At 36.4% G+C, this 57671-nt stretch carries 56 protein-coding genes and 1 pseudogene (2 of these 57 running past the window's edge); 22 read left to right on the top strand and 35 right to left on the bottom strand.

The annotated features are described in order from the left end of the window. Together yfkAB (MOK21_RS10370) and MOK21_RS10365 are read right to left on the bottom strand one after the other, a co-directional pair. Positions 1 to 1064, bottom strand: the 5' portion of a protein-coding gene (gene yfkAB, locus MOK21_RS10370; RefSeq protein ID WP_249073859.1) for a radical SAM/CxCxxxxC motif protein YfkAB. Its footprint begins 40 nt before the window's first position; only the first 1064 of its 1104 coding nucleotides appear in the window; it begins with the start codon at positions 1062 to 1064; its stop codon lies beyond the left edge, outside the window. 80 nt (positions 1065 to 1144) lie between these two features. Next, on the bottom strand, positions 1145 to 2665 hold the full coding sequence (locus MOK21_RS10365) for a recombinase family protein (protein ID WP_249073857.1): 1521 nt from the start codon (positions 2663 to 2665) through the stop codon (positions 1145 to 1147). Between the two features lie 73 nt (positions 2666 to 2738). Between MOK21_RS10365 and yfkAB (MOK21_RS10360) the strand changes: the two are divergent. Next, positions 2739 to 3206, top strand: a pseudogene (gene yfkAB / locus MOK21_RS10360) (radical SAM/CxCxxxxC motif protein YfkAB); the annotation flags it as partial. Positions 3207 to 3377: 171 nt separating this feature from the next. Here yfkAB (MOK21_RS10360) and MOK21_RS10355 read toward each other — a convergent pair. Further along, a complete protein-coding gene (locus tag MOK21_RS10355) occupies positions 3378 to 3716 on the bottom strand; it encodes a hypothetical protein (RefSeq protein ID WP_249073856.1) in 339 nt (112 codons plus the stop codon). Positions 3717 to 3966: 250 nt separating this feature from the next. Then, positions 3967 to 4518 (bottom strand): Rpn family recombination-promoting nuclease/putative transposase, encoded by a 552-nt coding sequence (locus MOK21_RS10350; RefSeq protein ID WP_249073854.1) that lies wholly within the window; start codon positions 4516 to 4518, stop codon positions 3967 to 3969. Positions 4519 to 4744: 226 nt separating this feature from the next. On the opposite strand from MOK21_RS10350, the gene MOK21_RS10345 reads away from it, so the two are divergent. Beyond that, positions 4745 to 5050: a hypothetical protein gene (locus tag MOK21_RS10345; RefSeq protein WP_249073853.1), complete on the top strand. Its 306-nt coding sequence runs from the start codon at positions 4745 to 4747 to the stop codon at positions 5048 to 5050. Between the two features lie 268 nt (positions 5051 to 5318). On the opposite strand, the gene MOK21_RS10340 is transcribed toward MOK21_RS10345, so the two are convergent. Together MOK21_RS10340 and MOK21_RS10335 are read right to left on the bottom strand one after the other, a co-directional pair. Then, the gene (locus tag MOK21_RS10340) at positions 5319 to 6311 is read right to left on the bottom strand and encodes an LLM class flavin-dependent oxidoreductase (protein ID WP_249073852.1); all 993 of its coding nucleotides are present in this window, start codon (positions 6309 to 6311) and stop codon (positions 5319 to 5321) included. Positions 6312 to 6384: 73 nt separating this feature from the next. Further along, the gene (locus MOK21_RS10335; protein WP_249073851.1) at positions 6385 to 6810 is read right to left on the bottom strand and encodes a hypothetical protein; all 426 of its coding nucleotides are present in this window, start codon (positions 6808 to 6810) and stop codon (positions 6385 to 6387) included. A 214-nt stretch (positions 6811 to 7024) separates the two neighbouring features. Here MOK21_RS10335 and MOK21_RS10330 point away from each other — a divergent pair, with 214 nt between their 5' ends. The 9 genes from MOK21_RS10330 to MOK21_RS10290 all read left to right on the top strand — a co-directional run bounded on the left by MOK21_RS10330 (position 7025) and on the right by MOK21_RS10290 (position 16374). Next, a complete protein-coding gene (locus tag MOK21_RS10330) occupies positions 7025 to 7792 on the top strand; it encodes a TSUP family transporter (protein WP_249073850.1) in 768 nt (255 codons plus the stop codon). 543 nt (positions 7793 to 8335) lie between these two features. Beyond that, the gene (locus tag MOK21_RS10325) at positions 8336 to 8854 is read left to right on the top strand and encodes an RNA polymerase sigma factor SigV (RefSeq protein WP_249073849.1); all 519 of its coding nucleotides are present in this window, start codon (positions 8336 to 8338) and stop codon (positions 8852 to 8854) included. Beyond that, entirely contained in the window at positions 8847 to 9737 is an 891-nt protein-coding gene (gene rsiV, locus MOK21_RS10320; protein WP_249073848.1) for an anti-sigma-V factor RsiV, read from the top strand. Before MOK21_RS10325 ends, rsiV begins: the two co-directional genes overlap by 8 nt. Positions 9738 to 10043: 306 nt before the next feature. Then, positions 10044 to 11168, top strand: coding sequence for an endospore germination permease (locus MOK21_RS10315; protein ID WP_249073847.1), 1125 nt, complete (start codon positions 10044 to 10046; stop codon positions 11166 to 11168). Next, a complete protein-coding gene (locus MOK21_RS10310) occupies positions 11168 to 12625 on the top strand; it encodes a spore germination protein (protein WP_249073846.1) in 1458 nt (485 codons plus the stop codon). Before MOK21_RS10315 ends, MOK21_RS10310 begins: the two co-directional genes overlap by 1 nt. Further along, the gene (locus MOK21_RS10305) at positions 12622 to 13779 is read left to right on the top strand and encodes a Ger(x)C family spore germination protein (RefSeq protein WP_249073845.1); all 1158 of its coding nucleotides are present in this window, start codon (positions 12622 to 12624) and stop codon (positions 13777 to 13779) included. Before MOK21_RS10310 ends, MOK21_RS10305 begins: the two co-directional genes overlap by 4 nt. 394 nt (positions 13780 to 14173) lie before the next feature. Continuing rightward, entirely contained in the window at positions 14174 to 14926 is a 753-nt protein-coding gene (locus tag MOK21_RS10300; RefSeq protein WP_249073844.1) for a TerC family protein, read from the top strand. A 198-nt stretch (positions 14927 to 15124) separates the two neighbouring features. After that, complete coding sequence (locus MOK21_RS10295) at positions 15125 to 15757, top strand: Bax inhibitor-1/YccA family protein (protein WP_249073843.1); 633 nt, start codon at positions 15125 to 15127, stop codon at positions 15755 to 15757. A gap of 107 nt (positions 15758 to 15864) precedes the next feature. Next, positions 15865 to 16374 carry a ferritin gene (locus tag MOK21_RS10290; RefSeq protein WP_249073842.1) on the top strand — a complete coding sequence of 170 codons (510 nt, stop codon included), beginning with the start codon at positions 15865 to 15867 and terminating at the stop codon, positions 16372 to 16374. 51 nt (positions 16375 to 16425) lie between these two features. On the opposite strand, the gene MOK21_RS10285 is transcribed toward MOK21_RS10290, so the two are convergent. Together MOK21_RS10285 and MOK21_RS10280 are read right to left on the bottom strand one after the other, a co-directional pair. Continuing rightward, on the bottom strand, positions 16426 to 17733 hold the full coding sequence (locus MOK21_RS10285; RefSeq protein WP_249073841.1) for a DUF4179 domain-containing protein: 1308 nt from the start codon (positions 17731 to 17733) through the stop codon (positions 16426 to 16428). Then, positions 17734 to 18243, bottom strand: coding sequence for a sigma-70 family RNA polymerase sigma factor (locus tag MOK21_RS10280; RefSeq protein ID WP_249074094.1), 510 nt, complete (start codon positions 18241 to 18243; stop codon positions 17734 to 17736). A gap of 834 nt (positions 18244 to 19077) precedes the next feature. Here MOK21_RS10280 and MOK21_RS10275 point away from each other — a divergent pair. Then, positions 19078 to 19308 carry a hypothetical protein gene (locus tag MOK21_RS10275; RefSeq protein WP_249073840.1) on the top strand — a complete coding sequence of 77 codons (231 nt, stop codon included), beginning with the start codon at positions 19078 to 19080 and terminating at the stop codon, positions 19306 to 19308. Here MOK21_RS10275 and fabF read toward each other — a convergent pair. Then, positions 19291 to 20526 (bottom strand): beta-ketoacyl-ACP synthase II, encoded by a 1236-nt coding sequence (fabF, locus tag MOK21_RS10270; RefSeq protein WP_249073839.1) that lies wholly within the window; start codon positions 20524 to 20526, stop codon positions 19291 to 19293. The two genes, MOK21_RS10275 and fabF, sit on opposite strands and share 18 nt — an antisense overlap. A gap of 122 nt (positions 20527 to 20648) precedes the next feature. Here fabF and MOK21_RS10265 point away from each other — a divergent pair, with 122 nt between their 5' ends. Beyond that, positions 20649 to 21503 carry a helix-turn-helix transcriptional regulator gene (locus tag MOK21_RS10265; protein ID WP_249073837.1) on the top strand — a complete coding sequence of 285 codons (855 nt, stop codon included), beginning with the start codon at positions 20649 to 20651 and terminating at the stop codon, positions 21501 to 21503. A gap of 189 nt (positions 21504 to 21692) precedes the next feature. Here MOK21_RS10265 and MOK21_RS10260 read toward each other — a convergent pair whose 3' ends face one another. From MOK21_RS10260 to MOK21_RS10245, 4 genes are all read right to left on the bottom strand, one after another. Next, positions 21693 to 22874: an iron-containing alcohol dehydrogenase gene (locus MOK21_RS10260; RefSeq protein WP_249073835.1), complete on the bottom strand. Its 1182-nt coding sequence runs from the start codon at positions 22872 to 22874 to the stop codon at positions 21693 to 21695. 61 nt (positions 22875 to 22935) lie between these two features. Further along, positions 22936 to 24357, bottom strand: a complete 1422-nt coding sequence (locus MOK21_RS10255) for an aldehyde dehydrogenase family protein (RefSeq protein ID WP_249073834.1) — start codon at positions 24355 to 24357, stop codon at positions 22936 to 22938. Positions 24358 to 24460: 103 nt separating this feature from the next. Further along, positions 24461 to 25450: a LacI family DNA-binding transcriptional regulator gene (locus tag MOK21_RS10250; RefSeq protein ID WP_249073833.1), complete on the bottom strand. Its 990-nt coding sequence runs from the start codon at positions 25448 to 25450 to the stop codon at positions 24461 to 24463. Between the two features lie 110 nt (positions 25451 to 25560). Further along, on the bottom strand, positions 25561 to 26781 hold the full coding sequence (locus MOK21_RS10245; protein WP_249073832.1) for an RtcB family protein: 1221 nt from the start codon (positions 26779 to 26781) through the stop codon (positions 25561 to 25563). Between the two features lie 321 nt (positions 26782 to 27102). Between MOK21_RS10245 and MOK21_RS10240 the strand changes: the two genes are divergently transcribed. After that, complete coding sequence (locus MOK21_RS10240) at positions 27103 to 27516, top strand: methyltransferase family protein (protein WP_249074093.1); 414 nt, start codon at positions 27103 to 27105, stop codon at positions 27514 to 27516. A gap of 240 nt (positions 27517 to 27756) precedes the next feature. On the opposite strand, the gene MOK21_RS10235 is transcribed toward MOK21_RS10240, so the two are convergent. From MOK21_RS10235 to MOK21_RS10175, 13 genes are all read right to left on the bottom strand, one after another. Then, complete coding sequence (locus MOK21_RS10235; protein WP_249073831.1) at positions 27757 to 29607, bottom strand: dynamin family protein; 1851 nt, start codon at positions 29605 to 29607, stop codon at positions 27757 to 27759. Positions 29608 to 29828: 221 nt separating this feature from the next. Beyond that, entirely contained in the window at positions 29829 to 30710 is an 882-nt protein-coding gene (rbsK, locus tag MOK21_RS10230) for a ribokinase (RefSeq protein WP_249073829.1), read from the bottom strand. A 278-nt stretch (positions 30711 to 30988) separates the two neighbouring features. Continuing rightward, positions 30989 to 32200 (bottom strand): MFS transporter, encoded by a 1212-nt coding sequence (locus MOK21_RS10225; RefSeq protein ID WP_249073827.1) that lies wholly within the window; start codon positions 32198 to 32200, stop codon positions 30989 to 30991. A gap of 371 nt (positions 32201 to 32571) precedes the next feature. Then, entirely contained in the window at positions 32572 to 33162 is a 591-nt protein-coding gene (gene leuD / locus MOK21_RS10220) for a 3-isopropylmalate dehydratase small subunit (protein ID WP_249073825.1), read from the bottom strand. A gap of 30 nt (positions 33163 to 33192) precedes the next feature. Then, a complete protein-coding gene (gene leuC / locus MOK21_RS10215) occupies positions 33193 to 34602 on the bottom strand; it encodes a 3-isopropylmalate dehydratase large subunit (RefSeq protein ID WP_249073822.1) in 1410 nt (469 codons plus the stop codon). Positions 34603 to 34618: 16 nt separating this feature from the next. Next, positions 34619 to 35719, bottom strand: coding sequence for a 3-isopropylmalate dehydrogenase (leuB, locus tag MOK21_RS10210; protein ID WP_249073821.1), 1101 nt, complete (start codon positions 35717 to 35719; stop codon positions 34619 to 34621). 155 nt (positions 35720 to 35874) lie between these two features. Further along, on the bottom strand, positions 35875 to 37413 hold the full coding sequence (locus MOK21_RS10205) for a 2-isopropylmalate synthase (RefSeq protein ID WP_249073820.1): 1539 nt from the start codon (positions 37411 to 37413) through the stop codon (positions 35875 to 35877). Beyond that, on the bottom strand, positions 37400 to 38434 hold the full coding sequence (gene ilvC / locus MOK21_RS10200; protein WP_100543809.1) for a ketol-acid reductoisomerase: 1035 nt from the start codon (positions 38432 to 38434) through the stop codon (positions 37400 to 37402). Before ilvC ends, MOK21_RS10205 begins: the two co-directional genes overlap by 14 nt. 96 nt (positions 38435 to 38530) lie before the next feature. Next, the gene (gene ilvN / locus MOK21_RS10195; RefSeq protein ID WP_049664470.1) at positions 38531 to 39046 is read right to left on the bottom strand and encodes an acetolactate synthase small subunit; all 516 of its coding nucleotides are present in this window, start codon (positions 39044 to 39046) and stop codon (positions 38531 to 38533) included. Then, positions 39043 to 40809: a biosynthetic-type acetolactate synthase large subunit gene (ilvB, locus tag MOK21_RS10190; RefSeq protein WP_249073819.1), complete on the bottom strand. Its 1767-nt coding sequence runs from the start codon at positions 40807 to 40809 to the stop codon at positions 39043 to 39045. The genes ilvN and ilvB overlap by 4 nt, the downstream gene beginning before the upstream one ends. Positions 40810 to 41338: 529 nt before the next feature. Further along, entirely contained in the window at positions 41339 to 43009 is a 1671-nt protein-coding gene (ilvD, locus tag MOK21_RS10185; RefSeq protein WP_249073818.1) for a dihydroxy-acid dehydratase, read from the bottom strand. A gap of 342 nt (positions 43010 to 43351) precedes the next feature. After that, positions 43352 to 44674: a D-arabinono-1,4-lactone oxidase gene (locus MOK21_RS10180; protein WP_249073817.1), complete on the bottom strand. Its 1323-nt coding sequence runs from the start codon at positions 44672 to 44674 to the stop codon at positions 43352 to 43354. Next, positions 44662 to 45837: an amino acid deaminase/aldolase gene (locus tag MOK21_RS10175; RefSeq protein WP_249073816.1), complete on the bottom strand. Its 1176-nt coding sequence runs from the start codon at positions 45835 to 45837 to the stop codon at positions 44662 to 44664. The genes MOK21_RS10180 and MOK21_RS10175 overlap by 13 nt, the downstream gene beginning before the upstream one ends. A 387-nt stretch (positions 45838 to 46224) precedes the next feature. Here MOK21_RS10175 and MOK21_RS10170 point away from each other — a divergent pair, with 387 nt between their 5' ends. Then, positions 46225 to 46770, top strand: coding sequence for a cysteine hydrolase family protein (locus MOK21_RS10170; RefSeq protein ID WP_249073815.1), 546 nt, complete (start codon positions 46225 to 46227; stop codon positions 46768 to 46770). A 214-nt stretch (positions 46771 to 46984) separates the two neighbouring features. Beyond that, positions 46985 to 47242, top strand: a complete 258-nt coding sequence (locus MOK21_RS10165) for a GlsB/YeaQ/YmgE family stress response membrane protein (RefSeq protein ID WP_079562065.1) — start codon at positions 46985 to 46987, stop codon at positions 47240 to 47242. A 136-nt stretch (positions 47243 to 47378) separates the two neighbouring features. Here the strand turns inward: MOK21_RS10165 and MOK21_RS10160 are convergent, their stop codons facing one another. Then, the gene (locus MOK21_RS10160) at positions 47379 to 48074 is read right to left on the bottom strand and encodes a lytic transglycosylase domain-containing protein (protein ID WP_249073814.1); all 696 of its coding nucleotides are present in this window, start codon (positions 48072 to 48074) and stop codon (positions 47379 to 47381) included. A 168-nt stretch (positions 48075 to 48242) separates the two neighbouring features. On the opposite strand from MOK21_RS10160, the gene mscL reads away from it, so the two are divergent. Further along, positions 48243 to 48632, top strand: a complete 390-nt coding sequence (mscL, locus tag MOK21_RS10155; RefSeq protein WP_249073813.1) for a large conductance mechanosensitive channel protein MscL — start codon at positions 48243 to 48245, stop codon at positions 48630 to 48632. 82 nt (positions 48633 to 48714) lie between these two features. On the opposite strand, the gene MOK21_RS10150 is transcribed toward mscL, so the two are convergent. Then, complete coding sequence (locus MOK21_RS10150; RefSeq protein WP_249074092.1) at positions 48715 to 49119, bottom strand: DUF4304 domain-containing protein; 405 nt, start codon at positions 49117 to 49119, stop codon at positions 48715 to 48717. A gap of 315 nt (positions 49120 to 49434) precedes the next feature. On the opposite strand from MOK21_RS10150, the gene MOK21_RS10145 reads away from it, so the two are divergent. Continuing rightward, complete coding sequence (locus MOK21_RS10145; RefSeq protein WP_249073812.1) at positions 49435 to 50568, top strand: methionine biosynthesis PLP-dependent protein; 1134 nt, start codon at positions 49435 to 49437, stop codon at positions 50566 to 50568. Next, positions 50552 to 51718 (top strand): cystathionine beta-lyase, encoded by a 1167-nt coding sequence (metC, locus tag MOK21_RS10140; RefSeq protein ID WP_249073811.1) that lies wholly within the window; start codon positions 50552 to 50554, stop codon positions 51716 to 51718. The genes MOK21_RS10145 and metC overlap by 17 nt, the downstream gene beginning before the upstream one ends. Positions 51719 to 51783: 65 nt before the next feature. Here the strand turns inward: metC and MOK21_RS10135 are convergent, their stop codons facing one another. Continuing rightward, on the bottom strand, positions 51784 to 52212 hold the full coding sequence (locus MOK21_RS10135; RefSeq protein WP_249073810.1) for an NUDIX hydrolase: 429 nt from the start codon (positions 52210 to 52212) through the stop codon (positions 51784 to 51786). Positions 52213 to 52440: 228 nt separating this feature from the next. Between MOK21_RS10135 and MOK21_RS10130 the strand changes: the two genes are divergently transcribed. Further along, positions 52441 to 52614, top strand: a complete 174-nt coding sequence (locus tag MOK21_RS10130) for a GNAT family N-acetyltransferase (protein WP_249073809.1) — start codon at positions 52441 to 52443, stop codon at positions 52612 to 52614. A gap of 138 nt (positions 52615 to 52752) precedes the next feature. On the opposite strand, the gene MOK21_RS10125 is transcribed toward MOK21_RS10130, so the two are convergent. Genes MOK21_RS10125 through MOK21_RS23885 form a run of 3 tightly spaced genes read right to left on the bottom strand, consistent with a single transcriptional unit; the run spans position 52753 to position 53626 of the window. Continuing rightward, positions 52753 to 53091, bottom strand: a complete 339-nt coding sequence (locus MOK21_RS10125; protein WP_249073808.1) for a cupin domain-containing protein — start codon at positions 53089 to 53091, stop codon at positions 52753 to 52755. Between the two features lie 16 nt (positions 53092 to 53107). Next, complete coding sequence (locus tag MOK21_RS10120; RefSeq protein ID WP_308221914.1) at positions 53108 to 53479, bottom strand: GNAT family N-acetyltransferase; 372 nt, start codon at positions 53477 to 53479, stop codon at positions 53108 to 53110. A gap of 9 nt (positions 53480 to 53488) precedes the next feature. Next, positions 53489 to 53626, bottom strand: a complete 138-nt coding sequence (locus MOK21_RS23885) for a hypothetical protein (RefSeq protein ID WP_308221908.1) — start codon at positions 53624 to 53626, stop codon at positions 53489 to 53491. A gap of 480 nt (positions 53627 to 54106) precedes the next feature. On the opposite strand from MOK21_RS23885, the gene MOK21_RS10115 reads away from it, so the two are divergent. Continuing rightward, positions 54107 to 54634, top strand: coding sequence for a hypothetical protein (locus MOK21_RS10115; RefSeq protein WP_249073807.1), 528 nt, complete (start codon positions 54107 to 54109; stop codon positions 54632 to 54634). 27 nt (positions 54635 to 54661) lie between these two features. After that, positions 54662 to 54898 (top strand): hypothetical protein, encoded by a 237-nt coding sequence (locus MOK21_RS10110; RefSeq protein WP_249073806.1) that lies wholly within the window; start codon positions 54662 to 54664, stop codon positions 54896 to 54898. 322 nt (positions 54899 to 55220) lie between these two features. Here the strand turns inward: MOK21_RS10110 and MOK21_RS10105 are convergent, their stop codons facing one another. From MOK21_RS10105 to MOK21_RS10095, 3 genes are all read right to left on the bottom strand, one after another. Continuing rightward, on the bottom strand, positions 55221 to 55373 hold the full coding sequence (locus MOK21_RS10105; protein WP_082172689.1) for a YpzG family protein: 153 nt from the start codon (positions 55371 to 55373) through the stop codon (positions 55221 to 55223). Positions 55374 to 55465: 92 nt separating this feature from the next. Then, complete coding sequence (locus MOK21_RS10100; protein ID WP_249073805.1) at positions 55466 to 56251, bottom strand: nucleotidyltransferase domain-containing protein; 786 nt, start codon at positions 56249 to 56251, stop codon at positions 55466 to 55468. Between the two features lie 27 nt (positions 56252 to 56278). Further along, on the bottom strand, positions 56279 to 57671 hold the 3' portion of the coding sequence (locus tag MOK21_RS10095) for a sensor domain-containing diguanylate cyclase (protein WP_249073804.1). The gene runs 257 nt beyond the window's last position; only the last 1393 of its 1650 coding nucleotides appear in the window; its start codon lies off the right edge, out of view; it ends in the stop codon at positions 56279 to 56281.

Below are 57671 nucleotides of genomic sequence, written 5' to 3'. Positions count from 1 at the left end.
TACATATTTTTAACAATGATGTTAGAACCTAAACATTTAACTACAGGACAGTGACAATTGATACTATTTGAAATGTTAGTATTTAACCATTTATCATAAATATTAATCAATGACTCTTCTTTAATATTACCTAAAGCTGCTCCATCATCAGTGAAGTCAGATACCGAAATATCGCCTGTAAAAATGTTTAAATTCATTCTTGATCGACCATCAACGTCATTTCTGATAGTTGTATTAGATGCTTTATTGATTCTTTCTAGTAATGCTAAATCACGCTTATCTGAACTACAAGCGTAGAATGGCAATGTACCGAATAGTACCCAAATATCTTCATTTCTAAAGTCTAGTATCTTATTGACTGTATCTCTATATTCATCTAATCCTATAGTTTCTAAATTTTCAGCGTAGTCACTAGCGTACATAGGATGAATTTCGTGCCTTTTGCATAGCATTTCATTGGCTACTTCGTTATGGATTTTCTCAAGATAAGGAACTGTATTGCGATTCAACATAGTCTCTGCTGATACAAACATTCCACCTTTTGAAAGTTCTCTAGCGTTATCTAGAATATTTCTGTAAAGTTCTCCTCTTTTTTGAACAGACGGCTTTCGCTCCATCATAGCAAAGCCTGTTTCGACGAATTCCTCTTCATTACACCAGTTATGTGATATATGCATAACATCCAAATATGGAGCTACCAATTCATAATGATCCATAGGTAATGTTAAATTTGAATTGATTTGAGTTTTAATATTTCTGCTTTTAGCATATTTTAGAAGTGGTAATAAATTATCCCTAATCCCCTTCTTAGTAAGTAATGGCTCCCCACCAGTAAAACTCATTGTGCGTAAAGTTTCAACTTCATCTAAATGTCTTAAAATATCATCTATCGGAAGTGAATTTGCTTCTTTTGTCGTTAGTGCATAACCAACAGCACAATGAGCGCACCTCATGTTACATAAATTAGTAGTGGTGAATTCAATGTTTGATAGTGTAAGTTTGCCGTATTTTTCAATATCATGGTAACTCTCCCATGTGTCATACGGTTTAAATATAGTATTCATTATAAAAACTCCTTTTCTGCTATACAATTTTCGCACAGTTAAAGGAGTTTTTAAAGTGTATAATATTTAAAATTAGATAACTAAACTTTGAAATTTACAATAAGATGTGGATGCTTACGCTCTAAATGATTCCCCCTACCTTGTTTGTAATAGGCAACATGACTTATTATTTCACGTAAATCAGCGTTTAACTTTTTAACATCGGTTTCATCAGAAGACAGCACTTCTATTACTTTCTCTCTAAAGTTGTTTAATTTGTTTATTTCTGAAGATGAATCTTTGCTTTCTAATTCCTTTTTTTCGTATTCTAGTTTTAATTTATTTTCTTTTATTTCTTTTATTAATTGTTGTGCTTCATCACTCTCATAAATACCATTTTTATAACCGTCCTGTACTCTCTTCCTTTCAACCTCTAATTTATTTAACCTTTTATTTATTAATTCTATTTGTTCGTTTATCCCCTCAAACATGTCACTATTCGCATTTTTTAGATTTTCAATTCGTTCTGAAAGATCGTCTACATATTCACCTAACATATTCATAACATACTCCTCAACGTATTCCACAGGTGAACCGTAATTATCGCAACGTAAAGAATGGTTATTTTTTATTTCAGCCTTTCTTTTTGCACTTAAAGATGCGTAACAATTTAAAAAATATAAGGATTTGCCGCCTATTCGTGTCGATGACTTAAAGGAATGAGAAAATGATAAAGTTGTACCACATTTTGCACACTTTACAAGTTTTGAAAGAAGATAAGTACCTCTTCTTGAATCCTGTGGAACAACTCTTTTCTCAGCTAATATAATTTGAGCTTTTTCAAATGTTTCTTTGTCTATAATGGCAGGGTGAGCATTTTCAACAACAATTGGTTCATAATTATTTAACTCATAACGCAATGTACCAATGTATGCTTCATTTGAAAGGATTAGAGAGGTTGCTCTAACTGTGAAGGGTTTATTATATAGAGTTTTAAATCCTAACAAATTTAATCGGTCAGCTATCTCTGTTTGAGTCATTCTTTTATTTACATACATGTCAAATATTAATTCAATGGCTTTAGATTTTTCTGAGTCAATAATTAATCTTTTAGGCTTTGAATTTGGTTTAATATACCCTAATGGAGCAATTCCGAAATATACTCCATCATTTAATGCTTTAATCCTACCCCTCATTAACTTACGCTTGGTTATTCGCATGAAGTGAGCATCCATTTCTCCTTGAATACCTGACATGAAATTATCTTCATCGTTAAAGAAATTGTATGTTTTGGATAGAGTGAATAGGAATAAAGAGTGATTAATACAGAAGCGCTTAAATAAACCCATGTCAGTTGAGTCTCGACTTATCCTGTCTTGCTCAGTTACTAATACGCCATCGTAAATTCCACTTTCTAATGCTTTCAACATTCTTTGGAATTCATATCTATTCCAATCTTCTGAACTACCCTCTTCTTTAAAAATATCTGTATTAACATCGTATTCCATGTTATTGTTATTAGCATAATCAACCAATAGTTCTAATTGTCTTTCTATTTCCATCGCATCGTCTTCTTTTAGTCTGGATTTTCGTACATACATTACTACTCGCTTTTTATCCACAGTTATAACACTCCTATATAAGTTAGATAAACATTATTATATCAACATCTAGCGTCACTAGCAAGATTCTTCACATCCGATGTACCCTTCAGATTTTGCAAGTTCCCTTACTTCGTTATCACTTGACGAAACTCGTGATGCGATTCATCAACTACTTGATGTTAGGGATAAAAATACATGGATGTTATTTGGTACGTTACCCTTCTATCCATGTAGTATGAATGAAGAAGATCAACATCTACTAAAACGATTAAGAGAAGAAAAAAACGTGACAATGCGTAATGATCCAGATGGTCGCTCTCGCTTAAACGTCAATATCTTTACAGGTGATGTCATTGTGACCGACTTTGGCGACACACCTGCACTTGGCAATATTATAAACGATGAATTACCAGCAATCTTTGATAAATGGATGGCTACAGATTTAGCAAAATCACTAAACTGTCATTGTCCAGCGGTAAAATGCTTAGGTCCTAACGTTCTTGTTAAAAATATGTATTATAAAGATACACAGTTTGTTAGTGGCTCTGCTAGAGTGTAACGTGAAAATGTCCAATGCAAATGTATGCATTGGACATTTTTATAGGAGTTATAATTTTTTGTGCCTTAACAAAAAGTGTTTTATTAAATCTTGCTGATGGTGCTTTCCTTGCCACCATCAATATAAGACAAAGTGATACTTTATACGGATTTACCCCTATGACTTAAAGCCTTATTTCTGAGGTGGTAAAGTTAAACTTTTTATTCTTTCAATTTCTTCTCTCGATAATCCTAATAAATCCATAATTTCTTCAATCGGTTCATGACGTTTTAATAATTTTTTTACTAATTCTATTTGCTCTTGTTTACGCCCTTGTTCTAATCCCTGTTCCAGTCCTTCTTTCACTCCTTCTGCTTTCCCTTGTTCTCTTCCCTTATTGATCCCATCAATGTAGCGAGCTTCTTCATCTAGGATATACTTTAAGCGAGACTGATAAGCAAGAATTGTTTCAGGGGATTGACTAATTTCTTCCCATGTATTAAATGCTGCTCGTAAATTTTCATCTTTCATCGCTAACTCCTCCAATTCTCGATAGATCTCTGCATAAACTTTCTTTTTGCGACCGTCGACCATACCAAGCAATAACAGCCATCGATATCAATTATGCCTCGGCATAATTGCGTCTGGAATCGGCTTTGTGCTTAGGCCTGCGTGATGCAGGTCAGTTAGCCGTTATCGCATGGATGCGATGATCTTAGGCTAACATCCTCTAAGAACTCCTTTCCGATCCCGTGACATCCGCCGGAGGCTTTAACTTCTTTCAGCTTTTGCTGAAAGAAGTTAATATATCATCAAGAACATCCAGCTTTTCTTCACGCCAAAGAGTAATAAACTTATTCATCTCAATAAAATGAATTTCCAACACATCTTCTTTTGGCATTAACCTCGTTAATATTTTGTCTTCATAAAGATGATACGTACTATGATAAGCTTTATTATCTTTAAACATTGTAAAATTACATATATTGATTGTAATGGTTGGGCGTAACTCACTGTACCCCATCCCTCTAGTTAGTTGTGACTCATACATTTTTGCCCAATAATATAGCGTTCGCTTTGTCATATCATGCTGATTGGATAGTTGAATTTCTACATTAATTAAATCACCATTTTGTGTTTTAACAAGAATATCAAGACGAGATTGTTTATCGTCTTGATATTCACCGCCCAATTCATGTTGAATAAATGTTACTTCTTTAATAGTATCTCTTCCAGTTAGCTTTAAAACTGCATTCAAAAATACAATAGTTATTTTTTTATTTTTCTCACTACCGTTTTCTAATGGAATTCTTCGTATTGCTTTTCGATTCATCAGAGATCACCTCATTTTTATTACTATCATTTATAGTATGTGTAATCTACTAGACCTCTTTACAGCATCAAAAATGTTTTTTGAACATACATTTTTTTAAAGATCCACACTCTTAATATAGACGAGCTTGTTTCCAAAAAGATTTATGTTTTCGAAATAGGTTTATATAACAAGAAATATTTATGAATAGATGGTAAAATAATGACAAAGAATAAGGTGGGATTTGATGGCTGAAAATATTTTATTAATTATTTTAATCATTCCCTTATATGGTTCGATAATTTGGTCTTATTTTTATCCTGAAGAAAGTTTATTGTTCGGAAAAAGGTGGATGTACAAAGAAGAACCAGAGTTATCTAATGCAGTTATCCGTTATACTAAATTTACATCAATGATAGGCATGATTGGATTACCCATCGTTATAATTGGTTTCATCTTTGATATTTTCATTCTTAAATTCTCATTGGCGGGTTTTATTTTAGTAGTGGTAATTGGGGCATTTAAAATATTTACAGATGAAAAAGATTACTAAACCGAAGGAAAATTTCCCAAATGTGATTTGTCATTGAAAAATATGATCTAGGGGGCAGGACGCATTGTAAAAACTCCTTTAAGATCATATTCAAAAAGACAATAGTAACAAAGCGTTTAGAAGCAAATAGATTTAATCAAAAAAGCTATGTTCACGGAACATAGCTTTTTTTGTTATTTTAGATGATTCATAGAGTTTTTCGCTAGCAAATTAGAAACTTCTATTGTTGTTTAGTAGGTTTTGCTTAATGCCACTAACACTGTATAGTTCATATTAATTCCTTTGCCATTAACTTAAAAGTATTCAAGCGACTTTCTAGTGCATATTGATTGCAGTTTAGCATCACTTCATCAAATCCATAATGTTCTTGCTCTGTTATTAAAAATTCAGCGATTTCCTTAGGAGTTCCGACAAGATTGGCTTTTCGATTATTAGCAATTGTCATTTTGTCCATCTCTGACAGTGGATAATCTTTTGCTTCCTCAGGTGACATTGCTTGAATGATTTGTCCTTTCATGAGATGAAGACGTGTAATATCAATTGGCTTGGCCAAATATTCCGCTTCTTCTAAAGTTTCTGCAACTGTCGCCGCATAGGTAACGATAATTTGTGACTTCTCCATATAATAGGACGGTATAAAGTAATCTCTATACGTATCAAATATATCCTTTGACATATTGCCAGTGAAAAACTGTGCATATGAATAACCTACACCAAATCGTCCTGCTTGCATGGCACTTTGACCACTAGAACCAAGCAACCAAGCCTCAGGTAATTGGATATTAACTGGTGCTGCTATCACTTGATCATAGACATCTTCACCTGTTTTTTGATTATTCATCAGTTTTAAAGTTATTTCGAGCTTATCGTATTGCTCGGTAAAACGTTGTCTTCTTCCCTCTGCTAATGCATAAATAGAGGCATGGTCGCCACCAGGTGCTCTACCGACACCAAAATCAATACGATTCGGTGCCAAGCCACTTAACGTTTTAAAAACCTCTGCGAGCTTATATGGAGAATAGTGCATCATCATTACGCCTCCAGTACCGATACGAAGACGTTTTGTTTTCGCTGCTAAGAAAGCGGCTGTAACCTCGGGAGCTGAACTTGCCAACGAATGACTATTATGATGCTCTGCCAACCACATACGATGATAGCCTAGCTCTTCACCTAAAAGTGCAATTTGTTCTGTACGCTGAAAGGCTTCCTCAACCGTATGACCTTTCGGAACAGGCATTTGATCTAAAATACTTAATCTCATTGAAAACACCCTCTCTGTCTAAGCACTCCTCTCTACTGTAATATAGTAAAGTCTTTATACAAAGCAAAAGACCTTACTCATAGGCGAGCCGCTTTGAATGCCATGTTTCATAAATCATGCCAATAAGCAACCGGTTTTGTACGGGACTCAAAACGACATCATTAAATTTCATCGCATAAGCAGTAAATTCTTTTGTTTGTTCATCCACTACGAACTGTAAAATGGCATGTCCTTTCTCACCTTCAAATGTAATATCACCTGATAATTCGACAACATGCTCGCCTGTTTTGGCCTGATAATATCGCCAATATGGTTCAAAAAATGCGTAATTAAATGCATTTCGAACAGAAACATCTGAAAAATTCTCCAAATACCCTTCTTTTACTATATCAATATACTCATTATCTGTTATATCTTTTTTGGCATTATACACACATCCGACAAGTAGCCCCATAACTACTACACAAACAAATACTCTTACATGATTCCCTAAACTCAAATGTCATCATGCCCCCCTTAACGAAAAACATCATTAACTACATAATACATTAAAATATACACATAAAGTAGAATATTTTTGAATTTTACAGAATTTAAAAATATCTAAAAAGATCTAATTCTCGCAATTAACAAAAAGAACATTGTAAAGCTATTTACAGTCACTTTTCATTTCGCTACTATAAATTATTATTATAGAAAAGAGATGACCTACTGTGCCTTTTGATTTAGATGTAAACATCTTACTCATTCTTATTTTTTTTGGCTTTCTAGCCGCATTTATCGATTCTGTTGTAGGAGGCGGTGGACTTATTTCATTGCCTGCTCTTATGTTTGTTGGTCTTCCACCATCTGCTGCCGTGGCTACTAACAAGTTAGCGGGCACTATGGGTTCATTAACGAGCACCATAACATTTTACCGCTCTGGAAAATTGGATCTTAGATCGGTTTATATATTGTTCCCTTTTGTTTTTATAGGTTCAATGATTGGTGCATGGATTGTCCATCTTATGGATCCGAGCGTTTTAAAGCCGCTCATGCTTGTCATGCTAGCTGCTGTGGCTATTTATACTATTTTCAAAAAAGATTGGGGTAGCATTTCTACCTATAAAAAGTTAACACCTAAGCGTTTTGCATTTTTTGTTGTGATCATAACCTTCATCGGCTTCTATGATGGCTTTTTAGGACCAGGGACAGGCTCGTTTCTACTATTCGCCTTTTTAATAGTTGGCTTTGACTTTTTAAAATCTGCAGGAAATGCCAAATTTTTAAATTTCGGAAGTAATATCGCCGCCCTTCTTATGTTTATATACTTAGGGCAAATAAATTATGCCTATGGTTTACCAATGGGACTAGCTCAAATTGCTGGTGCAATTGTTGGTTCTAAATTTGCCATAAAACGTGGTAGCGGGTATGTACGTAATTTATTTATCGTTGTGACAATTCTATTACTTTTAAAAAATACATATGACTATTTTTCATAATTGATTCGTTATATCTATTAAAACTAATTTAAGCGATGCAATTATATTCATTGCACCGCTTAAATAGTCAGTAGACACGCTTATTTCGATAACCTTCTTAGGATATGTTTTGGTGTAGTGAATTAAGTTAAGGGCATTTTCTTCGATAAAACATTCTATCAATATAGAAGTTCCCCCTGTGCTTCACATAACATCCAGGTGTCGTAATTTCTAATTTTAACCAATTTACTCTTTCCTCTTTCTAAGCAATTGTAAAAGGTTTATAATTTGCTATGATTTTTCTCCAATTTAAAATTAGTAATGAACAACAATATAAGCAAGGAAAGTTGAAATAAAGTACAACTTTAACCAGCGATGGTATTTTTCTTTCCCCTACGAATTATTTTAATTTTACAGTCAGTGAATGCTGAAAAAGTACTCATTACTTATCTTTGAAGAAAAGCAAAATAAGATAAGTTTTTTTTACCTTCAACTTTTTTTCCCCTTTCATACGTCTAGTAGATGTATACAATTTGAAAATGTTAAAAAGGAGCTTCTTTGGACATGAAAACAAGAAATGCATTTCAACATGAAGAGGTGTTTGTCCAGTTAATTCGTGAACAGAAAGAACGTTTTTACTTGCTAGCGTATAACTATACAAAAAATGAACAGGACGCACTTGATGTTGTACAAGACAGTATTCAAAAAGCAATGCTTTCTCTTGATCGACTAGAAAATGTCGAGTATATGAGAAGCTGGTTTTATAAAATCGTCGTACGTACAGCCATAGATTTTTTACGTAAGCATAAACGCTTACAGGTGACAGACGATGATACATTGCAATATTTAACTCCTGCACAAGAGGATGTTTACGAAAATGTTGATTTAGAGCATGCGTTAGATGAATTACCTATAATGTATCGTGAAGTTGTCATTTTACACTATTTTGAAGACTTAAAGCTCGCTGATGTTGCAAATATCCTTAACATTAAGCTGAGTACCGCTAAATCACGTCTTTATAAAGCGTTAAAACTATTGAAAATCCAATTACAAGATGTGAAGGGAGAAACAGCACATGGATGAAAAATTAAAAGAATTAGAAAAGCAATATAATGAGGTATCTATCCCAAAGGAGCTTGATTTTGTAGTTGAAAACGCTCTAAAACAAGGTAAAAAGAAAAGAAAAAAACGAGCACCACAATGGTTACTTGGATCCGCGGCGGCCGCAATGCTTTTTACAGCTGGTTTAAATGTCAGCCCTGCGATGGCTAAAACACTTTCAGACATTCCGGTTGTTGGTAGCGTTGTTAAAGTCTTAACATGGACTGAATATAAGGTAGCAGAGGACTCCTATGATGCTGACATAAAAGTTCCTTCTATTGAAAACCTAGACAATAAAGATCTTGCTAATGCTTTAAATGAAAAATACCGTTCTGAAGGAAAAGCACTATATGATGACTTTATTGCCGAAGTAGGCGATTTAAAAGCGAACGGTGGCGGTCATTTGGGAGTAGACAGTGGTTATGATGTGAAAACAGATAATGATCAGATCTTGTCTATTGGTCGTTATATCGTTAATACAGTTGGATCTTCTTCTACAGTCATGCACTACGACACAATTGATAAACAAAATGAAATTTTAATTACACTACCGATGCTATTCAAAGATGATCATTATATTAAAACGATCAGTGAAAACATTAAGGAACAAATGCGTGAACAAGCTGCTGCATCTAACCAAGAAAAGGTATACTGGTTAAAAGGAGCAGGTATTCCTGATGAAGAAGTTTCAGATGAATTTACAGCTGTTAAAGCCGATCAACAATTCTATATTTCCGATAAAGGTAAGCTTGTTATCTCCTTCGATAAATACGAAGTAGCGCCTGGCTATATGGGTGTTGTGGAATTCGAAATTCCAACTGATGTCTTAAAAAATGATCTTGTAAGCTCTACGTATATTCATTAATCATTTGACTATAGAGTGAAACTTTTATCTGCGGGGATTCTTGTATCCCGTAGATGATGTCTTCGCCAATCGGACTTTTACAGGCAGTTTTTCTCCTAAAAGGAAAATTACTCATAAAAAAACAAAAAGCGAGGTATTTGACAATTCAATCGTCAAATACCTCGCTTTTTTCTTTCATAAACGTGTTAGGAGCGACAACCTCAAGAAGGTTTTAAATTCTTCATTTACGGGTAATTTGCCACGCTTATAATCCTCTCACTTTTTGTCTAAGCTAAAGTGTATCAATTAACGTTAGAGGGTTTTCATATGAAAGGTGTAGGATCAATTAGTATTTTACATGTTGTCTTCTTATCTATGACTGTCATCGGCTTAAAAAATCACGTGACAATTATTCCACCGATACTCCATGTAGTAGGGAGAGATGGTTGGGCATCTGTAATAATGGCCACTGTTATTATCTTCTTCTGGCTATTTCTTTTAGTTTATATTCAAAAAAAGATGAATCATGAGCCTATTAGAGACTGGTTAGATGGGAAAATTGGGAAAACCGGCTCTACAATTGTCACTTATATTATCGTAATTTTTTTACTCATTTTAGCTGCCTTTACTATGGTTGAAACTTTGCAATGGGTAAATACAACATTTTTACCTGAAACACCGGTCGTTATATTACTACTCATTTATACAATTCTCTGTATTTTACTCGTTACAACAAGCTTACAAACCATGGTTATTCTTAATGTCTTTGTACTATTTGGTGTAGTAGTCTTTGGTTTTTTTGTAGCATTCACAAATATACAGGTAAAAGAATACGAGTTATTACGTCCATTTTTTGAACATGGATTTCAACCCGTCGTGAAAGGGATGGTTTACCCGGCATCCGGATTTATTGAATTAATATTGCTTTTATTTTTACAGCACCAATTTAAGGACCGTCTTCGTTGGTACCATTTTGGCATCATACTTGTCATTTTAATGGGACTTACGTTAGGGCCACTTATGGGCGCAATTGCAGAATTTGGTCCAACCGAGGCTTCAAAGCAAAGGTATCCTGCTTATGAAGAATGGGGACTAGTATCGATTGGTCGCTATATTGAACATCTTGACTTTTTCTCTATTTACCAATGGCTTACTGGTACATTTATACGAGTTAGCTTTATCTTATATATCATTGCGGATTTATTGAAAATGACTGGGGATCCAAAACAAATTTGGAGAATGATCGCTCCCCCCTTCTTTCTACTTTGTTTACCGCTAATTATTTTAAATGAAAACATATTTTTGAAGGTAAAAGGGAACTATATATTGACCATTACTTTTATTTTCTTTTTCCTTTTGTCAATTTTTTTCGTAATAGTAGCTTTCTTTTCAGGAAAGCCTTCCAATAAAGGGCAACCTGAAAAACAAGAGATGGAAAGTGGTGAATCATAATGCCTCAGCAAGAGAAGGCGATAGACCTAAACACTTTAAAAAAACTATTTCAAAAATCAGCGGATATTCAATTTCAGGAATATACATTCAATCAAAAAAGGGTTCATTTCATTACCTGTGATGCAATGATCGATCAGCAGCTGCTTAATGAAGTCATAATTCGCCGTGTTCAATTTCTTTATGATCATTTAGCTGACGTACCGTTAGAAGAAAATATTACAAATCAACTTCATATCCCTACCCTTCAAAAAGTCAAAGATAAAGAAGAAGCTATTACCTTTGTCTATACTGGGTTCCTACTGCTTTATTTTGAAGAGGAAGAGCTTTTATATGCTAGTAGTATTGCGAAAAAGCCTAATCGAAATCCTGAAGAAACGAGGATGGAAGTTCTCGTTAAGGGGCCAAGGGATAACTTTATTGAAGACATTCGTGTCAACATTGCCCTATTACGAAAACGTTTACCTACGAATTCATTTTGTGTAGAAAAAGTGGAGTTAGGAAAACGTTCAAAAACAACCGTGGCAATACTTTATTTTGACGATATTGTCGACATGGATATTTTACATGGCATAAAAAAACAACTGGCATCTGTAGATACAGATATTGTCTTTAGTGGAGATATCTTAATGGAGCGAATTAATAAAAACTCCAAGCTTTTCCCTAAATTCGATTACACTGGACGACCCGACTATGCTATTCAAGCACTAGTTAGAGGACGTTTTCTCATTTTCGTCGATGGCGTAGCATATGCCATTGTTACACCTGTAAACTTATTTTTATTATTAAAATCCGCTGAAGATAATGAATATCCCATCGTTTTCAGTTCTATAGAACGAGTTTTGAGGATTCTTGGCATATTAATTGGTTTGCTATTACCTGCTTTTTGGCTCTCTCTGACAACTTATCACCAAAATCAGTTACCGTTTCAGCTTTTAGCTACAGTTGTCCAAGCAAAAACGGGATTACCTCTCCCCTCCTCTCTCGAAATGCTAATAATGCTACTTATGTTTGAATTGTTTCGAGAAGCTGGGTTACGTCTGCCTTCTGTAATCGGAGGTACAATAAGCGTTGTTGGAGGTTTAATTATTGGTGATGCGGCTATTCGCGCAGGTGTAACGAGTCCAGAAATGATTGTGGTTATTGCCATCTCCACAATTGCATCATTTACGCTTGTCAACCAATCTCTTGTCACAACCATCAGTATATTGCGTGTAACGTTTATACTAGCCAGTGCTTTTTTAGGTTTATTCGGATTTTTCATCTCCCTATACTTTACACTTCTTTACTTATGTAACATCCGGATCTATGGTTACTCTTACATGAATCTTGCAACAGATTTAAATTGGATGACGATTAAAAAATCGATCTTCCGCTTATCGCCAAAAGGTTACGCTGAGCGTAATAAAGCACTTGCACCTCAAGATAACACTCGTACCTCAAGCAGGAAGAAACAATGAACAAGCAATTAATTTTATTTACAAGTTTAGCTACTTCACTACTTCTTTCAGGTTGTTGGGATGTTACCGAGCCTCAAAGAATGTATTATGTTGATGGCCTTGGTATTGATTATAAAGATGGTCAGTATGAAGTATACTTACAATTAATTAACTTTACCAAGGTTGCTAATTCTGAAAATCCTAATTCTCAAGCAACACAAGCAGAGGTTGGACAATCTAAGGGAAAGACGTTAGAAGATGCTCTTTTTAAATTATTTCGATCTATCGACCAAAAAGTGTTTTGGGGTCATATGACTTACATTATTTTCTCCGAAGATGCAATGAAAGATAAACATGCCATCTCTATTATAGATAGTTTATTACGGTATAGGGAAACAAGATATCAAATATGGGTTTACTGTACACAAGATCCTATAAAAGATATCCTTCTAATAACGCCGATTTCGAATAAATCCCTAACATTAGGAAAGCTTAGTAATCCTTTAAATACTAAAGATCAAGAAACATTTGTCGAGCCCATAAATTTCCGAAATTTAGTTATTGGCTTAAATGAACCAAATCATGAAATTGGGATCCCTTATATAACAATCAATAAAAACTGGGCAACTGCAGATCAGCAAAGACAGGATACTGCTTTTACAGGGATCGGCGTACTTTCCTTAAAAGGTTTGAAAGGCTTTATTACGAATGATGCTGCAAGAGGGATGCAATGGATGCAAAATCGAACACATAGAGGAGCAATAACGTTTAAGTTAGAAGATAACGAAACAAATTATTTAACGGCAACATTGGAAAAAATAAAAGTAGACATCAAACCACTTGTTAAAAATAATCAAGTAACATTTGAGGTAGTAGTAAAATTAAATGCAACGTTAAACGGTTTCGAAACAACTTTATCTGAAGACGAAATCAAAAAAAAGATTAAAAATGAAGTAAAGAAAGAAATTAAAACCACCTATGAAGAAGCATTAGCAAAAGATATTGATATTTATCGCCTTTCTGAACAATTATATCGGAAAAATATGAAGGCATGGAAGAAACTAGAGAAGGATGGGAAAATCCCATTAACATCTAGTTCTATTAGTAAATTGAACATATACGTAAACCAAGTAAATTCAGGACGTAAAACATTTACAAGTACACTGAATAAATAATCAAAAAAATACCTAGGCACATATCGAATTGCTTTTCTCTAAGAACTGTTATGAAAAGTCTAAATATAGCTCTACATTTTGATTTGCAATTGACGATTAGCATGCTATAATTCATGTATAAAGAATTGAATAGCTTTTGACAATTATGTCAAAGGGGAGTAGCTAGCAGATGTGACAAAGCATCTGATTTCACATTCGTCATTACATGGTTATTTACCATCGGGTGTGAAGGCATATTTTGGCGTACAGATATTCTGTGTAACCATTTAATTAGCTTAGCAAGACCTTTGCCTATTTTTTAGGCAGGGGTCTTTTTATTTTGCCTAAAAAAGCAAAGAATACGTTAGAAGCAGTTTATTCATTTTCTGTTCAAAGCAAAAAGGAGGAAATAAATTTGGAAGCAATTTTTCTAGAATACGCATGGGTCCTCGTCGTATTAATTGTACTGGAGGGTTTATTAGCTGCTGATAATGCCGTTGTTATGGCCGTCATGGTTAAGCATTTACCAAAAAATCAACAGCAAAAAGCATTGCTCTATGGCTTAGTAGGAGCTTTTATCTTCCGCTTCGCTGCACTATTTCTTATTACGACGCTCGTTAATTTCTGGCAAATTCAAGCCCTTGGTGCCGCATACTTATTAATCATGTCTAGTAAGCATATTTACGATTCACGGAAAGCTGCACAAAATCCTGAGGAAATTCTTGAGACTAAAAAACAATCTGGTTTCTGGATGACCGTACTAAAAGTCGAGTTTGCTGACATTGCCTTTGCCATAGATTCAATTTTAGCTGCTGTTGCCATTGCAGTTACACTACCCCATATTGGAAATTTCGATGTTGGTGGGATTAATGCCGGTCAATTCGCAGTGATGTTTTTAGGTGGTATTATCGGTGTTATTATGATGCGTTTTGCTGCTCGTTGGTTCGTGAAAATTCTTGATAAATTTCCATCGCTTGAAACAGCTGCCTTCTTGATCGTTGGTTGGGTTGGTGTAAAGCTGGCTGTTCTAACATTATCACACGAAAAACTAGGTATCATTCCACATGAATTTCCACACTCAACACTATGGAAGGCCATTTTCTGGATTGTCTTAGTTGGAATTGCCCTTGGTGGTTATTTAGTTGGTGTGAAAAACCAAAGAAAATAATTAAAATTCATACGGAAAAATAAACCTGGTCTTAGCGAAGACGAGGTTTATTTTTATCTCCAGTACTTGGCATCCAGTCGGCGGGACTCAAACCAACATTATGATAATGATACAAATTTTTTATGATTGAATCTTTTTCTAATTTGACTCGTATGTTACTATATAAAAGTTATTTTAAAAAAGAGAGGATTCTTCTATATGGCGTATGCTAAAAATCAAAACTTAAATAAAATTTTAAAACACTTTGCTTTCATGTGGGTATTGACAGTTATTGGAATGTACATCGCAACATTATTACCTCCTGCAATTGTCATGCCAATTGCTGTTATTGCTCTTGTACTTCTTCTCATTGCCATGTTTGTACGAAAACTGAAACTTGCTAATTCCATTATGTATGCAATCCCCTTTTTAATGGGTATTTTGCTATTTTGGACAACACAATTTTACATTGCTGAGCTAGGGCAACAACTTGTTCTACTTGTTTTCGTAGCGACCGTAGCTATTTTCATTGTACTAGCACTTATTGGTATGATGATGAATAAAGACGTTTCCAATTGGGGAAGCTATTTATTCACTGTCTTAATCGTCATCATTGTATTTTCAGTAGTCTTTATGTTTTTCCCTGTTAGCAACATGATTGGTTTGATTATTGCGGGAGTTACTGTTCTACTTTTTAGTCTCTATACTGTCTATGACTTTAACCAAATCCGACATAATCACGTTTCAGATTCTGAAGTCGTTGGTATGGCTTTAAATCTTTATTTAGATTTCATTAATTTATTTATTAATCTTTTAGAAGTAATTTGGCGTATTAAAAAATTATTTGATTAATTTTTTCATTGAGAATAAACATCAATTATGCTTTGCAATGCCGCCTTTTTCCGCTGTATACTATAAGAGATGCAGGAGGTATTTACTGCAAAGGGAGGAAAACTTTTATGTTATCTGAAAAACTACACACAGCACTAAACGAACAAATGAATTTTGAATTTTACTCTGCGCATGCTTATATGGCGATGGCTGCATATTGCACAGATCAAGATTACGATGGTTTTGCCAACTTTTTTTTAGTACAGGCTGAAGAAGAGCGCTTCCATGCGATGAAATTTTACAATTTCCTAAGCGATATGGGCTACCGCGCAACAATCCATGGTTTCGATAGTCCAGATAATCATTTCGAGTCTATTTTACATGCTTTCAAAACTGCCCTTTCTCACGAGAAAGAAGTGACTCGCCGTATTTATCATTTATCGGATATTGCTTTAGATGAACGCGAGCACGCGACAATGGCTTTCTTAAAATGGTTCATTGACGAGCAAGTAGAAGAAGAATCAACGTTCGATACGTTAATTCGTAAAATAGAACGCATCGAAAATGACTCTAACGCAATCTTTATGCTTGACGCTGAATTAGCGACACGTACATTTACACCAGGTGCTGACGCTTAAAATTTAATTGTAATAAAAAGAATCTGCTGTATAAGCAGATTCTTTTTTTGACTATTTCAATGGAATATCAACCGTTTGGGTTTCATCTAAAAAGTTTTCATAATGTGTGAAATAAATGCGGACTGGATTGACGACTCCCTTTATGTCATATGTTTCTGTCTGTTCGATTACGTATTCATCAGGTCTATGGTGACTTCCTGAATTACTGTAAATAGTTTTTCCATTTGCATCTATTGCGGTACCAAGTAAACTGATATTTTTATTTTTATAAGAAGTAGGGACATTCATTGTTACCATTTGCTTATTAACTTGAACTTTTAAACCTGGCAGAGATGGTTTGGATAGCACTTTCTTTTGATTAAAATCTACCTCTATAAAATCCTGACCTTTTGGCAGTGCCTTTACTTTTCCAATGAATAATGTTAAATTTTTAGGCTCTCTAAAATAATTACTTTGCATATAGATTGTTTCTTCTCCATCTATTAGATTACCTGTAGCTGTTAAGCCATTATTGATTGTCGTCCACTCCTCCCCTTTTTCATCCAATAAACGTATATCATCAAATCCTAAAATTCGCATTTCATTATTTGGGTCGAGAGCGATTGTAATACTTGTACGGAGTGGTGAAATAGAGACAGACTTGACAGTGATTTGCTGACCTTGAAAACTCATTTTTTCATTTAATATATAGGTTTTCGTTTTCGCTATCGGCTTTTTAAGTGAAAATGGGATTGTAAACTCTGTTTGTTTTTCATCTGCAAATTGTATATATAATTCAAAATTAGCATTGTCATAATTTATAGGATCCTGAAATATAAACTCAAATTTATCTTCAATCAAAGGTGTGTCCTTTTCGCTATACCAACTGTAATTTACTCCAGCGGGTAATACATCACCATTTAGACGGAGCTCCATTTTCTTAGTTTTTAAATCATGAACATCAAACGGCGCTGAAAATGTATATGGCAAAATCATTCCTGTTTCATCAGCAATTACTCCTTGAAGTGTAAATGATAAATCATTTTTTGTTTGTGACAATCCCAGTCCCTCATAATAGCTATTTTGGAGTATATCTTTGACCCCTTTATCATACGTAATCATCTCAACTAGTGGAGCAAAGCCTGGGATTTTTGCGATGGCACTAGCAAAAGCTGGAGATACACGGATGGACGATACAAACAGTAACAGTAATGCACAAGTAACTGCAATGCTTTTCCATGTACGTTGTCGATTACGCTTTTCTTTTCGGAAGCGTATGACACTTTTCCTACGCGACTTTTCTAATTGCTCATATGGAATGTCAATTTGCGCTAGTTCTTTGACAAAAGTATCATAGTCATGCTTTTTTACCTGTTTCATCTACAACTCCCCCTTCTCCGTAAAATATAGTTTTAGCTTTTTCAATGCCGCATGTAACCTCGACTTCACAGTTCCTTCCGGAATATTTTGAAGGATAGCAATATCTCGATTTTTATAGTCTTGAAAATATTTTAGAAAAATAAGCTCTTGCTGCTCGTTTGGTAGCTTCGTAATGATATCCGTTATTTCAAAACGCTCGTGATTGGGAGCGTGATCACCGATTTCTATGTCTTCCTGCAAATCAAGACGACTGCTTCTTTTACGCATATCATGACAAATATTAAGTAATATTCGGACAAGCCAAGTACCAAAATAACCTGGTTCTTTTACGGTATGTATTTTTTTTAGGCTTCGATAAGTAGCTTCTTGTACCGCTTCAATGGCATCATGTTCATTTTTTAAATAGGCAAATGCCATACGGTACATCGTCTGTTCATACTGTTTTATTAAATGTAAAAAAGCTTCTTCGTCCCCTGTTATTGCACGCCTCACCAACGCTTCTTCATCCATCACATTCACTTCCTTCTACTTATTAGACAGTCGAGCTAACATTTTCGTTCGATTTATTTTCAACTATTTGATCAATTGTAACAAATTTCATTTTCATAAAATTGTATAGAGGTGGGAAACTTCTGTACCTGTCGCTACGCTTTCGGTACAAAAACACTTGCTGAAAGAATTTAAATGTACATTAAAGCCTATTTCTCAAGCCTCTAAGTAATAAAAGATAGAGGTTGTTTTTTAAAATATTGTTGCTTTTTAACGATAAAAAGGACTGAAAGATATGTCAAAATATATATAACAAATTGTTTTAGGAATATCGCCTGGCAGTCCGTTTATATAGAAAAAGTTAAAGTTGAAAATAATAATCTTCACTTAACTTTTGAGGATCTCTTATTTGCAAAAGAACACCCTCTTAACCCTTTTGACACTAAATGGGAAACGAATGAAGCAGTATTAGTTTTTATGGCTTCAAGGTATTTGATTCTGGATATTATGATTGTTCACAAGTCAAAAAAAGTTTAGAGCCTACGATAAAGATTGTCAGCATTTCCCAATTCCGCTTTTATAGTTAATTACCGATTTTACTATTGTTACTGAAGATACAAAAGAAAAAATAAATCATTTGAGGGCTTTTCTTGAAATTTCGAAGAAGATACTTGGGGCAATTTTAAACTTCGATCTAAACGAATGGAAATGATGTGGGATTCTTTTCATAACGAATGATAAGTACAATCAACGCTTATTCTACTATTAAGGGCTTTAATTAAAGTAACATGGGATTGCCATGGGTAATTCTAATTTCTTTTTCAAACAACTCAACAGTTTTAAAGGAGGAAGTGAATGACAATATCTATTCACGATGGTGCGTTAGTAGGATACTCAGTAAATTTTTTAGAAAATGAATTGCTATTAGATATCGAAACGGAGGCAGATGAAATTGTAACTGTTACATTCGAGAATTACTTAGCACATTATTTCGATCATGTAACTATTTATTGGAATAAATCTAACCGTTTCCTTAAGAAACGGTTAGATTTAAGAGAGAAAGTTCATTCATTCGTATTTCTTTAAAACAATCGTCGCGTTATGACCTCCAAATCCGAATGAGTTAGATAAACCTGTATTTATTTTCACTTTACGAGCAACAGATGGTACATAATCAAGATCGCATAATGGATCAGGATTTTCTAAGTTAATTGTTGGAGGAACTATTCCTTCTTTTATGCTCATGGCCAAAGCAATGGCTTCCACACCGCCAGCTGCCCCTAACATGTGACCAAACATAGATTTATTTGCTGTTACTGGAATTTCATAAGCTTGTTTTCCAAACAGCTGCTTAATAGCTAATGTTTCAGATATGTCACCCACTTGTGTACTTGTAGCATGGGCACTAATAACATCTACTTCTTCAGGAGCTATGTTTGCATTTTTTAAAGCTAATCTCATTGCAAGTTGCGCCCCTTTACCTTCTGGATGTGTTGCTACCATATGATGTGCATCTGAACTCGCACCATATCCAATAACTTCTGCATAAATTTTTGCCTCTCTACATAAAGCATGCGATAAGGATTCTAAGATTAGAATTCCAGCTCCTTCTGACATGACAAATCCATCTCGGTTTTTATCAAACGGACGACTAGCTTTCGTTGGGTCATTGTTTCTTGTTGATAATGCTGTAGCATTCCCAAAGCTTGCTATTGATAAGTCTGTTACAGCTGCCTCTGTTCCACCAGCAAACACAACGTCAACTTCTCCAGAACGAATTAGTCTAAAGGCTTCTCCAATAGCTGTATTTCCAATTGCGCAAGCAGAAACTGGCGACATAGAAGGTCCCATTGCATTCCATTTAATGCTAATTTGCGCTGCAGCAGCATTGGAAATCATAGCTGGTACTAGAGCAGGGCTGACTCGTCTTGGTCCTTTCTGTCTAAGCGTATCTATATTTTCAATTAAGGTTTCAATTCCCCCAATGCCTGAACCTACGTACACACCTAATCTTTCGGAATCTATACTATCGAGATCTAACTTAGAATCTTTCCAAGCTTGGTCAGCTGCGGCCAAAGCAAATTGGGAAAAGCGATCTAAACGTCTTGCTTCTATCTTTCCTAAAATTTCATCTGCATCAAAATCCCGTATGATACCTGCAATTTTTGACTTATGATTAGTAATATCAAATGTATCAATAAGAGATATACCAGACTTGCCGTTAATTAGATTGTTCCAAAATGTTTTGATGTTATTGCCTATAGGAGAGACTACTCCCATACCGGTAATCACTACTCTTTCCACTCTTCATCAATCCAAATCAATAATATAATTGTATTTTATAATCTTTTTATCCTATTACAAGTGATTATTTATCATGGTATAATTTCCACTAGGAAAAATTGGTTTCATGAGGAGTTTTAAAAATGAATGATAAAACTAGGCTTGAGGCTTTGTCGACATTTCTAAAAGCTAAGCGTGCCCAAATCAAGCCAGAGTCAATTGGTTTACCTGCCGGAACTCGGAGAAGGACACCTGGGCTACGAAGAGAAGAGGTTGCACATTTAGCAGGTGTAAGTACTACTTGGTACACATGGCTAGAACAAGGAAGAGATATAAAAGTTTCTTCTATCGTACTTGATTGTATTTCTACAGCGTTGCAATTAAATAATGATGAAAGAGACTATTTATATGACCTGGCATTAGAAACAAAAACGGAAATTGATAATCCAAAAAAGGATCAAACAGAGCTTAGCCCTTCTTTAAAACGAATACTAGCTGAATTAACATATTGTCCTACCATCATTACAGACCGACATTGCCATATTGTGGGCTGGAATCCTGCAGCTGCTCATATTTTTTTAGATTTTGACCAAATACCAAATGATCAAAGAAATTTGATTCGTATAGTTTTCACCAGAAAAGAATTAAAAGCTTTAGCCGCTAATTGGGAACACTTTGCGAAAGGTTTTCTTGCCATATTCCGTACCTATTATGGCCACTATTTAGGCGATGAGTGGTACAACCAATTTATAAAAGAAATGAGTCATTCACATCCAGAATTTCAAGATTTATGGCAAGAGAGTCAAGTAAGTAAGGCTCCCGAAATGTTAATTGAATTTAGACATGCTAAAGTAGGTAAAATGCTGTTTAATTTAACTTCTCTTCAGGTTCAAGGTGAAATGGATTTACGGTGCAGTATCTATACACCAGTAGAGGAGACAGATACAGAAAATAAATTAAAACGATTAATGAAAAAGATTTCGGTTGAAAATAAATAAAGTAATTTCGTTATTCCATTTTCTGAAGCCACTCTTTAGTAGGTAGGTTTCTTTTTGATGTTCCCATTCACATTAAGAGGATTAGATTTTTTAAGATAAAAAGAGACAGCAATCGCTGTCTCTTATTACTGTTTTATAATACATTCACTTGTCTTTAATTTTACAGAGTAAACGTTACTCTTTACTTCTTTATAGTAACTGAGGTTCTCGAATTTCTCCATCAAATGCAGCACGATAAATGGTATAAATATCTTCTCGCTTAAGCGGCATCGGACTACGTGCTAAGATTCTTGTTTGCTTTGTTGCATCATCAGTTAATTGTTCCAGCGCTAATTCTGGTATATTAAATCCTTTTAAGGTTGACGGAATATTAACATCCTTCACAAGCTGCTTTAATGCATCTACACATTTATAAGAAGCCTCTTCTTGCGATATATACGCAGATGAAATACCCATCGCATCTAAAATATCTTTCATTCGTTTTTCGCAACTTTTGCGAATATAGCCCATGACATATGGTAATAGCACTGCGTTAGAATCTCCATGCGCAATATGGAATTGGCCACCAAGAGGATACGCTAAAGCATGTACTCCAGCAACACCCGCATTGAAAAAGGCTAACCCTGCCAAATAACTGCCATAACTCATATCCGAACGTGCTTGCTTATTCTGACCGTCATGCACAGCAGTTCGGATAGAGCCACTAATTAATTTAATGGCTTGTAGTGCAAGTGCATCCGTTACTTCATTGGCATTGACAGAAACATAAGCCTCTATTGCATGCGTTAAAGCATCTACACCTGTAGCAGCTGTCACTTTTGGTGGTAAGGAAATCGTTAACGCAGGATCAACAATGGCGACATCTGCTAATAAGTAATCATGCGTAACAACATCCTTTGTTGTGTCTAGTGACAGTACTGAAATATTCGTTACTTCTGAGCCTGTTCCAGAAGTAGTTGGAATTAAAATCTTGGGTAACCCTTTATTTTCAAGATTTTTTGTTCCCGTTAAATTTAAGTAATCTGCCACTTTTCCATCATGTGTTGCTAAAACTGCCGCAAGTTTAGCTAGATCTAATGCACTTCCTCCCCCCAAACCAATCACTACATCAAAATGATGCTTTCTTGTAAATTCAACTAGTTTTTCACCAATTGCGAGCGGTGGCTCAGGAGTAATATCGGTATAAATAGTTGTAGCGTACCCATTTTCAATTAAAGGCTTTTCAATACGCTCTGTTAAACCTAACTCTTTTAAAAATGGGTCCGTAATAATTAAAATATTATTTGCTTTGAGCTTTTCTACTTCTACTAGTAGCTGATTCAAACAACCCCAGCCTGTATAACTTACAGGAGTAAAGGTTAATTTTTGCATAATGATTCTACTCCTATCTATTCATATATATCAGCGGATGTTTGAACACCGCTGAAAGACGTTAATTGTTATTCCAAATCACTAGCTTCATTTCTGTCATTTCCTCCACTGCGTATTTGATTCCCTCTCGGCCAGTTCCGCTTTCTTTCACGCCTCCATAAGGCATATGGTCTACACGGTATGTCGGGACATCATTTATAATAACACCCCCGACCTGTAATTTTTTAGAAGCTTTAAAGGCAGTCTCGATTGAAGGTGTAAATATCCCTGCCTGTAAGCCATAATTTGAATCATTGACAGCATCAATAGCTTCTTCAACTGATGAAACAGTATTGACAATCACAACAGGTGCAAATATTTCTTCACAAGATACACGGCTATGAGAGGATACGTTTAATAGCACTGTTGGGAGTAAAATATTATTTTCAATACGACCACCAGTAATGATCTCTGCACCTTCTGCTACCGCTTCCTCTATCCATGTGACAGCACGCTGTTGCTCAGTTTCTGATATCATCGTTGCTAAATCTGTGGTTGCGTCAAGTGGGTCCCCTATCGTTAGCTGATCTATTTTTGCATTGAGTTGTTCTAAAAATTCCTCAATCATATTTTCCTTTACATATATACGCTGTAGGGAGATGCAAACTTGGCCTTGATTGGAAAAAGCCCCCATAACAATTCGGTCCATGATTTTATCGAGTTGAACCCCTTCATCAACAATAACACCAGCATTCGAACCAAGTTCTAATGTGACTTTCTTTAAGCCAGCTCGATTGCGAAGAGAAATACCTACAGCTGGGCTTCCTGTAAATGTGATCATTTTTACTTTTGGATGTGCTAAAAATGCATCCCCTACTAGTTTTCCTTGCCCAGTTACTAAGTTAAATGCACCATCTGGTAAATTTGTTTGTGCCAATAGATTCGCTAGAAAATGAGCAGATAACGCTGTTTGTGTAGCAGGCTTCAAAACAATCGTATTTCCAGCTGCTAATGCCGGTCCAACTTTGTGGGCTACTAAATTTTGTGGAAAATTAAAAGGAGTAATGGCCGCAATAACGCCCAATGGTTCGCGAATTGTATAGCCAAATCTGCCCTCTCCACTTTTAGATGCATCCATCGGAATCATTTCACCTGATAGTCGCTTCGCTTCTTCTGCTGCAAATTTGTATGTTTCAATCGTTCGATCAATTTCTGCATAAGCATATTTTAGCGGCTTAGCTGATTCTAGTGAAATGATTCTAGCTGCCTCCTCTCGATTTTCAGCAAATAGATCCGATAATTGTTCTAAAATCTCTGCTCTTTGAAATGCTGTTAACGCAGCCATTTCAGATTCTGCTGCATAAGCACTTTCAATTGCATGCTGTACATCGTCTTCAGTTGCCATAGCAAATTGTGCAACGACCTCTTTTGAATAAGGAGAATGAACCTCCATATATTCATCTGTCTTCTGCCAATGTCCATTAATAAATAAGCCCTTTTTCAAGACTCGACTCACTCCTTCGTTTGAATGGTTACGTATTCATTTCTGAAAATAAAGAAATGAATACGTAACCATTTTGTTATAAAAAATAAACTGATCTCTCAGCTTATTTTTTACACGTCGTATTTCTTGGGAAAAGTTTAACAGATTCTGTTTGTTGAATGCAAGCACTTTTTTTCTCCATTACCTCAAATAATTTTTCAATAGCAATAAATCCGAGGTTTTTCTCGGATTCTAGACCTACTGTTGTTAAGGCAATTGAATGGTGTTTACTGAGCTCAACATTATCAATGCCAATAACATTAAAATCATTAGGAACATGAAAGCCCCTCTCTAAACAAAGGTTTAATATTTCAATTGCAATTGCATCTGTTGCGGCACAAATAGCGGTAGGTCTCGTAGGAAGCATTAGTATTTCTTCAAATATTCGTTTAATATCGTTTTTGCTCGTATTTGTAAAAAAAGATGGCACGTTTTTTACCTCAATACCGCTATCTTTTAATGCATTTCTAAAGCCCTCGTACCTCCCATAAAAAGTACTTATTTCATGTGGACCGCCAATCCAGCATACATCTCGATGACCTAACGATAAAATATGATTCGTTGCTAGATAACCCGCTTCTACATTATCAATTTCAACAAAATATCTGTTTTCTTGATGTTTGCGATTATACATGATAAATGGGATGCCTAGTTTTTCAAGCTTAAAAAATAAGTCATCTTTATATAACATGGACGATAAAATAATCGCATCAGCCTTCGTTTCCAAAACAGAATTATAGATAGAATCTAAATTATCTTCCGTACCAAAATAAACATTTACCTTATATCCCCGAGCATTCACATAATTAACGATGGCCGTTGTTGTATCAACAAAAAAAGGATTATGTAAAGGCCCTGAAATCAACGTAATAATGCCTGTTTTTTTCTGTACAAGCGATCTCGCAATATCATTTGGAATATAGTTTAATTCTTCAATCGCGTTCATCACTTTTTCAACAGTTTTCGGCTTTACAAGTTCAGGAGTATTTAGCACTCTTGAAACTGTTGTTTGAGAGACACCCGCATACTTTGCCACATCTTTTGAAGAAACCAAAAAACCACCCACTTCATCTTTGTAAGCCTATTTTATACCATAACAGATAGAATGTTAATAGTTGAAGGTGGGTGGAAGGTATAGTGAATTTCTATGATTAGCCATTCTTTTTATTTTTTTCGTTTATAAGGCTTAGTCGCTTCACTAGCTTTAAAATTATAAACGGGTGTAATTACTTTTAATATATCAGCAGTTTCCTCAAGAACAGATGTAATTTCTGACATCGGCTTATACGCCATTGGGGCTTCATCTAAAGTCTCTTCATTGACGGATGTTGTCCAAATACCTTGCATCGTTTCTTTAAAATCCTCCATGTTTAATGCTTCTTTTGCAGCACGTCGAGAGTACATACGCCCTGCCCCATGTGGTGCCGAGCAATTCCAATCTACATTCCCTTTGCCAATACAAATGAGTGAGCCATCCCGCATATTCATAGGAATAACAAGCTTCTCCCCTTTATTTGCTCGAACAGCTCCTTTTCTTAACGTCATTGTTTCCGTATCAATATAGTTATGGATCGTATCAAATGTTTCGTTAAAATGCCAGTTCATATGCTTGGCGATTGTTTCGGCAATTGTCCAGCGATTCATCCGAGCATATTGCTGAGCGATTTTCATATCATGAATATAATCATCGAAATATTCACCCTCTAAATAGGCTAAATCTTTTGGTACAATTGGATTTTGCTCTTTATAAGCTTTAATCATTGCTTGAATTTCTTTCTCGCGCCCCTGATCTTTCAGTTCTCCTATTTTTACTTTTAAATCTTCCCGTTGCAATGTTTCAAAGGCTCTTTTTTGATGCCAATTTGCTACCTTAGCTCCGACGTAACGCGAGCCGGTATGGATAAGTAAGTAATGTGTACCTTCTTCATCTTTTGCAAGCTCAATAAAATGATTGCCTCCCCCAAGTGTACCAAGTGATAAATTCGTATAGTCATCCTTTAAACCACTCGCTACAAACTGCCTCCCCTCGAATTCAACAAAATGACGAGCTGGAGTTACTTCCTGATGGATACCCTGTCCACTTGGTATATGTGCTCGAATTGTAGCATCTAATTTAGAAAAGTCTATATCTGTCTCATTTAATTCAGCTACAAATACACCGCAACCAACATCAACGCCTACAAGGTTAGGGACTACACGATTTTGAAGTTGAATCGTTGTACCAATAACACAGCCCTTCCCTGCATGATAATCTGGCATAATCCGTATTTTTGTTCCTTCCATAAAGGCTTGATTTGCCAATTCTTTAATTTGATCAATAGCTGACTGTAATGCTGTATTTGAATATATTTTTGCTTCCGTGAAATGTCCTTTAATTTCTATCATTATATCCCTCCTACTATCTATACGAAATAACACTTGATTTGTTTCAATTTTCAGCATTTAAGGCTGTTTTCGAAAAAAAAGACATTTCTCAACAAGTTAAAGACTATATTGAATTTACTTGCAAATAGTTATTTCCGAAGGGATCTTCAGAAGAGGCTTCATCTTAAATACTTTTTAATGCAGGAGAAAAAAATATGTTTTTCATAGCATATGTACCTATTTTTTCTTTACTTATTATTAGAATTTTATAGAAGTTCACCTGTTAGAGAAGAAATACAAAATCGTGGTTCCAGTTTTTTTATCGGGCTAGTTTTAGCCTTGATGATAACCATTCCAGAGATCATGTATTTCTTTACATTAAAAAAGACGAATGATGCATGGCCGCTTTTTGGTGTTGTTGTCGAGCTAATCGGTGTATGGATAAGGTTTTCTTCAATGAAAATATTAGGGAGATTTTACAGTAGAAATGTCGGAATGCAGGGGGATCATCAGTTAATTCAAAACGGTCTTTATAAATATATTCGCCATCCTGGATATCTGGGGACTTTTTTAACCTTTTTAGGATTTGCGATTTCATCATCTTCGTTCATTGCCATCATCTTAAATATCATTTTATTTTTCCTTGAGTATTCGTATCGTATAAAAATTGAAGAGAGAATTCTTGTTATACTGTTTGGTGAACAATATAAACAATATCAGTCCAAAACTTGGCGAATCATTCCATTTTTATACTAGAGATGATCGGAGAAAGTTCAAAAAAGATATTTGGTCTTTACGTTAGCGTCGTACCTAAATAATTATTGTGAAAAACTGTACATAATGTAGGCATTCGTTAAATTTCAATCGCGAACTATGAAAACAACAAGGCAGAATTTAATCTACATGTTTTGTCGATTAAATCTGCCTCTAAATGTCCTAAGGCGGATGCCAACGAATCAGCTTTGTACTTGCACAAATTGAGGCAAGATTGATCGTCTATGCTTCATATTGAATATCCAATTTTTTTGGAATTTCTGGTATATCGTTTGATTTCACATCTATTTCTGCTAAAGCTAACGTATGTAATGGATATCTTTTCTGAACATCAAAAGGAATCGCACTACTTTCCATTTTATTGTTCATCTGACTACGTGCAAGTAGACCATTATTCGTCAGGTCAATGCTTATGATACTGTTAATCGTTTCTTTTAGCATTTCAATATCTTTTTCTTTCAGCGGCATTTGTTCGTCCATAAAAAATGGTTGAATATTGTCTTTAATATAGCCCTGCGCCTCAACTAAACAAGAAAATTCGTTTAATTTATTTGCGTATAACTTTAATTGGCGCTTTTCTTTTAAACGTTGTTGATTTAGCTCATGGACTTTTTGCTCAATACGTACCAATCGATTTTTCGTTAACTCCATAAGATAGTTTTGTGTCGAATGAATGGACTGAAGCATTATTGCCTCTGCTTCTTGTACTTTCTCAAATTGTGCAATACAAACAACTTGCTGCTCATTTAACTTGTTCACACGTTCCTTGAAAAATCCATTTTGTGTATGCTGACCAAAGATAGCCTTCATAAGTCCTTTTCCATGAATTTTTTTATGTTGAGCGTCCAATCGATCATACTCACGCATATATTCGCTATGCATATTACGATACTCTCGTAACATCTGTTGATAAAAAACGGCCTTTTCTGTAAAACTTTCCACAATTTCATCCTGCATATAATCATTTTGTGAAATAGTTTGTAAAAGTTGATATAATGTTTGAACATTTTTAAATACATTGGCAGCCTGCTCGTATTCTTGTTCATATTCAGTCACAATTGCTAAATCACGTTGATAGCGTGAAAATTCGTATTGTGAATCGCCTGTATACTTTTCAATGTTCTCAACTGCAGATTGGAATGGATCTCTTTGTGGAATAACAGTTAATTCGAAGCGGAATCGTTCGAGCCACTGCAAGAAGCGAATTAAAATGCCATACGTTTTCTTATCACTATTTTCTGCAACTCGATGAATTTCAGCTATTAATTGCTCATACTGACTTTTTTGCCAAAGTTCATCACTATTAGACTGTTTAGCTTCAATCGCTTCTCTAGCTGATATAGCTACAAAATCACTGATTAAATGTCCGAAACGCTCTCTCTCAGCTTTGATAAACTCCTTTGTATTGTCATTTGAATCAATGGCATTGATGACACACAGAGGTTCAACACCTTTGTTTTTTAGCGTTTCCATTAATAATATTTCAGGATAAATAGCCATCGAACCGGAGCGTAATACCCAAAAAATTTCATCAACACGATTCATTAATGCTTCTGGGAAGTAGGCCATTTCTCCTCCCCCGGCTTCCAATGAAACAGAATCAATAATTGTCACTGATTTTAATAAATCATTTTTCAAATATACTTCTAGGTAATCTAAATGTTCTCGAAGTATTTGAGATGCAAAAGTATCGCTAGTTGTCAATAATTCTAGCTTGCTCATATCGAAAATTGCTACAACACCATCCAAAAAATACGCCTTTATTTCTTCATGTTCACCGTATCGCAAAAATGTATTTACCCCTGTTGGATGCTGATCACTAATAGGTAAAACTTGACGGCCTAACAATCCATTCACAAGTGTTGTTTTTCCAACACGCTCTTTCCCAACAATTAGAATCATCGTTTCATTGTTAGCATCTTGAATGATACGATTTAAGTGTTTGGCTGTATCTTTCACATATGTATTTTGCAAAATAATGCCATGTAATTGTCGCAAATGATCAACAAGCTGTGGCAAAATATTATTCGCTGAGGCTGTAAATTCGGTCGGCACATTATCAATATTTGTCATCCTCGAAACCTCTTTTCGTATGTATCTAAAGTTATTATAAATGAAAATATTCCCTTATTAATACATAGTACTAAGAATTAACGACAAAAAAGGATAATATACTCAAATAACATCGCCATAAATAGGTAATAACTCTTATGCATTTCACCAAACTACCGCAGATAATATTACTCATTCAGACTAAAAGAAATAATATTTTTGTAAAGTGAGTTGTGTTCCCATTATTCTTCAACACCAGTCAAACGTGCATAAACTGCTCCAAGATTTGGCATTCCACCTTGCGCACCGAATTTCTCCACTGATAATGAAGCAGCTATATTTGCAAAATATACTGCCTGATCCAATGATTGTCCTTCTACTAAAGCATAAGCTAATGCACCGTTAAACGTATCGCCTGCACCTGTTGTATCTACTGCTTTCGTCATATAGCCCGGTACATGAATAGGATATTCACCATCAAAATAGCGTGCACCATCACTACCTAGCGTAATAATCATTTTATTAGGATATTTTTCTACTACTCGCTCAATATCTTCACCAAAAATTTCGGCACACTCCGTTTCATTTGGTGTGATATAAGTAATATCCTCCATCCATTGCACATCGAAATTAGCTGCTGGAGCTGGATTTAATAAAACAGGGACATTGGCTTCTTTACAAAGTTTTATTGCATAAGCGGTCGTTTCCTTTGGGATTTCTAACTGCATAATGACCAACTGGCTTTTTTGAATAATTTCTTTCGCTGCCTCTAAATGTGCAGGCCTTAATTCATAATTTGCCCCAGGCACTACTATGATGCGGTTATCGTTATTGTAGATTAAAATATTAGCAATCCCAGTAGGTGCCGATACACTCGAAATAGCTTCAGTTTGAACATTCTCTTGCTGTAAAACCTTGCGCAATGTTTCACCAAAACTATCGGAGCCCACACACCCTATCATTGCAACTTCACTACCAAGACGTGCCGCAGCAATGGCCTGATTAGCCCCTTTCCCTCCTGGAATTGTTTGAAACTCTTTCCCGAGTATAGTTTCTCCCTGCTTTGGAAAAGTCCCCATTTGTACAACTAAATCCATATTTATGCTTCCTATAACTGTAATCATTTTATGACCTACCTTCCATCTTATTTTTCCATTTTAACTGAGAAAACAATAGAAAGACAGGTCATTTACATTTGAAAATTATGGAGTAACGCGAGCGTTTTTAATTTTCAATTAAAGTTTTCCTAACAATCCTTTCCTTGACTCCAATTCAATTTTTCTATCACAATCTTCACAGGAAAATTTCCCCTCCATATTTTGTTTATACAGTCTATATTTCTTTGACCCTTCTACCACTTCAAATGTTTTTTTACAAAAAATACAATGAACTGAATAGCTAATCATACTTTTTCCTCCTTTAAACCAATATTGTTTTTTGGGGAATATAGAACAAAATACAGTGAAACTGAGAATAAAATACTAATAATACCGAAAATCATTGCAGTCATTTGAAGCGTAAATAGTTCTGCAAACAGACCCAATAATAACGTAAAGGAAATTTGTAATATATTTTGAAATATAGTAGAAAAACTACCAAATCTCCCCATTATGTCAGTCGGTACATATTGCTGATAAAACGTTTCATAACCAGAATTACTAAATGCCATAAAAAAGCCTAGAAAAACTAAACTTACAAAAGCCAAAATACTCGATGTCGAAGCATAAAAAGCTGTGTAAAACAGCATTGTCAGGAACAAACCAAAGGCTATATATGATCGAGTGGACGATTTTTTGGCGAAACTTGCAGCAACCATTCCACCTATAATTGCTCCGGCTCCTGCACTACTCACAAAGGTTCCGTATAAGCTATCGGATAAAGCTAAATCTTGTTTTATAAATGTTGTTTCTTGAGAATCTAGGGCAAATGCAATCATTAACGTACTTTGAAACAGTAAATAAATCGTAATAAATAATGAATTTTGTCGAATGAAAGCTAGTACTGCTAGGTAATCACTTTTTAATAGTTGCCAGGTAATTCGTTGTTGTGAAGTTTCTTCCACGTTATCTACATCTGGTAAAAAGTAAATGATCATAGCACAAATAAAAAATGTAAAGCTATTGAACCAAATCGTCACTGTCGTATTAAAAAGCATGATGAATAATCCTGCTAATGCTGGACCTAGTAAAAACGAGCCTGAATTGAACGTGCCAAGTATTGCGTTAAAACGTTGTCTATCTTCTGAGGGAACAAATTTTGTAATATAAAATGTACTACTAGGTCCAAAGAAACTACTCGCTATATTCGCTAAAAATAACAGCGTATAAATAAGCCAAATAGATTCCATAAACGGCATACAAAAAACAATAAACCCTCGTATAATATCCGCTGTCATCATCAACTTGCGTTTATTCATACGATCAATGAACGAACCAGCTACCAAACTTGTTAAAACTCTTGCAATTGGTCCGACAATAAAGATTCCAGCCATCGCTGCAGGCGATTGTGTTAAATGCCATATAAATAAATTTAGCGCTACAAGGTAAATCCAGTCCCCTAATTTAGAAAAACCTAAGCCCCCAATTAATAAGCTGTATTTTCGAAGGTTTGCCAAGATCGTTCCGCCCCTTATATTTAGTAAGAGCTCACTTCCACTTTTTTCGATAAATATAGAACATTCCCATTATTTATCATATCTCTGTTTACATATTATCAAAATATTGCCTCAATTCGTTATGTTTTTTAAAAAATAATCAACAAATCACAATATCTAATGCTATATTTTTATTATGTAAAGTGGTAAGGACTAATCATTCACCAAGTCAATGAGTTTTTTTCACTACCTGGTCATTTCTACTCTAGCCCCAGCAGTTCTTTCTACTTCCTGATCATTTCCCACTCTAACCCGAACAACCCTTTCTTTATGCAATAAAAAAACTGAAGACAACAAATTTGTCTTCAGTCAAAAGTAAATCCCTTGATCCATTAATATGCAACACGTTCTGCTTCGTAAGCAGCAATTTGTTCTTCGTATTTAAAGGTTAAAGCAATTTCATCCCAACCATTTAGCAATGTTTCCTTATAGTAAGGATCGATGCTGAAATTATACACTGTACCATCTTCACCCGTTACTGTTTGTGCTTCGAGATTGACTTCCATCGTGTACGGATTTTCTAAGCCTTTCGCTAAAATTTCATCACACTCTGCTTCAGTTAGTTTGATGGGTAGGATCCCATTTTTGAAGCAGTTATTATGGAAAATATCTGCGAATGATGGTGCAATGACTACATTGAAGCCATAATCTAAGATTGCCCACGGTGCATGTTCACGTGAAGAACCACAGCCGAAGTTATCTTGAGCTACTAAAATTTTGGAATCTTTAAATTCAGGTTTGTTTAAGACAAAATCCTTTATCTCATTGCCATCCGCATCGAAGCGCCAATGATAAAACAAAAACTGGCCAAACCCTGTACGTTCAATACGCTTTAAAAACTCTTTCGAAATAATTTGGTCTGTATCGACATTTTTACGATCAAGTGGTGTTATCACACTATTTACGATATTAATTGGTTCCATATGCAATCATCCCTTCCGTGTAAATGGCAATTACACAGTTTCCTTTACGAATTCTCGAACATCCACAAAGTGACCAGCAATTGCTGCCGCTGCTGCCATTGGCGGTGATACTAAGTGTGTACGAGAACCAGCTCCTTGGCGTCCTTCGAAGTTACGGTTTGATGTTGATGCACAGCGTTCGCCCGCTGGTACTACATCATCATTCATTGCTAGACACATTGAGCAACCTGTTTCACGCCATTCAAAGCCGGCATCTGTAAAGATTTTATCTAATCCTTCTGCTTCTGCTTGTTGTTTCGTCGAATATGATCCTGGTACAACGATCGCTGTTACATTTTCATTGACCTTACGCCCTTTAATAACATCTGCAGCTGCACGTAAATCACTGATACGAGAATTTGTGCAAGAACCGATAAATACGTGTTGAATATCGATTGAAGTTAATGGTTGACCTTCCTCTAAGCCCATGTAGGCAAGTGCTTTGCGAAGGGCAGCTTTATCTGACTCATCCTCATAATCTGCCTGTGTTGGAACATGACTTGAAACACCTGAACCCATTGACGGATTCGTTCCCCAAGTGATGATTGGTTCAATTTCTTCTGCTTGAATTATTCGAACCGTATCATAAGTTGCATCTTCATCCGATGCTAAGCTTAACCAATACTCTGCTGCTTCTTCAAATTTTTCTCCTTGTGGTGCATGTTTGCGTCCGCGAATATAGTCAACAGTCGTTTGGTCAGGCGAAATTAGACCTGCTTTTGCCCCTGCTTCAATCGACATGTTGCATATTGTCATCCGTTCTTCCATAGAAAGCTTGTGGATAGCCTCTCCAGTGAATTCCACAATATGTCCTGTACCGACACTGATACCAAATTTCGAAATAATCGCTAAAATAATATCTTTTGCAGCTACACCTACCGGAAGCTCACCTTCTACACGAATTTCCATCGTTTTCGGCTTATTTTGCCACAGCGTTTGTGTTGACAATACATGTTCTACCTCAGATGTCCCAATACCGAAGGCAATCGCTCCAAACGCACCATGTGTAGACGTATGGGAGTCACCACAGACAATTGTTTTACCAGGCTGAGTTAAACCTAGCTCTGGCCCAATTACATGTACAATTCCTTGGTCAGGATGCCCCATTCCCGCAAGCTCAACCCCAAATTCTTCAGCGTTTTTAGCTAACGTTTCAATTTGGTTACGTGCGATTGGATCATGAATCGTTGGAAGATTTTTGGTAGGTACGTTATGATCCATCGTCGCAAAGCTTAAATCTGGGCGACGTACTTGACGCCCGTTCATTCGTAGACCTTCAAAGGCTTGCGGAGACGTTACCTCATGAATTAAATGGAGATCAATATATAACAGGTCCGGTTTGCCCTCTTCCTGATAAACAACGTGTTTATCCCAAATCTTTTCAATTATATTTTTACCCATTATCTTCACCTATTTCTTAAATGTATGTTGTCATAATACTTTCTGAAACAAAGCTTGTATCAATCTCATTAATGATTTTATCTGTCCATTCATTCGTCGATAGTATACGACTGCCATCACGTGCTAAATCTGCTGTGAAGTAACCATCATCAAATACCGCACTTACAGCACGTTCTATTTCTGCAGCCTCTTCTTTTAAGCCAAATGAGTATTGTAGCATCATGGCAACTGACAGGATTGTTGCCGCTGGATTAGCAACACCTTGCCCTGCAATTTCTGGTGCTGAGCCATGTACTGGTTCATATAGACCAAAATTATCGCCGCGGATAGACGCAGATGGTAATACACCTAAAGAGCCTGTAATAACAGATGCTTCATCACTTAAAATATCTCCAAACATATTTTCTGTAACGACTACATCATAATGACTAGGATTTGTAATTAATTTCATAGCAACTGAGTCTACTAAATTGTGTTCCACTTGCACATCTGGATATTCTTTTTTCTTCGCTTCTACAACTTCTCGCCATAAACGACTTGTTTCTAGAACATTTGCTTTATCAACAGAGCATAATTTGCCTCCACGTAAACGTGCTAATTCAAAGGCATTTTCAACAATACGTTCAACTTCTGCAATTGAGTAAACAGTTGTATCAATCGCGCCATTCTCAGTACGCATACGTGGTTCCCCGAAGTATACGCCGCCTGTTAATTCACGTACAATCATTAAATCGACGTTTTCGGCTACTTCACGCTTTAATGGTGAAGCATCTAGTAAACTCGGGAACGCCTTTACTGGACGTAGATTTGCGAATAGGTCGAAGTGTTTGCGAATACGTAATAATCCTTTTTCTGGACGTAATTCAGGCGGATTATTATCCCATTTCGGACCACCAACAGCTCCAAGTAAAACTGCGTCACTATTTTCACACATCTCTATTGTTTCATCTGGTAGTGGATTATTGTGTTGGTCGATGGCAGCGCCTCCGATTGTTGCATAACCTAAATGGAATGTATGGTTGAATCGCTTACCAATAACCTGTAATACACGTACAGCAGAAGCAACAACCTCTGGTCCGATTCCGTCACCAGGAAGTACTGTAATTTTTTTCTCCATCGTCAAAACACCTTTCTTTGTATAACGTAAAATTACGCTATTTTAGTAAGACTCTCACCTATAGGAATAGGTGAGGTCATCAATATTACGACTTGACATCATTGCGTTTGGAATGTTCTAGCAAAATCTGTGACATGTACAGAACCGAAGATCCATTAACTTACAGGCTGTGCACGAAGGCTTGCTTGAATCAAATGACGATTGATGGCATTTAAATAAGCCTTTGCAGATGCTTCTAAAACATCCTGAGATGAGTTTCGTCCGGTTGTTGAAATACCGTCATATCGAATATTAATAACGGCTTCACCTAGTGCATCTCTTCCTTTACCAACAGACTTCACTCGATAATCGATTACATGGATGTCTCCTTGTACAAGTTGTTCAAGCGTATTGAAAATGGCTTCCACCGAGCCAGAACCTGTTGCCACAACGGTCTTCTCAAGACCTTCTGGTGTTAAAACAATCGCGGTAGCTGTTGGTATATTCTCTGTACCATATTGCACCTGTACCATCTTTAGTTCGTAGAGTGGCACATCTTCTAATTGAACTTGCTGCTCTGTCAGAAGAGTTAGCAAATCTTCTTCTGTAATTTCTTTTTTACGATCTGCAAGCTTTTTAAATTCAGTAAAAGCTTTATTTAATTTTTCATCCGAAAGGTTGAAGCCCATTGATTCTGCTCGGTCACGGAATGCTGCGCGTCCTGAGTGTTTACCTAGAACGAGTGGCACATCCCCTTCACCAATAAGGGCAGGTGTAATAATCTCATACGTTTCAGGATTTTTTAACACACCATCTTGGTGAATACCTGATTCGTGTGCAAATGCATTTTTACCAACAATAGCTTTATTCGGCTGAATAACTACATTTGTAAGCTTACTTACTAATTGAGATGTACGCTTAATTTCTTGTAAATGAATACCTGTTTCTACAGGATATATATCTTTACGGATATGAAGGGCCACTGCGATTTCTTCAAGCGCAACATTTCCTGCTCGCTCCCCGATACCGTTAATCGTCCCTTCTACTTGTGAGGCACCATTTTCTATGGCAGCAATTGTATTAGCGGTTGCCATCCCTAAATCATCATGGCAATGTGCAGAGAATTTTACCTTGTCAGCACCTTTTACGTTTTCAAGTAGGAATTTAAATAATGCACCATATTCTTGTGGCGATGCATATCCTACTGTGTCAGGTACATTAATGGTTGTTGCACCTGCCGCAACAACATCATTCATAATACGTACTAAAAATTCACGATCTGAGCGGAATGCATCCTCTGCAGACCATTGTACAAGTGGAAAGAATTTTTTTGCATATTTGACGGCTTCCACCGCTTGTTCTACCACTTGATCAGGTGACTTTTTCAGCTTGTATTCCATATGAATTGGGGAAGTTGCTAGGAAAATATGAATATGTGGCTGTTCGGCCACTTTAATCGCTTCCCACGTTGTATCGATATCCGTTTGTACACAGCGGGCTAAGCCTGTTACGATTGAGTTTTTGACTGTTCCTGCAATACGATTTACCGCCTCAAAGTCACCGGGTGACGAAGCAGGAAAACCTGCTTCAATAATTGTCACTCCTAGGCGCTCTAGTTGCTTGGCGATTTCAATCTTCTCTGCTGTGTTAAGATTAATACCAGCAGATTGTTCGCCATCGCGAAGGGTTGTATCGAAAATATCAATTTTTCGCACTTGCAGCCACTTCTCTTACAACTTTTTCTTTACCTTCGTTGATGAATGGCATCATAGCACGTAATTTAGCACCAACTTCTTCGATTTGATGGTTTGCACCAGCTTCTTTGAATTTTGTATATTCTGGACGTCCGTTTTCGTTTTCTTGAATCCAACGGCGAGCAAATGTACCATCTTGAATATCAGTTAATACATCTTTCATACGTGCTTTAACTGAGTCATCGATGATGCGTGGTCCTGCAACATAGTCACCCCACTCAGCTGTATCTGATACTGAATAACGCATTGTTGCCATACCACCTTCAAACATTAGGTCAACAATTAATTTAAGTTCGTGAAGTGTTTCAAAGTATGCTAACTCTGGTTGGTAGCCTGCTTCCACTAAAGTTTCAAAACCTGCTCTTACTAATTGTGTAGCACCGCCACAAAGTACAGCTTGCTCACCGAATAAATCCGTTTCCGTTTCTTCTTTAAATGTTGTTTCAAGTAAACCACCACGAGCTGCACCGATTCCTTTACCGTAAGCAAGCGCTAAATCTTTTGCTTGACCAGTTGCATCTTGATGAATTGCGAATAATCCTGGTACACCAGCACCCTCTTGGAATTGACGACGAACTAAATGTCCTGGACCTTTCGGAGCAACTAGGAATACGTCCACATCTGCTGGTGGTGTAATTTGACCGAAATGAATATTGAAGCCGTGTGCAAACATAAGTGCTTTACCTGCTTCAAGATGAGGAGCAATTTCCGCCTCATAAACAGCTTTTTGACGCTCATCTGGAAGTAAAATTTGGATAACATCTGCTTCTTGTGCTGCTTCTGCAACAGTTTTTACATCTATTCCATCCGCTTTTGCGGCATCGAATGATCCGCCTGGGCGAACTCCTACTACTACATCGAAACCTGATTCTTTAAGGTTTAATGCATGTGCGTGACCTTGTGAACCATAACCGATGATTGCGATTTTTTTCCCCTTTAATACTTCCTCGTTGATGTTTTGTTCATAGTACATAGTAGCCATAATTTGTTTCCTCCTAATATTGGGTTTGTTTTTTTACTTCAAATGCACGTAAGCCCTAAGAGCTATGCATCCAAAGCTGTCAATTTTATATGCAAACTATTTTAAAATAGAGAGCTGCGTATTTGAGATTTTTTGCGTTTCACGAACAGATGCCGTAGCCCCCGTACGCGTTAATTCTTTAATACCATAAGGTCGAATTAGTTCAATAAAGGCATCGATCTTATCTGGATCTCCTACTACTTGATAGGTGACAACGTTTTTCGCTGTATCAATAATTTGTGGACGGAATGGTTCAACAATTGAATTCATTTCCAGTCGTAGGTTTGGTGGTGAAATGACCTTCACAAGTGCTAACTCACGTAGCACGATTGATTTATCTGTAATGTCATTGACCTTTAACACATCAATTTGTTTTGATAATTGTTTCACAAGCTGTTCAATTTTCCGCTCATCCTCAACGTTTACAACAAAAGTCATTTTCGAAAAGTTTGGCTGTTCTGTATGGCCAACTGTGATTGATTCAATATTAAATTGACGCTTCATCAGTAAGCCTGTTACACGGTTTAAGACACCGCTTTGGTTAATCACTGTTACGGTAATTACTCGTTTCAATTCTCTTTCACCCCAATCATTTCTTGTAAGCCTTTGCCTGGTGCCACCATTGGGTAAACACATTGAAGCTGTTTAACACGACAATCAATTAACACTGGTTCATCAGAAAGTAGTGCCTCACGGAAAATACTTTCCGCTTCATCGATTGTGTTAATTCGATAGCCCTTGAGGCCATATGCATCAGCTAATTTAACAAAATCCGGTTGGATCGGCATAAGTGAAGATGAATAACGCTCCTCATAAAATGTTTCTTGCCATTGGCGTACCATTCCTAAACAGCTATTATTTAAAATCACCACTTTTACCGGTAAGTTGAACTCTTGTAGTATCGAAAGTTCTTGCGCAGTCATTTGGAATCCTGCATCACCTACAATAGAAACAACTTTTTTGTCTGGTTTCGCAAACTGGGCGCCAATTGCAGCTGGGAAGCCGAAGCCCATCGTACCAAGTCCACCAGACGTTACCCATCCATGATCATTGTTTAAACGGTAATATTGCGCAGCCCACATTTGATGCTGACCAACATCTGTCGTGACAATTGCGTCACCTTCCGTAATTTTATGCACAAGCTCTAAAGCTTCCTGAGGTAAAATTTCTTTGTCCCCAGGTTCTTTGCTGTACCATAATGGATATTCCTTTGCATGATTATTCAAAAATGCTAGCCATTCTGTTGTCTCTGGACCCTCGAAGTCTTTTTTCAATAATGCTTTTAATGCTTCTTTGGCATCTGCAACGATTGGAATATCTGTCGGAACATTTTTTCCAATTTCCGCTGGATCAATATCGATGTGTATAATTGTTGCATTTGGAGCAAATGTTGCTAAATTACCTGTTAAACGGTCATCAAAGCGAGCTCCGATATTCAATAATAAATCAGATTTCGAAATCGCTATGTTTGCTGTTGCAGTTCCATGCATTCCTGCCATACCGATGAAGAGTTCATGCTCCCCATGGATTGAACCAAGCCCTAGCAACGTGTTTGCTACTGGAATTCGGTATTTTTCAGCGAATGTTGTTAACTCTTCTTTAGCATCCGCAAAGAGTACACCAGCCCCTGCTAAAATGACTGGATTTTTGGCCAATGAAATCGCCTGAATGGCTTTTTGAATCTGTAAATAATTCGGTTTGTATGTTGGTTGATAACCTGGTAAATATATTTCATCCGGGGCCTGCGGTGGATTCTCTACATCGAATAACATTTGAGAAACGTTTTTCGGGAAATCCACTACTACAGGGCCTTTTCGACCAGTACTTGCAATATGGAAAGCTTCTTTAACAATACGAGGGATATCATTAACATCCTGCACCTGATAATTGTGCTTTGTAATTGGTGTCGTAATTCCCATAATGTCGGCTTCTTGGAAAGCATCTGTACCGATGACAGCTGTTGAAACTTGACCTGTAAATACAACTAACGGGATGGAATCAATCATCGCATCAGCAATACCCGTTACTAAGTTTGTTGCCCCAGGACCACTTGTTGCTATTACAACACCAGGTTTATTGGAAACACGTGCATAACCTTCCGCTGCATGGATTGCACCTTGTTCATGTCGAGTTAAAATATGACGAATCGGGTTTTTATACATTGCATCATAGATTGGTAGCACCGCTCCACCAGGGTAACCAAAAATAATTTCAACACCTTGTTCATGCAGTGCTTGCACTAATACGTCAGCACCATCTTTCGCTTGATAGGTTTGTTCAGCTTTTGCTGTTGTTGCTAATTCTTCTTTCTCATTAATAGAAACATTCGTACTCATCAAATATGCCTCCTTCTTATCCTTCCATTTCACTTCGGTAATGCACACCAGTGAAGTGTTTAACGTTGAAAAAAATAAAAAGCCTTTTTCTCCACACGCAAAGAATTACCTTACGTAGGGATGAAAAAGACTTTTCATGGTACCACCCTTTTTTATAGCAAATAATTGCTACCTCGTGAATAAACATAAGCATTTAAGCACCAATGCGAAATCCTTCGCATCCAATACGGTGTCAAAAATTATTTATTCATTAATAACGAGCACTTTCGATTATGCCCGGAGCTATCTAATGGCGAACACGCGTTTAATAGCCCACTCAGAGGGGATGTCGGATCTAGTTGTATCGCCGGCTTCCAGCACGACCGGCTCTCTGGTAAATACAAGGCTCTAGAACCTTTAACCTCATCAACGCTTTATCTTTATCAATTGTGCCTTGGCATAATTGCGTCTGGAATCGGCTTTGTGCTTGCACAAAGAACTCCTTTCCGATTCCATGACATCCGCCGGAGGCTTTAACTTCTGAAAGAAGTTAAATTTTCATAACGCCACCTGTAGAAGCGTTTGTTACTAATTTTGAATATCTTGCTAGCCATCCGCGCTTAATTTTCGGTTCAAATACCGGTAGTTTTGCACGACGTTCAGCGAATACTTCATCTGAAACTTCTAAATTAATAGTACGATTTGGTAGATCAATTGTGATAATGTCACCGTTCTCTACTAAAGCAATTGGACCACCTTCTGCTGCCTCTGGTGAAATATGTCCGATTGAAATACCACGAGATGCACCTGAGAAGCGTCCATCTGTAATTAACGCAACCTTTGTACCAAGACCTCGACCTTGAATCGCAGAAGTTGGAGCAAGCATTTCAGGCATCCCTGGGCCACCTTTAGGTCCTTCATAGCGAATGACGACTACATGGCCCTCTTTAACCGTCCCGTTATCAATATTCTCCTGCGCTGCCTCTTGTGAATCAAAGACGATTGCTTCGCCTCTGAATACTTTAATAGAAGGGTCTACAGCTCCTACTTTAATAACAGAACCATCTGGTGCGATGTTGCCAAATAACACCGATAAACCACCAACTGGGCTATACGGATTGTCTTTTGTACGAATAACTTTATCATCTGTAATTTGATAATCCTTCACAAGCTCACCCATTGTCACCCCTGCAACTGTTGGTCGATCAGGGTGAATTGCACCTGGAATAGATGTTAATTCATTAATAATGGCACTAACGCCACCTGCTTTATTAATATCATCCATTGAAATATCTGAAGCAGGCATTATTTTCGCTAGATATGGAACACGCTCTGCAACTTTATTAATATCTTCAATGTTATAATCGATTTCAGCTTCATTGGCGATTGCTAATGTATGGAGGACTGTATTTGTCGAACCACCCATCGCCATATCAAGTGCAAATGCATCATCAATTGCTTCTTTAGTAATAATGTCACGAGGTTTGATATCCTCTTTAATCATTCGGACTAATTGTTTCGCTGCTTCTTTAATGAGCTTATGACGCTCTTCAGAAGTAGCTACAATTGTGCCATTACCAGGTAAAGCTACTCCGAGCATTTCCATTAAGCAGTTCATAGAGTTGGCAGTAAACATACCTGAACATGAACCACATGTTGGGCATGCATTGTTTTCAATATCTAAAAGCTCTTCAGCAGACATGTTGCCAGATTTATGAGCTCCTACACCTTCAAAAACGGAAGTTAATGAAAGTTGCTTGCCTGTAGCAGAAGTACCAGCCTCCATAGGACCACCAGATACGAAAATTGACGGTACATTAGTACGAACTGCTGCCATTAACATTCCCGGTGTAATTTTGTCACAGTTAGGAATGTAGAATACACCATCGAACCAGTGTGCATTAATAACTGTTTCCGCAGAGTCTGCGATAATTTCACGACTCGGTAAAGAGTAACGCATACCAATGTGCCCCATTGCAATACCATCATCTACACCGATTGTATTAAATTCGAATGGAATACCACCCGCTTCTACAATGGCCTCTTTGACAACATCAGCAAATGTACGTAAATGAACGTGACCTGGTATAATGTCGATATAAGAATTACAAACCCCAATAAATGGCTTGCCTAAATCTTTCGCTTTTACTTTGCCTGTTGCATATAAAAGACTTCGATGTGGCGCACGATCTACGCCTACTTTAATCATGTCACTTCTCATTTTAAACGCCCCTCATTTATTGCTCTGTTCGTTGCTATATACGAAATGTTCTGTCTATTTCGTTTTTGCGTATATTAATCTTTTAAAAGATTACTAACTACTTTAACGAACGTGTTAAATTGTTGTTATCATAGTACGAAAAAAAGGTCTAGTCAACAGTATTTTTCGAATTGTTTGAACAATTTAAATAATATACAAAATTTGAAATCGTTTTCATGCTGATTAAGTATCACTTTTTTCTCGCTTTAGGGAATATTTTGACATTTCATTCAAATTTTAATTTTTTCAATACTCTATTAACGACATTTCCAAATACTTCAAAAATATGTGCATGTTATGTCCTTACAATGTAAATAATTTTCTTAAGTACCCTGTCAAAAACACATGATCAGGATCGTTTTGATTGCGAATCGCTAAAAATTTTTTGATATCCGGGTATAGCTCATATACATAGTTAGCAGTTAAATGACTTAGTTTACCCCAATGCGGTCGTCCTTTATATTTCTTCATCATCGTATGAACCCATTCAAAATAAGGCTCTTCCTGCATTCCCTTATACATATGAAAGGCAATAAATGCTGATTCTTGTCCTTGTGTAGGACTTAAAAAACCCGCTTCACCTGCTGCTGTCCGACATTCTAACGGAAAATGCACATTAAACATACCACTTTTAAAAGTTGCGTGGATTTCCTCCATACATGCCTCAAATTGTGTTAATGGAATAGCATATTCACTTTCTTGGAACTTTACGCTACGCGGGGACGGAAAAATTTCGTAGCTTATCCCCTTTTTCTCACCCTCGACTACATTAGCTGCTGCTAATTTGCTCATAGCGCCACTTAACGCCGGCCTCCATTTACAAAGTTCGGACATTGCAAAAAAAGCGCCGTTCTCTACTATTTGCAGTTTCAATGTTTCCATTCTCTTACTCCAACTACTTTGAAAAACAGGCGCTATGGCGTTCATACGTTTCACTTGAATTGTTTCACTACTAGGGAAATAAAACCATTCAACATGTCGATTTTGTCGAATATCTTCAGCAAATATCGACAGTCCATTTTCTAAAGTGTCCCTTGTGCTTACATAATGTAAGCTATACAGTGGGATCACCTTAATTGTTACTTTTACAAGTACACCCAGCAAACCTAGTGAAACATGCAAAGCTTCAGATAAATCATCCGCTCCCCTCTTATGTTCCCTATAAGTACCTGTACCATCTACAAAAGCCCACCTAGTTACAGCTGATGATAACGAACCGAGTGTTACACCTGTTCCATGGGTCCCCGTTGATACTGCTCCAGCAATCGTTTGCTCTTGAATATCTCCCATATTTATAAGGGCAAAGCCATGCTGCGCAAGTAATGGACCAATTTCATATAAATACGTTCCAGCCCAAAGTGTCGCCTCTTGTTTCTCCTCATTCACTGCTATGAGCCCACGCATATTATGTAAAGAAAGTGCTATATGCTCAGGCATTGCCACAGCGCTAAAGGAGTGAGCTGCACCCGTAACACGAATCGTTTTTCCTAATTCACGTGCATGCTTCACGATATTTGTCACCTCTTCAATAGACTGAGGTAAATACATCTCAGATGGATAAGAGATGACATTGCCAGCCCAGTTTGTCCACTTCTCACCATTTTTCCACTTATCTATAGAAAACATTGTCCATCCCCCCTATAGGTTTTATAAGCTCCTACATACTTGTCCCCTCTAATTCCATGTAGTTCCTGAAATCTTTCACAAAGTTCACCAGCCTTCGCATGTCGAAAATAAAGCGTGTCTCCTATCTTAACTTTTTTACGCTTTATCTTAACGGGTGTTTGAACTTCTCCTGCCCCTTCCAAACTAAGATATGAGAAAAAGGTCGGCTCATAGAATACCGGTAAACGATCAGCACTAATTGCCCCTGATGCTAGATAACCACCACCATGACAAACAACAATATTTTTTTCTGGCTTTCTTGTTACACTTAAAGCAAATCCAGCTGCCTTTTCCAGCTGTAAATGCGTAAATTGATCAAACAAAGCTGGTGCATAAAATGCAGAGCCAACCGTAATTTCTGATACTTCCTTTTGTTGCGCCGTGTATGCCATACTTCCAGAACCACCACCATTCACGAAGTGCAAGTTTGGAAAATACGCTTTTATATGGGCAATTGCTAATCTACGAAACTGGGTAACTTGCTTTTTAGCTTGCAATTGCATTACTTCAATAAGTTTCCCTTTAACAGCATTGTCTGGACGGTTACCAACTCCTGCAATTTGAGCCTCATAGCCCATCGCTCCAACTACCTCAATAAATGCTTGATTTTTAATATATTCGAGGAATGGTGTTAATGACTCAAGTGATTGAAGCGAAGAGCGTTTTGTACCAAAATAAAGTAACTTAAAATCATTGGATACATTTATATCAATACATACCTGCACACGAACACCTAACTCTTGCCCTAACTCCGCTAAAAATTTAACATGCTCCCGCTTATCCACCATAAAAGTGACGGTTTTCCCTGCCTTTACAAATTGTAGTAAATGGCGAACAGCAGCTTCTTCCATCACTGGATACCCTAGCAGTAAATTATCAAAATGTTGTTGCAGTAAAAAAATTGTCTCCGCCGCTGTAAACGTCATAAATCCCGTCACATTATGTAGATTTTTTTGTAAATAGCGTAATATATCCACAGAACGGACTGATTTCGTAGCAATACGAATATTTTTTTCTCCACACATGTTGTGTACGGTTGAAATATTATGATCCAGTGCATCAAAGTCCAACCAAGCAAACGGATGCTCTAGTTCATGAAACGCTCGATCAAATCTAGTGGTCATGCAATCACTCCTATGTTTTTTTATCAAAAGACAATAAAAAACAACCGTGGACATGTAATCAAATTTGCCTTCACGGTTGTTTTTAATAATGGACAAGCATTTAACTCACCTTTCTATTTTTTTAAGAGATTACGAGGAGAATATGAAATCCGCTGCTAAATTTAACAATACTAGCAGATGTAAGCCTGCAATAAGTAATCCTTGGCGATTTAAACGTTTCATAGCTGTCATATTCATATAGACCACTCTCCTTTTTTTCACATTATACTCTCAGAAAAATCAATTTTCAAACTATTCGTAATATTAAATTTGAATCATTTTTCTGACAAACAGGCCCAAATATGGCATGATAAAGGTGAGATTATACCTATTAGGAGAGTGAAAAGGTTGAAAAAGGCTTTATTAGTAATTGATTATACGTATGATTTTGTTGCTTCTGATGGAAAACTAACTTGTGGTGAGCCCGGTCAAATGTTGGATAAAAAAATCTCATCCTTAATTCAAAAATTTATTGCTGAAAATGAATTTGTTGTTTTTGCGAATGATCTACATGAGGAAGATGACCCGTTCCATCCTGAAACAAAGCTTTTTCCTCCGCATAATATTCGCGGTACGGAAGGACGTCATTTATATGGGCAAGTTGGTGAAATGTATAATCTTCACAAAGATAAAGTTTTGTGGCTCGATAAAACTCGCTATAGCGCATTTGCCGGAACCAATTTATCGATTTTATTGAATGAGCGAGGTATCAAAGAAATTCATTTAGTTGGAGTTTGTACTGATATTTGTATTTTACATACAGCAGTTGATGCTTATAATTTGAGCATTTCAACAGTTGTTTATGCGGATGGTGTTGCAAGTTTTGATGCTGCAGGTCATGAATGGGCATTACGTCACTTTGAGCACACATTAGGTGCAACTGTTATTAAGTAATCCATTTCGTGTTTGTGTAATTGTAGATTCTTCCCTAAAGAAAACACTAACAGATGTTTTTTGCACAAAAATGAGGTATCAGCATAAACTAAATAATGATAAAACCTTTTTATGAATTTGTAATAATTACTAAGAAGCTAGACGCGTAATATACTGCTTTCAGGGCATAACTAAGTAATCGCCATTATGTCTTAATTTTAAGGAGATGAAAAAAATGATTAGCTTCATTTGGTATTTAATCATCGGCGGAGTTTTAGGTTGGTTAGCTGGCGTGATTTTAGGTAAAGATGTACCTGGCGGCATCATAGGAAATATTGTTGCCGGGGTTGTCGGTTCGTGGATCGGTAGTATGGTTCTTGGCAACTGGGGTTGGCGAGTTAGTAATTTTTACGTATTCCCAGCATTAATTGGTGCTGTCGTGCTGATCTTCATCGTAAGCCTTATTTTAAAAGGTATGCGTAAAGCAACCTAAATATGTAAAAAAGAGCCATCATTTTTGATGGCTCTTTACTTGTTCAAAAATAATTGCGGGGCGCGCCTGATCCCTAAGGAGTCGCCCAGCCTCCACTCCAATCAACTAAATATGTATTTTCTGGCATTTCACCATTTTACTTTTCTTTATATAGGACCGCTTCCTTTAGTTCATCATGATAGTCATTATATAAATTGAAATAATGTAACACTTTTTGAACATATTCGTCACTGTGATTGTACTTAAAAACAGCTTGCTTTATATGACCATCTGCTGCTCCATTTTTCGATAAATAATTCGCTGCACTAAATATAGCGTCCTCCATATCATATGGATCTGCTATGCCGTCTCCATTAGCATCTATGCCATATCCACCATATTTTTTAATGGTTTCAGGATTCATTAATTCAACCTTCGATATATCCCCTTTTCCTAACCCTGAGCAAGATGGATGTTTCCAGCCGACAAATGTACAAGGCATAAATTGCATCGGTCCTTCTGCTCCAGCAGATGAAACGAGAGATTTCATGGAGGAGAATCGTGTTTCAATTCGATGATGAGCGGCAAGCAAAGTCCAAGGCACACCATATTTCTCTTCCGCTGCTACATAGATAGGAATATATTGCTCAGGAATTTCCATATCGAAATTTTGTTGAATTTCTTCTAACACTTTTTGTTGCGCTAATTTTTCGAATATCGGTAATGTTTGTAGTTCCTTCCACGCAAAAAAAGCAAAAACACACACAGTTATCGCTATTGGTATTAATAAAGCTATCATGCCTATTTGAGCGGAAGGCGATAGCATCGGTTTTTTCTTCTGTTTTTTCGCCATATGTCACACCTAATCTTTTTTTCTAATTCCATATTACCAAAATTTCCGATTTTATAGCAGACTTTTCAGTATATAATTTCCACTACTTAAATAGTTGAAAAAGAGGAGAAAAATATAGTAAAATATAATTCGATTATTTTATCTGGATAATAATAGGAGGAATTTGTTTTGTGGAAAGACTTTAAAGAGTTTGCTATGAAAGGCAATATTGTCGATTTAGCAGTAGCAGTAGTAATTGGTGGTGCTTTCGGTAAAATTGTTTCTTCCTTAGTTGAAAATATCATTATGCCATTAGTCGGTATTTTAACTGGTGGTATTGATTTAACAAAAAGCTTTGTTTATGGTTCGGGTGATGCATCAATCCAGCTAGGTGTATTTTTACAGTCGATTATTGACTTTTTAATAATTGCTTTTGCAATTTTCATGGCATTACGAATTATGACGAAGTTAACTCGTAAAAAAGAAGAGGCTGTTGTAGAAGAACCAGCACCAGAATTGGATGCTAAAGAAGAGCTTCTAAAAGAAATTCGAGATTTATTAAAAAAAGAACAAGCTTAAAAAGAATCTGTCTAATTACCACTACTTGAGGTAATAGACAGATTCTTTTTAGCTCTGTTAAATTTTAATGTTGAGTAAAACATTAAGAGTTCCTATTTCTAAGGAACTTCCAAAATAAAGATGATCTTAATCGAGAAGAAATCCAATATGTATCAGATGTTTTAAGTTGATTCAGTACCCTTACTGCAACTTTAGAATAGTCTTCTTCAGATTCAGCTTTTTCATAATTAAACCATATCCCATCCTCTTCTAAAGACTTTGCTCCTAACCTAAAACGCTTATTTATATGATGAGCATTCACTTTATTAGGTGGGATTTTTTCACCCCAATACGTTGTTGTTCCACCTTTCGGGCAAGATGCTAATTCTACAACAAACGAACCTCCCCATTTGTTGAATTGAAACGTAATCAAATCTATATTATTTTCGTTGCATCTTCTAAAATGCGGGAATGATCCCTTGAATCCTTGTTCTCTTAGTACTGGTATTACGATATTCTTGTGCTACGCCCTGCACGTGATTGAGGAAGGAGTCTTCTTGTGGAAAACCGATAAAGACACTTCCTTGAGCATTCCTGTTCCACCTATTACTAGCCAATGTTTCAACATATTTTTCCACCTTCCATATTTCCTACTATTCCTAGATGATTTAATTTAAATAATCTCTCTAATTTTCTGAAATTACCTTGTTCTTCTTTAGTATACATGTTAAATTGGTAACAATTATTGAGAATCCAGGGAAAAGAAGTTCTAGTCTTTAGATATTTTACTCCCCGTTATTATGATGAAGAAAAGAGTGACGACATGACAAACAGCAGAAGTATTGAAACAAAACTTGTACAGCTTGGGAATTTAAGTGATCCTATAACAGGTGCTGTCAGCCCACCGATCCATTTATCAACAGCTTACAAACATACAGGTATCGGTGAATCCACTGGTTTTGATTATACACGTACCAAAAATCCAACTCGTGCTCTATTAGAAGCAGGAATTGCCGATTTAGAGGGCGGAGATGCGGGCTTTGCCTGTAGCTCTGGGATGGCTGCTATCCAGCTAGTTCTATCATTATTTAAACCTGGTGATGAATTAGTAGTGCCTGATGATTTATATGGTGGTACATATCGACTTTTTAATTTCTTTGAAGAAACCTATAATATAAAGCCTGTCTACTCAAAATTTGAATCAGTTGAACAGGTCGAAGCTTTAATGAATGACAATACGCGTGCTCTATTCATTGAAACGCCGACAAATCCGCTTATGCAGGAATTTGATTTGCAAGTTTATGCAGAATTAGCTCGTAAGCATGGGGCATGGTTAATTGTCGATAATACGTTCTATACACCATATTTCCAACGCCCCATCGAATTAGGCGCTGATATTGTCATTCATTCGGCTACTAAATATATTGGTGGACATAATGATGTGTTAGCTGGTTTAGTTGTCGCTAAAGGCGTTGAATTAGCAGAACGTATTGGCTTTATTCATAATGGTAGCGGTATGGTTTTAGGTGCGATGGATTCCTGGTTACTTATTCGTGGATTAAAAACAATGCATCTTCGTTTAAAGCAGCACGATGCGAATGCTAAAGCAATTGCTGCCTTTTTAGAGGAAGAAGAGCTTGTAACTGACGTACTTTACACAGGAAAAGGTGGAATGCTTTCATTCCGCTTGGAAAAGGCTGAGTGGATTGACCCATTCCTTCGAAACTTGAAGTTAATTACATTTGCTGAAAGCCTTGGTGGTGTTGAAAGCTTTATTACGTATCCTGCTACTCAAACACATGCAGACATGCCTTATGAGGAGCGTATTGAACGTGGTGTATGCGACCGATTACTGCGCTTCTCAGTTGGCGTTGAAGAGGCTGAAGATTTAATTGAGGATTTAAAACAAGTATTCGATATCCTTAGAAAAGAGGTTAAAAATGAAGCAGCATATTGAAACAAGCCTCATTCACGCTGGTGTTCGTGACGGCTATAAAAATAAAAAAGGTGCGGTCAATGTACCTATGTATGTATCATCTACTTTCCATCAGGAGAGTATCGATGAATTCGGCGAATATGATTATGCGCGTTCTGGTAACCCTACTCGTGATGCATTAGAAAAAGCAGTAGCAGAACTTGAGGGTGGAGTACGAGCCCATGCATTTTCTTCTGGCATTGCCGCAGTATCTGCAGCGTTAATGCTTTTATCTCAAGGGGATCATATTGTCATTACGGAGGATGTTTATGGAGGAACATACCGCTTCGTGTCCAAGGTTTTACCACGCTTCGGTATTTCCCATACGTTCGTTGATTTCACAGATTTAGCGGCGGTAAAAGCAGCCATTACGCCAACAACAAAGCTACTATATATGGAAACGCCGTCGAATCCAACACTTGGTATCACAGATATTCGCGCAGTAGTAGCACTCGCTAAGCAACATCATTGCTTAACGTTTTTAGACAATACTTTTATGACACCTTTACACCAACGTCCACTTGAGCTCGGTGTCGATGTTGTTATTCATAGTGCTACAAAGTTTTTATCTGGGCACTCCGATATTATCGCGGGATTGACGGTGACTGCAGACGAAAAAATTGGTCAGGAGCTATACTTTATCCAAAATTCATTTGGTAATATATTAGGTGTACAGGATTGCTATACTCTATTACAAAATATAAAAACAACAGATGTCCGTTTTAGCCGATCTGCTGAATCGGCACAAAAAATAGCAGAATTTTTAGCTACAAATTCCCTTGTCGAGCAAGTATACTACCCGGGCCTTACATCACATCCTGGGTATGAGATTCATCAAAGTCAATCAACTAGTGCAGGTGCCGTGCTATCCTTCCGCCTACCAAGCTATGCAGCTGCAAAAGCACTTGTAGAAGCGATGAAAATTCCTGTTTTCGCTGTCTCTCTAGGCGGCGTTGAATCGATTTTATCCTATCCGGCTAAAATGAGTCATGCAGCAATGGAGCCTGAGGAGCGTGCAAAACGGGGTATTACTGATGGTTTATTACGTTTCTCGGTAGGGCTAGAACATGTGGACGATCTGATCGCCGATTTTGCTCAAGCATTAGAGGTGGTTGGCGCAAAGGCTATATAATAGAGCAACCGCGTTTCTAAACTATAGAAACGCGGTTTTTTCATTCATACAAAATTATTTAACCATCAGTTATTCACACGAGCCAGCACTCGATATAAATAATCTCCATGTCCATTTACTAGCGTTACTTGTTGTTCGTCTGTGATCCAGTAAAATGAAAATTCAAAGCCTACCTCATTCACACCAGTCGGATAATGCTTCCATGAATCTCGTTGTTCATTTGTCGTTAAATGATAAAAATAACGTTTTTGTAATAGCCCTGAATGATGATTAAAATAATCCTGGGCAATTAACCCCTTAACGACTAAATCGGACAAACCCGTCTCTTCAAACATCTCTCGTTTCACTGCCTCTAACGGAGTTTCCCCTTCTTCTACTGTGCCTTTCGGAATTTGAATCCCTGCTCCTTCTGTATTTTGCTCAAATACTAGCACTTGTAACTGACCCTCATGCTCTCTCGTAATATAGCCAAAAGCCTTTTCAACAACATGCATGAAGTCATCCCCTTTCGCGTGATTTGATGTTACAATAAATAGAAAAATTGGAATTACAGTTGAAAAGTATTGATATCAATTATAAGACATATGCAAAAGAATAGCATCATTTTCGTGCAACAAGTTGCCAAAAATAGTTAGTATCAAACAGACGAAAGTATAATCCCATAGGAAATTCAAAACCGTTTTTTACAAGTGGCTTATAGTAGAGATTGATGGCTAGATTGTGTGAAAAAAGGTCCATTTTTAGTAGCTATTCTTGAAGAATCAATTGTAGGCTTTGTAAACGTTGTAGATGATGAGGCAGAAATTTTCTCCATATATTTACTTCCAGAAACTCAGGGCAAAAACTTCACTATTAGTTTGTGTAGAAAAAGAAAATACGAATGGCATGAACTTTAATCAAGCTTAGGGCTTCAAGAAATTGGAGGATTTTGATGAGCTTTTTGATGGTCATTTTTTTAAACAAGTTCAACTAGGCTTTAATATAACTTAGTGTAACGGAGCTATAACTTACTCCGTTACACATTTTTTTGTAATCTATGCAAGATTGATTTGCTCTGATTGGATGACAAGTGCTGTTAAACCTGATTCACTCCCGGATTCATGTGCTTCTCCTGTTTGCCAAAGAACACCTTCTCCAGTTTTTATAAATACTTTCTCTTGATCCTCACCGCAAACCCATCCTTCACCCTGAATCACAATAAATAACTGTGGTACAGGCGCCTTATGCATCCCAACGACTCCACCAGGCTCTATATACATGAATCCAATATTTGTAGGTTCCACTGTTCTCATGATTTTCGTATAAAAAGCATCTATCGATTGATAATTGTTAATTTGGTTAGCCAATTCTTGTGTAAAATTATATTTTTCCATGTCAGCATAGTTCCCTTCAATCTTTTACTACCATCTTGTACATTAAAACATCATCAATATATTCGTTGTCGTGTAGCTTAATTTCATTGATTTTTCTTCCTTCTTCAACAAATCCCATCTTTTTATAGAGCGCAATAGCCCTTTCGTTTGTTGAAAATACGCCAAGACTAATTTTTTCAATATAAGGGTTGTATTTTGCCCATTTTAGTAGATTTTCAATTAAGAGCTTGCTTAGACCACGATATTTATTAAGCACCATCATGCCAAAAGTACCCTTATGTGCTAGTCGTTTTCTTTGTGGCGATTGAATTACAAGCCAACCTACTATTTTTCTTTGATATTGTGCAATAAAAATTGTTTCTCGTTTATTTGTTATTTTCGCTTGTATCCATTCTCTTTACTCATCAATCGTTTGCTGAAATTCATCTATTGTAGTGATTAAATACTTTTCTTCTGCTAAAACTTCTTTCTGGATTTCCAACAGGGCTTCAGCATCGTCTTGATAAGCAACTCTAATTTTGATTTTTTCTGTCATTAATCCACTCTCCTTGTTTTACATTCTTAGAATTGCATAATAAAGCCCTTCAACTTTCAGAACTCTATCAATGTATTTTAGATACATATGATATAAAAATTTAGGCTGTTTTCTAAAAGATTGTTGCTATTCATAAATGGAGGTGATTAAGAAAAGAAGGTTTTTAAGAAGAGTCAGCGAATCGAATATAGGTATTAAATATTCCATAATGAAGGTGTTGATCTAATCCAGAATTAGTTCAGGCTAGCAAGTTATTAGCTAAAAACAATCTTTGAGAAAACAGCTATAATTTAAAACTCAAGAGTGAAACAGAAAAAACAAAGTTAATTTTTGTTAACATTAAAAAAATTCCCCTTTTCCATATTAAAACATAGTGATAAGAGAAGAATGGTGAACAAAAAGAACTTAGTTTAGATGAATTTAATCTTTTAATGCAGGAAAAATGAACAAAAATCGCAACTATTGGAAGCGAAAAAAAGTTTGCATAAACTCAATGAAGTGCCTAAAGGCGACATAGTTAATCCATATATGATAAATAATCTTAGTTGGTATAGTCAACCTGGATTTAGTAGAGCTGTACTTAGATCAAACTTAACTAGAAGAGTTAATGTACCTATCTACAATGATATAAGTCAGACTATTACAAGAACAATGTCGTACACTGCTTGTCAATCCTATACAAGTAATGTTTCATTTTCATCTAGTTATACAAAAGATGCATTTACAGCAGGAGTTACTGTAGGAGCTTCTTGGAGTAAGACTTTTGAGGGTAGTGACTCAATAAATCAACCGATACCTCCAAAAAAGTATTCATGGATGGAATATACTCCTTATATGGATAATTCCTGGGGTTCAATGCACGAAGAAGTATGGAGCTGGGATGGATATTCAAATGTATGTTTAGTGAATAAAATTTACTTTCTTGATGTTTATATAGCTCGACAAGGTAATGCTGGATTACCTGACGGGATTTATAAAATCAAAGAAAGCTCTACAAAACCAAGTTGATATAAAATCTAAAATAAGGATGATCATATGAATAAACGGGGTGCTGGAATTTCTCTAATAATTATTTCTGCTGCACTTTTTATTTTTAGAAACGTGACACATTTTATAGTTGCGGCAATCATGGGGCAGAATAAAGAAGCTCTAGGTGAAGGCAGGTTTGACTTCGCTTTAGAGGTCACACATTCATATTCAATAATCCCGGAAGTGATTGCACTTATTTTAGGCTTGATTTACCTAATATTTGCAGAAATAAAAAAAGGATAATTAGGTATAATTAATGAAGTGACCCCTAAAAGTGAAACTTGATTATTTCATTAGGTAACGGGTTAGGCATTATTCCGATATTGTATCGGAAGAAGTTGATTGGAACGAAGGGCGGCGACTCCTGCGGGAAAAGCTGGAAAGTCGAGATCCTGGACTGAGCAAAGCGGGGGAAGCAACTCGACCCCGCCCGCGGAAATCAACGGCTTTACTTTATTTTTAAAAGAAAAAAGACTGTAGACAAACTCTCAAATTTTTTGAGTTTGTCTACAGTCTGAACCCAGAATATTTTCTGGGCTTGATAACACTTACTTTTCTAGCATGATTAGAACTGTCGGGCTTTTGCTTCACTTCTCAAGATACGATTATGGAGAGTAATCTCCGTTTCACCATTTACTTGAGATTTTGAACGCTTAATCCTTGACCAGTTGCGGTGGATTTTTTGAGATTTTGGGTCTAGTTGTTCGAACCTACTCATTCGTGTCATCCTCCTCATCAATATAGATTCCATAAGTGAAACCTTTTTTAGTATGACCTTACAGTTAAAAAATATTCAGTTTCCTAAAAGCATTAACCCCACACTTCTTGCAGTGTACTTCTAAATAACGCATCTAATTTTTGTGTAGGATCATCGACTTTAACATGAAGATTTTTGCAGTATGTCTCGATATGCGCTATTTCTGTATCTAAATACTCATTAATACATTTAATTCGCGGCTCCAAATTTAGTTCATCACCTGCTATTTTTCTCTGCAAAAGTTGCTGAATTTCGGTTTTTAACGGACCCTCAGAAATGATTTCATTTAATAATTCCTGAAAATCAATTGGTGGAACTGTATTGTTTTTCTCTATCCATTTACATGCTAAAACTGGTCTGAGAACATAGAAGTATTTTTTTATTTTTACTTCTGAACTCTGTAAATACTCTCGATAATTGTTTTTAGCCATATTTAAATAATGATATAAGCATGCATTGGGATAAAATACTTCTCTTTCTAGTAACCGTACATTGTCAATAAATGAATATTGTTGGTCATACACAATATTGCTTCGTAACCACTCAAATAAAGGTGGATTACTTTTGCGGAATAGTCTTAATGCTTTTGTTATTTCCCAACCACTAATATCTAATAAATCATTGATTGGTACTTCAATGACATCCCTCTTTGCCCCAATTCCTTGAGGGTCGATCGAAAGATACCATTGTGGTTGATGAATATATATGAAACGAACATCATAATCGCTATCCTTCGAAGGGAATCCCCAAGCACGACTACCTGATTCTACAGCATATAAAATTTTCACTTGATACTCTTTTTCAATTTCTTTTAATTTTCTTAGGATAATTTCCTTCATGTAAATACCACTTTCCAACTTTGTCTTTTAAAGCATTTGCCTAGCATCAACTATGCCTGTACGATCATACACTCTCAATTGGTTACGACCGCTTTCTTTTGCAATATATAGTGCTTGATCCGCACTGTCAAGTAACTCATAAAATGTTGAAATATTTTTAGAATGTCCGTATCCAGCAATGCCAATACTCACTGTCACATTGATTTCAAAATCATTTGCATGGTAAGGGTTATCTTCAACTTGTTGCCGAACTCTTTCCGCTATTTTTACTCCACTCTCTAACGTAGTATTGGGGGATAAAATGACAAACTCCTCTCCCCCATATCTTGTAATAATGTCGATGCTTCGCACACAATTTGTAATGATGGTTGCGACGTGCTTGAGTACTTCATCACCGATTAAATGTCCATATGTATCATTGACCTTTTTAAAAAAATCAATATCAATAGCTATACATGAACAATGGTTTTGTTCTTCTAAACATTTCTGAAAAACAAGCTCCCCCTGTTCAATCAAATAACGACGATTATACAACTTTGTCAACTGACAAGTAATCGATAGTTCTTTCAGTAAAATAGTATCTTTTCTCACCTTGGCGCTCATTTCATTGAAGGACGAACAAAGCTCCTGAAATTCTTGCGCAAAAGGTGCCAGCTGTTGGTCATTAATTTGATAATCATAAAAACCTTGTTCAACCTTTCTGACACCTGTAAGAATCTGCTGAATAGGTTCTTCGATTTTTTTAGAGAAATGTAGCATCATTTTAATGGTAAAAAATGAACCTACTACTAAACAAAAAGTTATCAATGAAAATCTAATGATTAATGGTTTATAGGCCGCTACCAGACCAATTTCTGATATGATAAACCATGTCCCTTCATTAATAGGTTTACTTTTAGCAAGAACCCATTTATCATTCGCGTCTTTATATAGCTCGAGGCCGCTCGCCGTATTTTTTAAAGCTGCGTTCAGGATATGCTCATCAACTAAATAATTGCCTGAAGACCGTTGTTGTTTATTGTTAAATTCAGAAAGCATAGTACCTTCCTGATCGATAATATAAGCGTGACCTAAAAAGCCCACTCTCGATTCTTGTAGCAGTTGATCGATGGTGTCTAAGTTTACAGCGCCAAAAACTACACCATTGAATTGTTGTTGTGCATTAAGAATCGGTGAAGCAAATGCAATAATAGGCCGCTTCGTCACTTTACTTATTAAAATATCAGTTATATAAGGTTGTTTTGTTTTTTTAGCAACTTGAAAATACTTACGGTCATTTACATCCATATTAACGCCATTTTTACTATATTCGGTAACTGTGTCAAATTGCACGATGCCCTCTTTATTGACAAATATTAAGTCGGTGAAATTTGTTTTTTCTTTATAATCTTGAAAAAAAACTTGGGATTTTTCAAAATTA

Source organism: Lysinibacillus sp. BPa_S21 (assembly GCF_023337795.1).
GTDB lineage: Bacteria > Bacillota > Bacilli > Bacillales_A > Planococcaceae > Lysinibacillus.
The sequence above is the reverse complement of the archived record's forward strand: the minus strand, read 5'-3'. Positions and strand labels throughout refer to the sequence as shown.

Coding starts and splice junctions, on each gene's coding strand:
- MOK21_RS10355 (WP_249073856.1), bottom strand. CDS start 3,716: ATGAAAGATGAAAATTTACGAGCAGCATTTAATACATGGGAAGAAATT.
- MOK21_RS10350 (WP_249073854.1), bottom strand. CDS start 4,518: ATGAATCGAAAAGCAATACGAAGAATTCCATTAGAAAACGGTAGTGAG.
- MOK21_RS10345 (WP_249073853.1), top strand. CDS start 4,745: ATGGCTGAAAATATTTTATTAATTATTTTAATCATTCCCTTATATGGT.
- MOK21_RS10340 (WP_249073852.1), bottom strand. CDS start 6,311: ATGAGATTAAGTATTTTAGATCAAATGCCTGTTCCGAAAGGTCATACG.
- MOK21_RS10325 (WP_249073849.1), top strand. CDS start 8,336: ATGAAAACAAGAAATGCATTTCAACATGAAGAGGTGTTTGTCCAGTTA.
- rsiV (WP_249073848.1), top strand. CDS start 8,847: ATGGATGAAAAATTAAAAGAATTAGAAAAGCAATATAATGAGGTATCT.
- MOK21_RS10315 (WP_249073847.1), top strand. CDS start 10,044: ATGAAAGGTGTAGGATCAATTAGTATTTTACATGTTGTCTTCTTATCT.
- MOK21_RS10310 (WP_249073846.1), top strand. CDS start 11,168: ATGCCTCAGCAAGAGAAGGCGATAGACCTAAACACTTTAAAAAAACTA.
- MOK21_RS10305 (WP_249073845.1), top strand. CDS start 12,622: ATGAACAAGCAATTAATTTTATTTACAAGTTTAGCTACTTCACTACTT.
- MOK21_RS10295 (WP_249073843.1), top strand. CDS start 15,125: ATGGCGTATGCTAAAAATCAAAACTTAAATAAAATTTTAAAACACTTT.
- MOK21_RS10290 (WP_249073842.1), top strand. CDS start 15,865: ATGTTATCTGAAAAACTACACACAGCACTAAACGAACAAATGAATTTT.
- MOK21_RS10285 (WP_249073841.1), bottom strand. CDS start 17,733: ATGAAACAGGTAAAAAAGCATGACTATGATACTTTTGTCAAAGAACTA.
- MOK21_RS10280 (WP_249074094.1), bottom strand. CDS start 18,243: ATGGATGAAGAAGCGTTGGTGAGGCGTGCAATAACAGGGGACGAAGAA.
- MOK21_RS10275 (WP_249073840.1), top strand. CDS start 19,078: ATGACAATATCTATTCACGATGGTGCGTTAGTAGGATACTCAGTAAAT.
- MOK21_RS10265 (WP_249073837.1), top strand. CDS start 20,649: ATGAATGATAAAACTAGGCTTGAGGCTTTGTCGACATTTCTAAAAGCT.
- MOK21_RS10260 (WP_249073835.1), bottom strand. CDS start 22,874: ATGCAAAAATTAACCTTTACTCCTGTAAGTTATACAGGCTGGGGTTGT.
- MOK21_RS10245 (WP_249073832.1), bottom strand. CDS start 26,781: ATGATAGAAATTAAAGGACATTTCACGGAAGCAAAAATATATTCAAAT.
- MOK21_RS10240 (WP_249074093.1), top strand. CDS start 27,103: ATGATAACCATTCCAGAGATCATGTATTTCTTTACATTAAAAAAGACG.
- MOK21_RS10235 (WP_249073831.1), bottom strand. CDS start 29,607: ATGACAAATATTGATAATGTGCCGACCGAATTTACAGCCTCAGCGAAT.
- rbsK (WP_249073829.1), bottom strand. CDS start 30,710: ATGATTACAGTTATAGGAAGCATAAATATGGATTTAGTTGTACAAATG.
- leuD (WP_249073825.1), bottom strand. CDS start 33,162: ATGGAACCAATTAATATCGTAAATAGTGTGATAACACCACTTGATCGT.
- leuC (WP_249073822.1), bottom strand. CDS start 34,602: ATGGGTAAAAATATAATTGAAAAGATTTGGGATAAACACGTTGTTTAT.
- leuB (WP_249073821.1), bottom strand. CDS start 35,719: ATGGAGAAAAAAATTACAGTACTTCCTGGTGACGGAATCGGACCAGAG.
- ilvC (WP_100543809.1), bottom strand. CDS start 38,434: ATGGCTACTATGTACTATGAACAAAACATCAACGAGGAAGTATTAAAG.
- ilvB (WP_249073819.1), bottom strand. CDS start 40,809: ATGAGTACGAATGTTTCTATTAATGAGAAAGAAGAATTAGCAACAACA.
- ilvD (WP_249073818.1), bottom strand. CDS start 43,009: ATGAGAAGTGACATGATTAAAGTAGGCGTAGATCGTGCGCCACATCGA.
- MOK21_RS10180 (WP_249073817.1), bottom strand. CDS start 44,674: ATGTTTTCTATAGATAAGTGGAAAAATGGTGAGAAGTGGACAAACTGG.
- MOK21_RS10175 (WP_249073816.1), bottom strand. CDS start 45,837: ATGACCACTAGATTTGATCGAGCGTTTCATGAACTAGAGCATCCGTTT.
- MOK21_RS10165 (WP_079562065.1), top strand. CDS start 46,985: ATGATTAGCTTCATTTGGTATTTAATCATCGGCGGAGTTTTAGGTTGG.
- MOK21_RS10160 (WP_249073814.1), bottom strand. CDS start 48,074: ATGGCGAAAAAACAGAAGAAAAAACCGATGCTATCGCCTTCCGCTCAA.
- MOK21_RS10145 (WP_249073812.1), top strand. CDS start 49,435: ATGACAAACAGCAGAAGTATTGAAACAAAACTTGTACAGCTTGGGAAT.
- metC (WP_249073811.1), top strand. CDS start 50,552: ATGAAGCAGCATATTGAAACAAGCCTCATTCACGCTGGTGTTCGTGAC.
- MOK21_RS10135 (WP_249073810.1), bottom strand. CDS start 52,212: ATGCATGTTGTTGAAAAGGCTTTTGGCTATATTACGAGAGAGCATGAG.
- MOK21_RS10125 (WP_249073808.1), bottom strand. CDS start 53,091: ATGGAAAAATATAATTTTACACAAGAATTGGCTAACCAAATTAACAAT.
- MOK21_RS23885 (WP_308221908.1), bottom strand. CDS start 53,626: ATGACAGAAAAAATCAAAATTAGAGTTGCTTATCAAGACGATGCTGAA.
- MOK21_RS10110 (WP_249073806.1), top strand. CDS start 54,662: ATGAATAAACGGGGTGCTGGAATTTCTCTAATAATTATTTCTGCTGCA.
- MOK21_RS10105 (WP_082172689.1), bottom strand. CDS start 55,373: ATGAGTAGGTTCGAACAACTAGACCCAAAATCTCAAAAAATCCACCGC.
- MOK21_RS10100 (WP_249073805.1), bottom strand. CDS start 56,251: ATGAAGGAAATTATCCTAAGAAAATTAAAAGAAATTGAAAAAGAGTAT.